Origin of the sequence: Dietzia sp. JS16-p6b, assembly GCF_003052165.1 — a bacterium.
In the GTDB taxonomy this organism is placed as follows: Bacteria; Actinomycetota; Actinomycetes; order Mycobacteriales; family Mycobacteriaceae; genus Dietzia.
Genome location: NZ_CP024869.1, coordinates 2,848,583 through 2,905,451, shown reverse-complemented (window position 1 = coordinate 2,905,451; position 56,869 = coordinate 2,848,583). Strand labels below are relative to the sequence as shown.

Genomic DNA, 56,869 nt, shown 5'->3' with positions numbered 1-56,869 from the left:
TCCTTCTACCTGCTCGTGGGCCTGGCAGGCGTGGACATCGGCAAGCACATCAAGGCGCTGTTCGGCTGGGCGTGGCTGGTGAGCATCGTCATGGTCGTCGTGGCGCTGCTGACCGGCGTCATCGCCTTCGGGGCGACCGCATGAGCCGCGGGCCGGAAATCATGAACCGCGGTTCGGGCCGCACGGGCCGAGGCCCGGGCCGCACGATCCGGCTGGGCGCGGGCGCGGGGTTCGCGGGCGACCGCATCGACCCGGCCGCCGAGCTCGCCCGCTCCGCCGCGCTCGACTACCTGGTCTTCGAGGTCCTCGGGGAGCGGACCATCGCCGCGGCCAACGCGCAGCGGATCTCCGGCGCGGGCCACGGATACGACCCGTTGCTCCGGCGCCGGGTGGAGGCCACGCTGCCGGACTGCCGCCGCAACGGCACGACCATCATCACCAACGGCGGCGCGGCCGACCCGGTCGCAGCGGGCGCGCTCGCCGTCGAGATCGCCCGGGAGCACGGGCTCACCGGGACGCGGGTGGGGGTGATCAGCGGCGACGACGTGCTCGACGCCGTGCGCCGCATCGACCCCGTCCTGTGGGAGACCGGCCGGCCGCTGTCGGCCGAGTCCGACGAGGTGGTCTCCGCCAACGCCTATCTGGGGGCCGCGCCGGTCGCCGAGGCGCTGGCCGGGGGCGCCGACGTGGTGATCGCCGGCCGCCTGGCCGATCCCGCGCTGTACCTGGGCGCGATCGCCCACGAGCACGGCTGGGACCTGGCCGGGGACCCCACTCTGCTCGGCCAGGGGACCGTGGTGGGGCACCTGCTGGAGTGCGCGGGCCAGCTGACGGGCGGGTACTTCGCCGACCCCGTCACCAAGCCCGTCCCGGGCCTGGATCGTCTGGGTTTCCCGTTCGCGGACGTGGCCGCCGACGGCCAGGCCGTGCTGTCCAAGCTGCCGGGCTCCGGGGGGCTCATCGACACCCGCACCGTGACCGAGCAGCTGCTGTACGAGGTGGGCGACCCCTCGGCCTACGTCACCCCCGACGTCGTCGCGGATTTCTCCGGCGTGACTCTCGACCAGGTCGGCCCCGACCGCGTGCAGGTCACCGGCGGCGACGGGACGGCGCGACCGGACGAGCTCAAGGTCACCCTGGGCTTCCGCGGTGGCTGGCTGGGGGAGGGGCAGATCAGCTACGCCGGGCCCCGCGCCCTGGACCGCGCCGAGCTGGCCGCGGACATCGTGCGCCGCCGCCTGGTCGACGTCCACGGGCTGGACGAGCAGACCGTACTGGTGGAACTGATCGGGGCCGGAGCCGCCTTCCGAGGGCTGGCCGAGGCCGGCGACCCGGTCGAGGTGCGGTTGCGGGTGGCGGCCCGCGTCCCGGACCGGGCTGCGGCCGAGGCGGTGGGCTGGGAGGTCGAGTCGCTGTACACCAACGGTCCGGCCGCGGGCGGCGGCGCCCGGAAGCACGTGCAGGAGGTGCTGGCCATCCGCTCCTGCACCCTGCCCCGCGCGCTGGTCCACACCCATGTCAGCATCGAGGAGGCCTGATGAGCGGCGTAATGAGCACCGTCGACAGCTACGCCGACGTCCGCACCGGGGACAAGGGGGACACCCTGATCCTCGACGTCCTGGCCCGGGATCAGGCTGCGTACGACCTGCTCGCGGGCGCCTTGACCGCGGAGGCCGTGGCCGCCCACTACGCGCTGGACCTCACCGGGCCCGTGGTGCGGCGGCTGCTGCCCGGGCTGCGTGCTCTGGTGTTCGTCCTGCCCGGCGCGCTGGGGGGCGGGGTGACCGGGTCGCCGGTGCTCGACGGCCACGGCAAGGCGCTGAGTTATCACTTGCTGGGCTACCGGCTGGACGGGCCCGCCTAGTAGGCCCGCCTAGAAGACCCCGGCCATGCCCCCGACCCCGCGCGCGAGCAGCATCAGGGCGCCGGCGGTCACCACCACCACGGCGACCTTGCGACCGGCCTCCGAGGTGACCCGCCGCGCGACGAGTCCGCCGATGAGCAGGCCGATCGGCACCATGGCCACCACGAGCCCGATCACCGGCAGCGGCGGCAGTCCGGAGATCGGCGCGGCGCCCAGGCCCACCTTGGTGATGACCGAGGTCAAACCCATGGTGAAGAAGATCGGCTGCAGGGTCGCGGCAAAGGAGCGCTGCTGCCAGTTGGTCGCCTGCGCGTAGACGAGCATCGCGGGCGCGGCCACGCCCACGGCGGTGTTGAGGAATCCCCCGGCGGTGCCGGCCATCGCGGCCGGGACGGCGCCGCTCACCGGCGGGATGCGGACAAGGGCTGTCATCAGCAGCGTGCCTATCAGGGCGGCCCCGATGATCACCTCGAGCGAGCTGCGGTCGGCGGCGCCCACCAGGAGCGCGCCGGGGACGGACCCCACGACGATCAGGGGCGCGAGGCGGATGTACCGCTGCCAGTCGATGTCTCGGCGCAGCGTGATGCCGATGAGCACGGCGGAGACGGTGGTGGTGAGGTTGGTCAGCAGCACCCCGGCGACGGGCCCGAGGAGCAGCGCGAGGGTGGGCGCCACCACCAGCCCGACGCCCATCCCGCTGACCCGCTGCAGGACCGTGCCCAGGATGACGGCCGCCGCCGCGACGATCAGCAGGAGCGGAGCGACGTCGACGGGCATGGGGAACAGCATTGCAGGCGGGCGTGGGCGCGAGCCGGGGCGCCTGGTCCGGCTGCCCCGGGCCCCGTTCTGGCGCATACTCTCCCCATGCGATCCATCTGGAAGGGCGAGGTCTCCTTTGGTCTGGTGAACGTGCCGGTCAAGGTGTATTCGGCGACCGAGGACCACGATCTGCGCGCGCGGCAGGTGGACAAGAAGGACGGGGTGCGGATCCGCTACAAGCGGGTGCGGGACGACAACGGCGAGGAGGTCGAGTACTCCGACATCGCCAAGGCGTACGAGTCCGACGACGGCGAGACGGTGATCCTCACCAAAGATGAGTTGGCGTCGCTGCCGGTGGAACAGAACCACGAGATCGAGGTGACGGAGTTCGTCCCGGCCGATCAGGTGGATCCGGTGGCCTTTGACAACGCCTACTTCCTGGAGCCGGCGTCACGCTCCAACCGGGCGTATGTGTTGATGCGAGAGGCGCTGGAGTCCACGGACCGGTTGGCGATCTGCACGTTCACGCTGCGCAACCGCACCCGGTTGTGTGCGCTGCGGGTGTACAAGGACGTGCTGATGCTCCAGACGCTGCTGTGGCCGGATGAGATCCGCCCGGCGATCCTGGAGGGCCTGGACAAAGAGGCCAAGGTCCGGCCGCAGGAGGTCAAGATGGCGGCCTCGCTGATCGAGACCATGGCCGCGGATTTCGAGCCCGAGAAGTACGAGGACGACTACCAGAATCAGCTCAAGGAGCTCATCGAGGCCAAGGCCGCCGGCGGGGAGGCGTTCACCGTGGAGGAGCGCGAGGAGGCTAGCGACGACGACGGCGACGACGAGGTTGCCGACCTGCTCGCCGCCCTGCGCGCGAGCGTGAAGGATCGCGGGGGCGAGGCGGACGACGAGTCCGACGACGACGAGGATTCCGGCTCGGGGAAGAAGTCGTCCGCAAAGAAGAGCAACTCGAGCTCGGCCAAGAAGACGGCAACCAAGAAGGCTCCCGCCAAGAAGGCAGCGGCTAAGAAGTCGACTGCCAAGAAGGAGCCCGCTAAGAAGTCGACCTCAAAGAGTTCCTCGGCCAGGAAGAGCACTGCGAAGAAGGCGCCGGCCAAGAAGAGCGCGTAGCGCCAATCACCGCCTCTAGAGCTCCCACTTCACGGGCTGGGAGATCACGTCGGCCAAGTAGCGGCGGTAGTACCGGGCGGAGCGCTCGACGAACACCTGCATGGCGGCTTCGGCCGCGTCCGGGTCGCGGCGGCGCATCGCGTGGAGCAGGTCGGACTGGAGTTCGGCCGCCTCCAGCCTGGTGGCGAGGGGGTGCTCGCTCGGCTCGGCGTCGCGGACGAGGAGCCACAGGGTCTCCATGACGATCTTCAGTGCGGGGTTGCCGACCGCGTCGTAGACCGTGCGTTGGAAGAGCGCATTGTTGAGTTGGAAAGCGTCGTGGTCGTGAGGGTCTTCGAGGATCCGGTCGAGAGCACCCTGCATGACGTCGATCTGGTGGTCGGTGACGGTCGCGGCGGCGGCGCGCGCGACGATCGGCTCGAGCATGAGCCGGACGTCGATCACGTCGCTGATGGTCGCGCCGTTGATCTGGAAGAACAGCTTCATCGTCTGGCCCAGCGACTCGAGCTGCGGAATCGTGGCGATGGGGCCGCCACCGATGCCGGCTTTGACCGTCACCAGGTCGCGGCTCTCGAGCAGCCGGAGTGCCTCCCGGACAGTGGTACGCCCGACGTCGTACTCCTCGACCATTTCCTTCTCGGTGGGGAGACGATGCCCCTCCACGAGGCCGCCGGAGAAGATCTTCTCGGCGATGAGGTTGCCCACCCGCGCGGACAGCTTGCGCCCGCGCGGGTGGGGGGTGTCGGATCCTCTGGGGCTCATCGCTCTCCAGCGTATCGGGCGCGCGGAGTGCTGATGGCGCTAGTGGACCGGTGCCATCTCGGGGCGCTCCTCGTCGACCTCGGGGAGGTCGGACGCCTTGTACAGCGCCCCTCGGATCGTGAGGAGGGTCAGTCCGCCGATGATGCTCGCTCCGATGAGGAAGTAGGCGGGTGACAGGGGGTCGCCGGTCCGGTCGATGAGCCAGGTCGCGATGTACGCCGCGGTTCCACCGGCCACCACGGTCGCGAGGTTGAAGCCCAGCGCCACGCCGGTGAGGCGCACCCGTGAGTCGAACAGCTCGGGGAACACGGGGGCCGTGCTGACCTGGATGAGCGGGGTGCACACGGCGAAGAAGGCGAATGCCAGTCCGGCGACGCCGAGCCCGTGCCCGGTCATCAACGACATCGCGGGGTAGGCGAACACGGCCGCCCACAGCAGGCCGATGGTGAGCATGGTGCGGCTGCCGAAGCGGTCGACGAGGAGGCCTGCGATCGGCATGAGGGAGGCCACGAACACGATCACGCCGGCAGCGGTCCACGTGACCGCGGTCTGGCTGTATCCGCCCTCGCGGACGAGGTGGATGCCGATGTAGGTGAGCACCATGTAGCCGGTGGCGTTCTGGGCGATGCCCAGACCGAAGACCTGCAGGACCTGGAACGGCTGGCTGGCGAGGAGTTCCTTGAACGGGGACTTGGCCAGATCGGCGGAGGCGGCGGCCTCCTCGAACTCGGGGGTGTCCTCGATGCGCGACCGGAGCCAGAGGCACAGCAGGAGCAGGGGCAGTCCGGCGATGAAGGGGATCCGCCAGCCCCAGCTCGTCATCTGGACATCGGAGGTGAGGGCAGAGGTGGTGGCCACGACGATCGCGGCAAGGGCGAAGCCGGTGTTGGAGCCGAGCGCGACGATGGATCCGCCCAGTCCGCGACGCCGGGGCCCGACGATCTCGTAGACGTAGGTCAGCGCCCCGCCGAGCTCTCCACCTGCGGAGAATCCCTGGGCCAGACGGGCGATGACGAGCAAGGTCGGGGCGAGGACGCCGACCGCCGCGTAGGTGGGGAGGAACGCCATGATCAGAGTGGCGACCCCCATGAGGATCACGGAGACGAGCAGGGCGCGCTTGCGGCCGTAGCGGTCGCCCAGGCGCCCGAAGAACAGTCCGCCGATCGGTCGCATGAGGTAGGCCGAGGCGAACACGGCCAGGCTGGCGAGAAGGGACGCGGTGGGGTCGTCGCTCGGGAAGAACAGCGGGCTGACGACGACGGCGAGGTAGGCGTAGACGGTCAGGTCGTAGTACTCGACCACGGTTCCGATACCTGCGGCCGCAACGGACCGTCGCTTCGTGGGTTGAGCTTGTGTCAAGTGAATCACCTTCTCGGTGAGGGGGATTGGGGGAGTCGTCGCCTGGCAAAACATGTGCATATTTAGGGAGACGTGGGTTACTGTAGAGGGACACGATCCGATTCGGCAAGCATTTCGCGAAGGAGGAGATATGCGACCCACCCGATTGCCCGACGACCGCAGCGTGGCCGCGTTCCGCGCGGCGGGCCACTGGCAGGACCGGCCACTGGACCACTACCTGGACCGTGCGGCCCGCCTCTGGGGCGAGCGCACCGCGGTGGTGGACGGCGACCGACGGGTGTCGTTCTCCGAGGTCTACCGGGACGCGATGCGCCTGGCCGCAGCGCTCATCGAGCGCGGGGTGCGGTCGGGAGACGTGGTCTCCTTCCAACTCCCCAACTGCGCCGAGGCGGTGGTCGTCTACCACGCGCTGCACCGGATCGGCGCGGTGGTGAACCCGATCGTCCCGATCTACCGCGAGCGCGAGGTGGCGTTCATCGCCACGCAGGCGCGGTCGAGGGTGGCGATCATCCCGGGCGTCCACCGGGGGTTCGACTACGCGGAGATGTATCGGGGGCTCGCCCCGGACCTGCCCGATCTCGAGCTTGTCATCACCACCGATTCCGACCGGCGCGAGGGCGTCGAGACGCTGGCCTCCCTGCTCGACTCGGTCACGGATGATCAGGTGGACCGGGTGCACGCCCTGCCGTCACCCGACCCGGACGACGTCTGCCTCCTGCTCTACACCTCGGGCACCACCGCCGACCCCAAGGGTGCGCTGCACAGCCACAACACGCTGGTCTTCGAGAACCGGTCGATGATCGACACGTTCGGGCTCACCGCTCAGGACGTCATCTTCAACCCCTCGCCGGTCACCCACATCACCGGCGTGAACTGCGCCCTGACGCTCCCGTTCCTGCTCGGTGCGCCGGTGGTCCTCCAGGATGTGTGGGACTCCCAGAAGGCCCTGCGGCAGATCCGGACCGAGCGGGCGAGCTTCATGATCTTCGCGACCCCGTTCCTTCGCGGGCTGCTGGACGCCGCGCGGGACTCCGGCCTCGAGACGCCGTCGATCCGCTACATCATCTGTGGGGGAGCGGACATCCCGGATGCGCTCGTCACGGAGGCGGACGAGCGGCTGGGGACGATCACCCGGATGTACGGCGCGACCGAGGGGCCCTCGGTGACCTCGGCCAACCTGGCGGACGGCCCGGAGCTGCGCAAGTACTCGGACGGCCGGGTGTTGGCGCCGACGGAGGTGGTCGTCGCCGATGAGGCCGGCCGAGCAGTGGAGACCGGTCAGGTCGGCGAGGTCCTGTGGCGGGGCCCGGACACCTTCCTCGGCTACCTCGACGCCGCGCTCAACCACGACGCCTTCACCGAGGCCGGGTTCTTCCGCACCGGCGACCTCGCCCGCGTTGACGAGCGCGGCGGCATCCACATCGTCGGGCGCATCAAGGACATCATCAATCGCTCCGGCGAGAAGATCAGCACACACGACGTGGAGAACCAGCTCAGCGAGCATCCGCTGGTCGTCGAGGTCGCCGTGGTCGCCGGCCCGGATCCCGTCACGGGGGAGCGGGGCTGCGCCTTCGTCGTCACCCGGGGCCGGGCCGACCTGTCGCTGGAGGAGGTGCGGCAGTTCCTCGTGGACCGGGGGGTCGCCGTGCAGAAGGTCCCCGAGAGCGTGTTCGTGGTGGACGCCCTGCCCAAGACGGCCAGCGGGAAGATCCAGAAGTTCGCTCTCCGTGACTTCACGCGGGACAGATCCACCGCCCCCGAGCAGATGGCGGCCACGAGTCTCGTGGCCGTCCACGAGAGGTGAGAGAGATGGCACCGACTATCACGACGACGACGAGGACCGCGGTCGCGGATCCGGTGACGGTCACCGAGGTCCGCGAAGGCATCGCGCTGGTCGAGTTGGCGCGCGGCAAGGTCAACGCGCTCGACGGTCACGCCTACCGCAGGATCGCCGAGACCTTTGACGCGCTCTCCGATGACGAGTCGTACCGCGCGGTGATCCTCACCGGCCGTGGGAGGGTCTTCTGCGCCGGCAACGACCTGAACGAGTTCCGGACGATGGACGGCGGGAACGGCGATGCCGCCATGCGTGACGCCCGCCGCGCCTTCTTTGCCGTGATGGAGTGCAGGCTGCCGGTGATCGCGGCGGTCAACGGTCCGGCACTGGGCAGTGGGATGGGGCTGACGGCCAGTGCCGACCTCGTGGTGGCCTCGGACCGCGCGACCTTCGGACTGCCCGAGATGCAGGTCGGGGTCCTCGGCGGAGGCCGGTTCACCGCGCGGATGCTTCCCGAGCAGGCCATGCGCAGGATGTTCTTCACCGCCGAGGCCGTGGACGCCGCGACGTTCCGGAGCTGGGGTGCGCCGATCGAGATCGTGCCCCATGCCGAGCTGAGGGACAGGGCGCTCGAGCGCGCCGAGGTGATCGCGAGCAGGAGCAGGTATGCCCTGACGCTCGCCAAACAGTCGCTCAACGGGTGCGAGGGGATGGATATCCGGAGCGGGTACGAGCTCGAGCAGTCCTACACCGTCCGGCTCTCCGAGCATCCGGATTCCACGGCCGCCGTCGAGCAGCGGCTCGCGGCGATGAAGGGAGTGACCACATGACGGCGACAGTGATCCCCGCGGAGACAGGGCAGGACGGCGCCGAGGACCTGAGGGCGTTCGAGGCCGCGAGTCGCGCCTGGCTCGACTCCCGCCTGCCCCGGCGGGACGCGGCAGAGCAGGCCCCGAAGTACTCGATCTTCCACAACCTCGGCCACGAGGACGAGAGGGCGTTGATCGATGGGGGACGCGCGTGGCAGGCCGAGCGGGTGGACGCCGGCTTCGGCGCCATGACGTGGGCCCCGCAGTGGGGAGGCCGGGGTCTGACCGCGAGCCACGAGCGGATCTACGCGGGCGTGGAGCGTGAGTACCTCACCCCGGAGCGGCACGAGAACATCCTCGTTACGGTCGAGCTGGTGGCGCCGACGCTCCTGGAGCTGGGCAGCGACTGGCAGCAGGAGCGGTTCATCCGCCCGTTCCTCCGCACGGACGAGTTGTGCTGCCAGCTGTTCTCGGAACCGGGTGCGGGATCGGACCTCGCGGGTCTCTCCACGAGGGCCGTCCGCGACGGGGAGAGCTGGCGCGTCAACGGCCAGAAGGTGTGGAGCTCGGGCGCGCAGTTCTCCGAGTGGGGTCTGCTCATCGCCCGGTCGGACCCGGCCGCACCCAAGCACAAGGGCATGACGGCGTTCATGGTCCCCATGGACCTCGAGGGCGTCGAGGTGCGTCCGATCCGTCAGATGTCGGGCGGGTCGACGTTCAACGAGGTGTTCCTCACCGACGTCGTGCTGCCGGACGAGTTCCGGGTGGGCGAGGTGGGCGACGGTTGGCGGGTCGCGCTCACCACCCTCGGCTTCGAGCGTCAGTCCAGCGCGGGGATCGTCGACGCCGGCGGCAACACGGCCGACCTCATCCGGCTGGCGACCTCGCTGGGCCTCACCGGGGCGGCGGAGGTCCGCGGACGGATCGCGGAATCCCACCTCTACGAGCGCGCCCAGGCCTTGCTGGTCGCCCGGTACGCCGAGCTGGAACAGGCCGGCGCGGTGCCGGGCGTCGAGGGGTCGATTGGAAAGCTGGTGTGGACCCAGAACCTCAAGCGGGTGGGGGACGCGGCGGCGTCGTTCCTCGGCCACCGGATTCTCGCCGACACCGGCGAGGCGGACACGTTCGCCTGGACCCAGCATCTGCTGGGCGCCCCGGGTTATCGGATCGCCGGCGGTTCGGACGAGATCCAGCGAAACATCATCGGTGAGCGCGGGCTCGGACTGCCGCGCGAGCCCCGGTAGGAGGCGGACATGCCCATCAACCTCAGCACAGAACAGAAGGACCTGGCCGAGACGCTCGACGATGTGTGGTCGCGGATCGCGCCCGGGCACGACGTGTGGCCGTCGATCCGTGAGCTCGGGCTCACCGAGATCCCGTTCCCCGAGGCCACGGGTGGCGCCGACGGCACGTTCCGGGACCTGACCGTGGTCATGACGGGTCTCGGCCGCACTCTGGGATCGGCGCCCTACCTCTCCTCCGTCGTGATGGCCGGCCTCGCGCTGCTCGACGCCGCTGACCGGGACACGCGCGCCGAGCTCCTGCCCGGGATCGTGTCGGGCGCGCGGACCGCCGCCCTGGTCTGCGGGCCGGGGATCGTCACCTCGGCCATCCGCGGCGAGGTCGCGGCGGAGCGGGAACTGAGCCTGACGGGGGTACAGCACGCGGTCGTGGACGGGGAGAGCGCGGAACTCCTCGTCGTCGTCACACACGGCCCCGACGGCACCGAACTCGCCCTGGTCGAGGGTTCGGCGCCCGGCGTACGGCGGTCGGTCGGCGAGCAACTGGACGGCACGCGCCAGCTCGCGACCGTCGAGTTCGACGGGGCGACGGCGCGCCGCATCTCGGGACCGGATGTCGCGTCGCGTCTCGGGGACGTGCGCTCACGCATCCTCATCGCCCTGGCCGCCGAGCAGGTGGGCCTCGCGCGGAGGTGCCTGGAGATGGCGGTGGAGTACGCCGGGACGCGTCAGCAGTTCGGGCGGACCATCGGCTCCTTCCAGGGGATCAAGCACAAGCTCGTCGACCTCCTCGTGGCCATCGAGCTGGCTGAGGTCACGGTGCTCGACGCGTCGAGTGGCGCCGAGCGGGGTTGTGACGAGTCAGGTACTGCCGAGCCGGGAGGGACAGAACTGGCCTCCCGCGCCGCGGCGGCGCGCGTGCTGGCCTCGCGAGCGGCAATGACGGCAGCGGAGGAGGCGATCCAGGTGCACGGCGGAATCGGATTCACCTGGGAGCATCCGCTGCACCACTACTTCCGGCGGGCCAAGGCCGATCAGCTTCTCTTCGGCGACGAGTACCCGTACGTGCAGTCCGTGGGGGAGTCGCTCGTCCATGGCCGAGGGGTGACGCGCCCGAGGCGTGTCAGTGAACCCGCCTGACCGGGGCTGTCGGCCGTTAGCTGACGGTTGTGGAGTCGGCGTGGGGTTCCTATAGTGGTTCTCAGTCGGAGGCAACACTGACCCCCCCTCACGTTGCCGCCGACTCCGCCTCGATGCGCGGCCTACGCTGACCACCCCCGGTCGCGGACGTGCATCGTGCGACAGAGTCGCTGGCGGCCGTCGGACCCCCCTCCACGGCCGCTGGCGATTCGCCTTTTATCAGCAGTTTCCCACCCTGTTGACAGGGTCAGCAGGCGGGCGCCACGAGCGCCTTCACGTACCCGCCGGTCTCGTGCAAAAGAGCATTCTTGCGCGACTTCGACAGCGGTCGGGGAGTGTCGGTGACGTACACGGAGCCGTCGAAACACTGCTCGAAATAGATCCGGACTCGCGACACGTGGCCCCAGTACGTCACCACGAGGAGCGAATTCCACCCCCGTTCGCGGGCGATGCGGGTGGCCGCGGTGGTCTCACCCTCGGTGGTGTCGACGTCGGGTGCAAAGCATTCGATGTCGATGTCGATGTCGCGTCCGTCCCTGGTGCGGACTGGAGTTGAGGCGCAGTAGGCGTCGCGAAGGCCTGCGTAGGCCCCCGTGGAGCTGGGCGGGCGGGAGACAAGTATCCGGTCTGTTACGCCCTCCTCGGCAAGATGACGGGCGTACACATATCGGTCGTCGTTAGCCCCCGCGACCACGACGATTGCGTTCACCCGGTCGGGCGAGTCGACTCGCGGGTGGAGTACCGCGCTGCCGGCGGAGAGGCCCGCCACGGCCGCTACCAGCACAAAGAGTGTCGTGGCAACAAGCGCCGCTCTACAGCGGCGGGAACGGCGTCTCACCGGGACGAGCTTACGGAGCGGATGTGAACGCGATGGGTAGCGATGCGCCTGCTTGCGAAGCAGAGATTAAGTGAATCCATGTTTATCGTGTGAACGATGGGTCCTGAGGCGCGCCCCAGCAACGTAATGTCAGCGCGTGGCACGACTGACGATTGTCGGACTCAACCATGCCGTTACTGCTTTGAGGAAAGGACCCTGGAGTGGATCTGCGGGACCTGTTGTCTGTACTGCGTGCCCGCTGGATCGTCATCGTGGCTGCCACTCTCGTCGGAGGGCTGATCGCACTGGGGTTGAGCTTGCTGACGACGCCCACGTACCAGTCAAGGGTCCAGTTCTACGTCACGGTCTCTGCGGGCGATTCCGCCTCTGCGGCCTACCAGGGATCCCTGGGCGCCCAGCAGCGCGTCCAGTCCTACGCGGAGCTGGTCAAGAGTGCGGACATCGCTCAGGAGGTCGTGGACGTCTCGGGGGTGGATCTCAGCGCGGCGGCCGTCGCTCGGGCAGCGACCGCATCCGCCGGCAACAGGACAGTACTTCTCGATGTCTCTGTGACCGATACCGATCCTGATCGAGCCCTCCGAATGGCCCAGGGATTCGGCGACGTTCTTCCAGAGGCCATCAACCGCCTGGAGATTCCGGATGGGGGTGGACCGGCGCTGGCCAAACTCACCGTGGTCAACCCCCCCGCGCTGCCGTCCTCGCCAGTTGCGCCGAACACCGAGCAGAACGTAGTAATCGGGCTCGTACTTGGCCTGCTGGCGGGAGTGGGGCTCGCCCTCCTCGTCAACGCCCTTGATCGCCGGGTGAAGTCCAAGGAACAGCTCGAAGCGATGACCGGCACACCCGTGGTCGGGTCGATCCCGTTTCGTAAGAACGAGGACAAAGAGGGGGGCGCAGAACACATCGTGCCTTTCCGCGAGGGGCACTCCCCTGCGGCCGAGAGTTTCCGTCGGCTCCGAACAAACCTCCAATTCCTTAACGTCGACAACCCCCCGCGCGTCATCGTGCTCACCTCGTCGGTGGCTACTGAGGGAAAGTCCGAGACAGCGATCAACCTCTCGCTCGCTCTCGCCGAGGCGGGGAACCGGGTTCTCCTGATCGAGGCGGACCTTCGGCGACCGCTGGTGGTGAGCTACATGTCGATGCCGGACAAGGTGGGCCTCACCAATATCCTCTCCGGACAAGCAGAGTTCGCAGACGTGGTGCAGGAAACGCGGCACGAGGGTGTGGACCTGCTGGCCTGTGGGCCGCTGCCGCCCAACCCCTCGGAGCTCATCGCCTCGGAGATGGCGCGAAAGCTCCTCCAGGATCTGCGCAGAACCTACGACTACGTGATCATCGATTCTCCACCGCTGCTCCCCGTGACCGACGGGGCACTTCTCGCCCGCATTGCCGACGGGGCCTTGCTCGTGGTGCGCACGCATCGGACGACGAGCGACCAGGTCGTTCAAGCCGTGGACAATCTAGAAAAGGCCGATGCCTCCCTGTTGGGCATCGTGACGGTAGCAAACAGGCCCGCCAAGAAGGGGACGAGTGGCTACTACGACTCGTACTACTACTCGACGAGCAAGTCCGCATCTGCCCCGGAGGCGTGATGTCTTTTCCCATGGATCGCCTGTGCCACTTGACCGAGGACCGGACATGACTCGCAGCGCACGATTAATCGGTAGTCGTCGACCAGTCGGCAGTATTGGCAGCTTGGCCTTTTCCCCCTGGATGCCTATCGATGCCCTGCTGTGGGCGGTAATGCTCGTGGCCGCGCTGTGGATGCGGTACGACTTCTCGGTCGACCAGCTGTCTACGACGCTCGGGATGTCGCGGTTCTATGTAGTTCTGCTCGGGGTGGTGGCCTTCAGCTGGGTCGCCGGATGGGTGGCGGGTCTCTACCGCGGTCGGTTCATTCCCGGGAGCCTGCTCGAGACGAGTGTTCTGGTCGTGGTGTTTGCCGGAGCCTCTCTCGTGGTATTCGCAGGACATCTCGCCGGGGAGAACTTCGTCGGGGTGCCGCGATCCACCGCGCTTGTCGCGGGCGCGTTCACGATCCTCGCCGCACTGGTTCTGAGGTCGCTGGTGCGGCGTAAGGAACTGTTCGGCGCCGGCGCTGCGGCAGGGGCCGAGCCAGTCCTTGTGTTCGGCGCCGGGGACGGTGGTCGGCAACTGGTCGGCCAGCTCCGACGGTCCTCCGTGTCGAAGTTCCGGCCGGTGGCCATTCTGGACGACGATCCGGAAAAACTAGGGCTGGTTGTTGATGGAATCCGAGTGCGCGGCGCACGCGAGCACATTGCCCATTTCGCGCAAAAGCTTGGGGCCGGCACGCTTCTGATTGCCGTTCCCAGCCTGCCTGGCGAGGAATTGGTCGATATTCGCGATCGTGCGGAAGAGGCAGGGCTTCACGTACTTGTGCTGCCGCCTATCGATTCGATGATGAAAGCCCGCGTGGCTGTCGACGAACTGCGTGGCATCAACGTCACCGATCTCCTTGGTAGGGCTCCGGCGCGGCTGAATCAAACCCAGATCGCCGAGTACATCCGTGGTAAGCGCGTTCTGGTGACCGGCGCAGGCGGGTCGATTGGGTCCGAATTGTGTCGCCAACTTGTGAGGTTCAGACCCGGCGAATTGATGATGCTCGACCGTGACGAATCTGGTCTGCACGCGGTGCAGCTCTCCATCCAGGACCAGGCGATGCTCGACGGCGAGGACACGATCCTTGCGTCGATTCGCGACCGCGGGGCGATCGCCGAGATCTTTGCCAAGCGCAAGCCGCAGATCGTCTTTCACGCAGCAGCGCTCAAGCACATGCCGCTACTCGAGCACTATCCCCTTGAGGCTCTCAAGACCAACGTCGTGGGCACCCTCAACTTGTTGGACGCGGCAGAGGCGAGCGGGGTGGAGACCTTTGTCAACATCTCGACAGACAAGGCGGCAAGTCCGTCGACATCGTTGGGGACGAGCAAACGGATCGCTGAGCGGCTGACTGCAGCCCGCGCTGCTACGGCGGGCAATGCCAAGTATGCCTCGGTGCGATTCGGGAACGTGCTCGGCTCCCGCGGCTCAGTACTCACGGTGTTCGAGAAGCAGATCAAGGACGGCGGGCCGGTCACGGTGACGGACCCCGACGTGACCCGGTACTTCATGACCATTCCCGAGGCATGCCAACTCGTCCTCCAAGCCGCAGTCGTGGGCGACTCGGGCGACACCTTGGTGCTGGACATGGGCGAGCCGGTGAGAATCGCCGACGTCGCCAGGACGTTGATTCAGCAGTCGGGCAAGGACATCGAGATCGTGTACACCGGTTTGCGTGAGAACGAGAAGGCTGCCGAAGAGTTGTTCGACAAGTCGGAAGTGCCGATCGCAGGCAAGAAGCACGAGGCGTTGTCCCAGGTTCGAGTTCCCCCGCTTCACTTGGCTCCGGAGAAACTGGAGTGCTTCGAGGAACATGAGATCGCTCGGCGATGGATGGAAGTCCACGCCAACCCGTCTACGCCGATCAGCAACGTCGGATGAGCCGCATGCGCATTCTCGCCGTCCACCGCTACTTCTGGCCGGACACCCCGCCTTACGCGTCGTTTCTCCGATTGATCGGAGGCCGCTGGGTGGCCGACGGACATCAGGTGGAGATTCTGACGGCGCAGCCGTCGTATACGTCTGCCCATGACGTGGGGCCACGACCCCGTTCGGAAATGGTGGATCAACTGTCCGTCTCCCGAGTCCCCGTGGTGCCTGAGGGCGGACGTCTACCTGGGCAGCTGATTAACCTGGTGGTGTTTCCGGCCCAGGTCGCCGCTCGGATCCTGTTTGGCCCACACCGAGACGTGGTGATGTGTTCCACCGCGCCCCAGGTCACACTGGGCTTCGCTGTGTCTCTCGCCGCTAAACAGCGCAGGACATCGTTCATCTATCACTGTATGGATCTGCACCCCGAGATCGGCCGGCTGTCGGGCGAGTTCGCGAACCCGCTCGCCTACAGTGTGTTGGCTGCTATGGACCGTGCGACGATGCGCCGGGCCGCGCGCATCGTCGTGCTCTCCGAGGACATGCGGGCCGCGGTGATCAAGCGAGATCCCTCCCTGACCTCAAAGATCGAGATCCTCAACAACTTCGCTCTCCCTGACTTCGAGGTCGAGGAATCCTCTCCCCTGGCAGATCCGCCCGAGGGAACACTACGCATCGTGTTCACAGGCAATCTGGGCCGATACCAGGGCCTGGAATCCGTGATTGATGCGTTGCGACTCCTGCCGCCCGGACTGCCGGTGGAGATGGTCTTCATGGGGGAGGGCAAAGCCAAGCACGACTTGGTAGCGGCAGCAGCAGGGATTGGACATCGTCCAGATGTGGACGTCTGGTTCTTGCCGCACGGCTCGCCCGCCTCCGCACGAGCGCTCATGCGCACCGCCCACCTGGGACTGGTGTCGCTCGCTCCTGAGGTGGTCAAGTACGCATATCCGAGTAAGACAGCGACGTATGCAGTGGAGGGACTCCCCCTCCTCGTCGCCTGCGAGCAGGACAGCGAGCTTGCGAGATCAGTTCGCGAGGGAGGCCTTGGCGTGACGGTTGCGACTGGCAATGCAGAGGCGATGGCAGGAGCGATCCAGAACGCGCGTTCGCAATGGGAACGTGACCGAACGGAAAGCTGGCGGTCCGCAATCGCTGACCATGCGCGACAGGCTTTTGACGAGAACGCGATGCTCGATCGATGGGCGCGTCTGGTCCAGGAGGCACCGATGCAGGAGAGATCGGCGAGTAACACCAGCGACGTGGTGATCATCGTCGGAGCGCCGCGATCGGGCACCAACATGCTCCGCGATGTCCTGACGTCGCTTGACGGTTTCACCACGTGGCCCTGCGACGAGATCAACCTCATGTGGAAGCACGGGAACTTGGACGTGGCCCACGACGAGCTGAACCCTGACCACGCGCGACCCGAAGTGGTCCGATACCTCCGTCATCAGTTTCAGAAGCTGGGTCGGAAACACGGCGCGCACACGGTAGTGGAGAAGACCTGCGCCACGTCGCTTCGTGTCGGGTTTGCCGCAGCCGTTTTTCCAGACGCGAAGTTCATCTTCATCCGGCGGGACGGCGTCGACGCCGCACCGTCGGCGATGAAGCGGTGGAATGCGGCCTTCAGCCTGAGGTACACCCTGAAGAAAGTCCGATGGGTGCCACCAAGCGACCTACCCCGCCACTTGTACGAGTTCGGGGCCAAGAAGGTTCGTCAACGACTTGCGGGCGACGCTCGGAGAGACGCTGTCCATCACAAGGTTGCCACTTGGTGGGGACCCCGCCCTGCGGACTTTCGGAACCTTCAGCGCGAGCATCCTCTAGACGAAGTCGCGATAATTCAGTGGCAGCGCTGCGTGGAGAGCGCCGTCCGCGCTCTCAAGGACGTACCCGATGAGCAAGTAATCGAAGTCGGGTACGAGAACTTCGTTAACGAACCGTACCGGGAGCTACAGAGAATCACGCAGTTTCTCGGCATTACTGATTCGCCTCCTCGAAGCGCCGTCGAATTGGTTACTAAGGGGAGCGTGGGCAAGGGGCGACAGGAACTTGGGGCCGAAGCCTCCACCCGACTCGACAGAATAGCTCAGAGGACCTTGGGGACGCTTGGCTATGTCTGACAGTGCTGGGCCAATTGCCCCGCGCGGGCTGAGCCGACGGCAACAAGCCGTCAAGAGGGCGTTCGACCTGATCGTCGCGGTTCCCGGTTTCCTCATCCTATTGCCGCTGGTGGCCGCGGCTGTGGTCGCGGCCACGTTCGACACCGGAGAGTGGGGAGTATTTACCCAGCAAAGAATCGGGCGCTACGGGAAGCTCTTCCGCGTCCACAAGATTCGCTCGATGAGGACTTCGGGTACCCACGACACCACAGTGACGACCAGCAGCGATCCCCGAATCACGAGGCTGGGCGCAGCTCTCCGTCGTAGCAAAGTTGACGAGCTGCCCCAACTGTGGGATGTAATCACAGGCCAGATGAGCCTCGTAGGGCCTAGGCCTGACGTCCCCGGATGGGCCGACGAGTTGCGAGGTGAGGATCGATTAGTTCTTTCGATGCGACCGGGCATAACAGGGCCCTCGTCTCTGGCATTCAAAGACGAGGAAAGAACATTGTCTGAGGCAGATGACCCCGAGAAGCTCAACCGCGACGTCATCTGGCCTGAGAAGGTGCGATTAAACCGCGAGTACATCGAAAACTGGACTTTTAAGAATGACCTCACGATCATTTTAAGAACCGTGGGCGCTAAAAAGTGACGGCATCACCGAACTTGAGATCGAACGGGGCTCATGTCGTTATCACCGGCCCCGACGTTCTTGTCCCGATGACGTCATGCGTGGCTCTGTTGCTTGCCACAAATGATCGCCTTGAGAGCGGCGCTGCGCTCGCAGGAATCTGCGGAATGCTTTACGGTATCGTACTCTTCCTGCGCAATGGAGGCGGGCAGATCACGGCAGCCGGCCTGTTCGGTCTTGGCTTCGCAGTCTTTGTTGCAGGTGCGAGCATGTACTGGGTTTCGGAAGGTGGTGTCCGAGACTTAACCTTCGTTCTAGTGCAAGTGGTGCCATTAGTCGCAATGTGGCTAATGGACTTGCTTTTCTGGAGAAAGCTGGAACCCGTTAGGGCGCAGGTCCGCCTTGATCCGCGAGTTTTCAAAGTAGTCGGCAGCGTCACCATCGCGGTAGTGATTGTTTTGTTGGGGCTAATGCTCTTATCTGGCAACACGGCAATTCGAAGGATAACTGCTGGCGCTGTTGTTCTCCTACTTATACTCCTTTTCCTCCCAGGAGAGGGTCGGAGGTCGTCGACGGTCACGCTGGTCTTGGCGGCGGGCGTTTCAGTGATGTTCTTTGAGGTCTTCTTCAATGGATTCGGCCGTCTCGTCTTGGTCGCCATAGTGCTTTCAGTTCTCGTCGCATTATCCGGGCAGATTAGGAGCCCAGGCTTAAAACCATTGCTGATTGTCGCTACTGTTCCGGCAATCTATGCCCTCGCCTCGATCCGTGAGGGAGTTGAAACCGCAAGCGGGGAAGAACTCGATGGGCTTGGTTCAGTGGTTAACCCGTTTTACACTATGGTCGAACTAGCCAATTTCCTGTCGAGTTTCCGAGTAGCCGAAATCGAATTGAACTCCTTTGCTGCTGTCTTTTTGTTTTGGGTTCCGCGGTCGATGTGGGAGGAAAAGCCCGTTGGATTCGGGCGAGAACTCGTACTATTGTTGAGGCCGGAACTTTCACACACGAATCACTCCATGGCGGCTCTCTTCACCGGTGAATGGGTCTACGCATTTGGCCTTATCGGACTTATTCTCATGGTGATTACTCTTGGATGGGGAGTCGCCGCAATCGACCGTCTGATCCATTGGTCAGTCAGCCGATCCGTCCTCGGTTTCCGAGCGTTCTTCGTCCTAGTCTCAGCCTCCTTTGTCGCGGGTCAGGTGCCAACCTTGGTGTGGTCGGGCCTGTTCTCTCCAACTTCTCGATCGCTGCAGGGATTTGTGGCTATCGCAATCATCTCAATCAGCAGTTGGCTAATTGCTTCAGCTTTTAGCGCTCGTGGAACCGCCGCTGATAGCCTCGGGAAAGCAAAGCCAAGCGTAACGAACGGGTTGCGGTACTAATGAAAGGTGAAACTAGATTGTCGGCACAGCTGCGTTTTACATTATCTCGCAAGATAATGGATTCCCGATTTTCGACGGCTTATATGCGTAGTCGTACCGCCTACGACCACACTCGGTACACGCCGCGGTGCGACGTCGTCGTCGACGGATTCCCTAGGAGTGCTAACACTTATGTGTGGTACGCCCTTAAGGCAAGTGTAGAGCCGAAGTACGTGGTACGCGGCCACACGCACGCCGCCAGTACTTTAAAGGCAGCAGTAGCCGCTGAAAAGCCAGTCATGCTCTTGGTACGTGAACCTGACGGCGCTGTCTCCTCATTGTATCAATTGCTCAATGGGGTGAGCCTCGAGAGTTGCTTGAACTCCTACGCACGCTTTTACACACAGTGTTACTCACTAAAGCGTCGGCTATATATCGCGGAGTTTAATGACGTAATCAACGATTTTGGAGCGGTATCGCAAGATTTCTATGATCGATTTGGACTCGATTGGCCCGCCTACCACAAGAACGAGGCCAACGAGTTCTTGGTCAACGATGCCATCGAGTACGCCAATCGCCGGCGCAATCTAGGAGAGGTCCGGGAAGCTGGGATTGCGCGCCCCTCCGCACATCGGAAGTCTGCCGAAGAAGTCATGGTGGATCTGAGCAAGAGGGAGCACTCTGCTAGAGAAAGGGCACGCCGCGCCTACCATCGACTAGTCGGCTGACCGGCTAATGGCGGTAGCAGAACATTCCGGCGCCATAGAGGTTGCTAGTGCTTAGGCGGTCAGTCTGGGGTTTGCTCGATCAATCGGTCAGCAGCTTATCGAGTCTGTTGCTCGCGATCATGGTGGCGCGCGAATCCACACCCGAAGCCGTAGGAGCCTGGGCAGTTGGTTACGCATTCTATACCTTTGTACTTGCTATCTCGAGATCGTCGATCAGTACGACCGCCATAATCTCGCAGGGAGGCCATACCGCAGAATTATCCATCCGCGGCAGTGAACAAGATAAGGATGCGGTATCAACGGCGGTCTTCGCAGCGAGCGGCATCGCAATGGTGATCGCGGTGTTCGGGCTAGTCATACAGGGAGATCTCGGCTTCTATATCGTGCTATTTGCAGTCGCTCTGCCGATGCTGATATGGCAAGACGCATTGCGGTTCGTGACAATACGGCAAGGAAAACTAGCACGAACCTCGGTGATAGACCTGACATGGTTAGTCTGCCAGGTAGCGATAGGCGCACTACTGGTCGAAATCTTTGACGACGGCCGGATGGTCACGATTGGATGGATGGTCGCAGCCGCCATTTCTCTAGCTGTGGCTACAATGTTTGTCTCTCCGCGAGTCAGTCTCGCTCGTGCGGCTAATTTCTATAGAAGACACAGATCCACTATTGGCGGACTGTTTACCGAATCTGCTCTCGGCGCGGGTGTGGCAAACCTTCAGCCTGCAATTCTCGGGGTCTTCATCGGTCTCGCCTCCACGGGCTACTTCAGAGGAGCTCTCTCGCTTCTAGGAATTGCGGGCGCGGTGGTCATGGGTTTGACACCCATTGTTACGGTGGAGGCCGTACGACGACTGCGAAACTCGGAGCGACTGACACCGCTACTGTACTGGTGGATCGCGGGGATCGCTTTGCTGGGCGGTGGCCTCACTGCCGTCGTTAGCGTGATCCCTGATTCGATCGGTGTCAAGCTGCTGGGAGAGACTTGGTATGGCGCCGCTTCAATCTTCCCCATCCTCGCCGCCCAGATTGTTTTCCGAGGCCCGAATACGGGTATACCTATCATTCTCCGTGCAGCACACAAAATGAGGGCGGTGGTTACAGTTAGGGTAATTCACAGCGTGACAACTTTAACTATCACGACAGGCGGAGCGATACTCTTTGGTTTGCACGGAGCGGCCTGGGGGTGGCTGTTGTCGTCCATGCTTCTCTGTTTTTACTCGGTCGTGGTCTACATTAAATTTCTGAGAGAGCGAAAGGGAGTAGGGAATTGATTGACCGTGACCGCAATGCAGAGGTAGATGTCTGGTATATAGGCGGGTGGAAGCGAAGTGGTACGACTTTGCTCTGCGAGATGCTGGGCGCGTTTGAGAACGTTCTCGCTGTCGGTGAGCTGTCGGGAATCTGGATCGCTCTTGAGAGGGACCGAGCGTGCTCTTGTGGTGCCACAGCTCGGTCCTGCCCTCTCTGGCAGGGCGTTTCGGCGTTGCTGTTTGAGCAGTATCCCGATCTGGATTTCACAGAAATGGCGGAGATGGGCAAGCGTGTGTTGCGCACCCGGAGAACGATTGAGTTACTCAAGGGCGCTTCCCGAAAGAATCGGCCTGTCGACCCGGAGATTCTGCGCTTCGCTGACACTATGCAGTATTTGTACGTGTGCATTGCCCAGGTGTCTGGGGCATCCGTACTGGTCGATTCATCCAAGCTGCCACCGCTAGCTGTACTTACTCACGGTATGCCGAGGGTCCACCTGGAATTGTTCCACATCGTTCGCGATGCTCGTGCTGTGGCCAATTCGGAACGAAGGTCACTCACTAAGACTGGCGATGAGCCATTCTGGTTACCCCCAGGCAATCGCTTGATTGCAAGTGTGCTCTATTGGGCGGCATCTAACTTGGCGGTTTGGCTGACTGGTCGTGTCCTGGGTACCTATCACCGAGTTTGGTATGAGGATCTGTCGTCGGATCCGATATCAGTCGTATCAGAACTCTCACGCTCAACCGGTGTTCCGCGCGGCTCTGCGATGATGGCGTCAGGGCACATTGTCACTGGCAACCCCGCGCGTATGGGCGGTGCTGATCGAGATATAAGACGGGATGACAGGTGGAAACGCGAGCTTTCTTTACCTGATCGGTGGCTCGTGCTCTTGATCGCCTGGCCGGTGCTCTTGCTCTTACGGTAGCGATTAATAGCCAAACCCCGGGTGCAGGGAGCTGGCTGGAAAGATCGGTCAGATCTGAAACTATCAGAGATCTAAGTCCGGTTGACGTCTTTCTTCCAGTAGTCCCGTGTCCGTTAGGGAGCAATATGCAATACTGATGGCATGAAACTAGAGATCGTGACTGCCGAAGCCAACGAGGCCGTTCTGGCACGTATAGTCGATTTGCACAATGAAGTGTGGCCGAGGGAGAGCGTCGGCCGCGAACAGAAAGCAAAGTGGGCGTTTGGTGGCAATCCTTTGGGCCGCGCTCCTCTGGTGGTTGCGGTAGGTGAGAATGGAGAATTTCTCGGTGTTCGCGGTGGTATGTTTTGGAGTGTCGACCTAGGTAGCGGAGAAGTTATCCGTGCAATTCAGCTGCATGGTACGGCGGTGCACCCCTCAGTTCGCAGGCAAGGCCTGTTTAGTCGTATGACTGTGAAGTTCCTAGAGGAAGTCGACCGCGAGAATGTTCCGGTTGTTTTCAACGTGTCAGTCGCTGCGTCGCGGGCCGGGTACGAAAAGCTAGGATGGAACTATTCAACTACTCTGCGTAGTATGGTGTTACCGGTTCGGCTTGGGCGGGCAATACGGCAGATGATTGGCGGCCGGATCCAGCCGCGAACGCCTGGTGAGTCTAGACTTACGCGGCGACCGGATTTTGAAGACGTTCGGGGCCTTCTTCTGAAGAGGGCGTCGAAGTGTGTTGGGTCGATGCACACCGTCTATACACACGAGTTCTTTGAATGGCGTTTCGCATCGGACATCTATCAGTGGTTCGGAAACCCAACCGACGGCTATGTCGTATACCGACTGCGCCAAAGGGGCAATCTACTCGAATTGCTAATTGGCGATGTGTGGCCTGGATCCGCATCAGTCAAGAGTCTAGTCCGGAGTGTTATAATGCGTGAGAAGCCGGATTTGGTTGTAAGCTGGACCAGTACTGTCCACCCAAATTACCGACCACTGAGGCGTATGGGTTTCATTGTGCAGCCTAGACGTTCGCTGAATCTTGGACTGCGATTTCCGGTGGCAGGGACCGGATTGATTAATTGCGGCTTGATGGCCGCTGATATTGATACGTTCTGATCGAAGTATTCGGGTTAGTGCGTATTCTAGAATGCCGGCTAGCCGAAAAGGGGGAATGCTTAATCAATGTGTTGTGTAGCCCGCTTCTGGTAGCTAAGTACCGAGCTAAAGGGGTCTTCCAGCCCGCTCCCTCGCTGCGGCTCGCAGCTGACTCAGCTAGCCAATCCTCAAGCTAGAAGCCTGGGTAAGTGTTCGATTTTTTCGAAGCGGCCGCGGCAGCCTTTCCAAGAAAGTACTTGTTCACCTCGAGCGGCCAAGAGGTTCTTATGTGGTCTCGTCGGATGCAGAGCTCGTCGCTTGAGCCGCTATGCACTACCGAATGGGCACCACGTTCGGCTGAAGCACAACTTGTATGTCCTGCCAAGAAGACCTCGTCGATGAGACTCTGCTCGAAGTGGAAGAATCGGCCGTTAGGCCAAGCGAAGTGCTCGCAGCTGCCGAGTTTCGCGCGAAGTGCCGCGGCCGCAGAGTGGATCTCTTCAACGGCCTGGTTCCGCGAGATCCGAGATAACGTCACGTGGTTCATTGTGTGATTGCCGACTTCGTGCCCGCGAGATCGAAGTGACTCGAGATCCTCCCACGTCATGACGGGCTCGTCGCAGCCGTCGTCGAACTTGAAGAACTCTCGAGCCTGGACAACGGACGGTATGCCGACTGCATTAGTCGGGACGAAGAACATCCCGGTTGTCCCGAACTCTTCAAGAATTCTTGCAGCTAGGAGGTTGCTTTTAAAGCCGTCATCGAAACTAAATGAGGCATATGGTTTATCGATTGGCCCTTCGAGTACTTTTGTCACTGCTTCCGAGTAAGAGATTAAATGGTGTGTTTTGCTGATAGCTTGTAGAAGGTCTCTGAACTTTCCAGCCTCGCCGAGTGGCGTGGCGTGTAGGTATGGAAAATGTATTACAGGGAGGGTTAAGGCCTTGTCTGTGTAGCCTCTCATTGAGTTGGCGCGAGCTAGAGCGCTCACGGCGGCGTCACGAGCTAGTTTACGTGTGCGGGATCTGACGGGTGAGAGCATGAGATTCCCTTCTTTGTCTAATGGCTTGCGGCTAGGAGCTAGGAGTGGCAAGCGTTTAGCTTTCCCAGCCATTCTACTATTTGGTTTCCCCACCTCACTCGCTCGCTTTCTCTGTACTCATACGAGTTCAGCGAAGCATGTGCGGCAGTCAGCGGAGTATTGCCGGCCTCCCACAGTCGGCGGGCAAGATCGCCATCAGAAGTTGGCGTGAAGTATGCGCCATTGGGGGCGGGGTGATCGAAACCGAACACTTCACGGTGTCCAGGTATGTCGGATAAAATTACGTTTGGGTTGGCAAAGGTAGCCTCAAGTGCGGTGAGTGGCGAGGCTTCTACGAGTGATGGCAGGATTACGGCGTGCGCGTCACGCATAGCCGCTAGGGCTTCAATCCGGCTGATCGTCGACCCTACTATCGATACGTCCGATAAGCCTCCAAGCGTCGATTGAATTCGGCGCGCTACCTTCTGGTTCGATTCTGCGCCAGCCCAGTAGAGTCCAACCGTTCCTCCCCCATCTCGATATAGCTTGTATGCGCGAGCAAGTCGGTCCATGTTCTTGTATGAGAACGTGGACCCAACGCAGACAAACTTGTCGAGGGCTGAGGCTATGCTCGTATTCTTTACTTCCGCCAGCGCTTCTTCAAATCCAGAATCGAGTACGTTATGAATAATCGGGGAGCTGGGTTTCCCCGCTGGACCGGTAGGGATTGTTGTCGATATTCTGACAATGCCGTGAGCGCGCTTCATTGCTAGTGTGGAAGCGATTCGAAGGCCCAGCGCTATTCTTGCCTCTTCCGGGGTTTCGCACTTGAGGTTCCATGGCCATGCGTTCTGGGGGATTAAGACGTAGTCCCCGCTGCGTAAGTGCGTGAGGCCAGGATAGTTTCGCGGTACTAGCGTTGTGCTGGATCGATCGCCCGAGAGGATCGGGTGACGAGATTCGGCGTGCCGCGCATTATTGAGGAATGCTTGGCCCCCGCCTGACCAGTTCCCAGAATAGTCAAATCTATACTTGGAGATGTTTTTCGTCATGTTATCTCTCGTCCACTTCGTGCAACGTTTGTCCTCGGAGTTTGATCGACCTCGATTTTCGTCGTTGAGAGTGTCGATGCTCGGTGGGTCTGTGGATGATAGTTGAACAGCGTGTCGGGCGAGACGAGGGTGAATTCGCCGATCTTCAGGAACCGGTTGTTCAACTTCTCTGATGGTGAACTTTGTTCGGCGTTGTTTGATCTCTTCTTAGGATCTTGGCCAACCCGTCTTCTTTATTGTGTTTTACTTGGTTTTCTGCTTCGCCTTTGAAGTTAACGACTCACTGGCGCACCCCCTCCCATTGGTGGTGCCGGTGGGCTGTCGAGAGAATGAACTTGACCGTCCGCTCCGAGGTGTTGTCGATGAGGTAGTCATCCGGTGTGAGTGGCCCGACGCCGTCTCGGGTGAAACCGGAATCCATTGCGAGCTGCACGGCAGCAACCACGTCGTCTGCTCTGAGTCCGGTCATCATGATGCCGCCGGTGTCCAGCGCTTCGGGGCGCTCAATGGATTCGCGGAGCGTGACCGCAGGGAAGCCGAGGATTGATGACTCCTCCGCGATGGTGCCGGAGTCCGACAGGCAGCATGCGGCTGACAACTGAAGCTTGTTGTAGTCGTGGAATCCCAGTGGCTCGGAAAACGTGATGCCCTCGGGCTCGGACCAGTCCGGAAGCGCCTCGAGCCGTTTTCGGGTTCGCGGATGTGTGGACACGAAGACCTGCTTACCGAAGTGCCTGTGGACTGCGGTGAGGCACTCGAGGAGCATTCGTAGTCGGTCAGGTGAGTCTACGTTCTCCTCGCGGTGTGCGGAGACGAGGAAGTACTCGCCCTCCGTCAGATCCTTCTGGGCGAGGACGCTGGACGCGTCGATCTGATCACGGTAGGCGTTGAGGACCTCGCGCATGGGCGAGCCGGTCTTGAGGAGGCGGCGTGGGTGCAGGCCCTCCGCGAGAAGGTTCCGTCGGGCGTGCTCGGTGTAGACGAGGTTGAAGTCAGAAACGTGATCGACCATTCGTCGGTTCGTCTCCTCCGGAACATTGAGATCAAAACAACGGTTCCCGGCTTCCATGTGATAGGTCGGAATCCGCAGTCGACGCGCCATGAGCGCGGCGATGCACGAGTTGGTGTCACCTAGAACGAGAACGGCCTCCGGTAACTCTTCTCGCATGACCCTTTCGGCAGCGATCAGCGTTCCCCCGAGCACTGCACCGAGGCTCGACGTATCCACCCCGAGCATGTGGTCGGGCTGGCGTATCCCGAGGTCGTCGAAGAAGACCTGGTTGAGCGTGTAGTCGTAGTTCTGCCCGGTGTGCACCAACACGTGCTCGATACCCGGCGTGGCGTCCAGTCGGTGGATCACCCGTGCCAGCCGGATGAGTTCCGGCCGTGTTCCGGCGATGGTCATAACCTTCATCGCGCATCCTCCACTGAGGTCAGGAGGACCGGCTCGGGGAACGTATCCGGCGCCTCCGGGCGGAAGAGTTCGTGGCTCCAGAACTGGGTGAGAAGCGTGTCGCTACCGGTGTTGGTGATGTTATGTACCCAGCCGACTGGCATGTCGATCGCCACGGGCCGGTCGCCGGTCACGTCAAAGTCCAGGACCTCGTCGTGGAACATTCTGCGCAGACTGATCCGAGCCTGCCCCTGAATGACCGCAAATCGTTCGATCTTGACCAAGTGATAGTGGTCGCCTCGAGTGATGCCGGGGACGGTGGTGCTGAACGATGACTGGCCCTCGCCACCGCGGCAACGCACCGTCTCGACGAAGGACCCTCGCGAATCGGAGTGGGGAGTCAGCGCGATGGGATAGTGCTCGGGAAAGAGCCCCGCGCGATAGGCATTGAAGAGGTCGATGCGGAAGGCGGAGCTCAAGTCGGGGAACTCGCCCAGCGGGACATACGATTGATGGAACTCCTGGAGGAGGTCCCATACTGCTACCACGCGGGTCTGGGTGCCTACGGGGCGAATCCGAGTTTCGGTGGTGTCGAGACCATCGAGAAGTGACTGCGCGGCAGCCTGTACGTGGAGGAGTTCCACCTGATTGTCGTTGATCTGCGGAGCCTGTCCCGAGATCGTGGAGTGCACGAAGGTGGCGACAAACGAGTTGTAGTGGGGGCGACCGTGCTCACCGAAGAGATTGGGGAGGCAGACGTCCACGAAGTGGCCGCCAGCCGCGGTAGTCGCCGAGGCGATCGTCGACTGCGCCGCGCGCTTTCCGCGTCCGTAGGCGCTGTCGCGATCGACCTGAATAGTGCCCGACATGACCACCCGCAGTGGCTTGCCAGCTGCGGAAATGGCGCTCGCCACGTCAACCGCGAGGCGGCTGTTGCCGCGCTCGACCTCGTCGTCGTTCTCGGCACGGTTCACCCCGGCGACATGAATTACGGCGTCGGCGTCGGCGACCAACTCACCCAACTGGGACCAGTTCTCGCGAGTGACGGGGAGAACGTCGTGATCGGTGAGCGCGGCAAGGCGGAGACGAGTGTGCCACCCCAAAAAGCCACCGGCGCCGGTGAGGACCACCCTCATCGGTTCATCCTCTCCAGAACCTCGCGCATCTCGGGCAGGCCGGCGATCAGTTCGGCTGTCTGGTCAACCGACATCTGCTGGGTGTTGTCGGAGTCGAAACTGTCGGCGTGAGGCGCCTCGGAGTCGCCCTCCTCCACATAGACGGAATACTGCAACGAGCGGGCGTCGAGGGGCACCCGGTAATAATCGCCCTGGTCTGTGGCCTTGGCCATTTCCTCGCGCGCGAGGAGGGTCTCGAACATCTTCTCGCCGTGGCGAATGCCGATGGAGATGATCTCGGGTTCGTCGACGCCCATCACCTTGGCGGTGGCTCGCGCGAGCGTGTGCACGGTGCAGGCCGGAGCCTTCTTGACAAAGAGGTCGCCGGGCTCGGCGTGGAAGAAGGCGTGGTCCACGAGGTCAACGGACTCCTGCAAGCTCATGAGGAAGCGCGTCATCGCGCCCTCGGTGATGGTGAGAGGCTCGCCATCAAGGATCTGTCGGACGAAGAGCGGGATCACTGAACCGCGGGAATACATGACGTTCCCGTACCGAGTGACGGACACCGTCGTGGGCGAGGTGGGGTTGTTCCGTGCGAACGCTTGGGCGGTCTTCTCCATGAGGGCCTTGGACATGCCCATAGCGTTGACGGGATAGACCGCTTTGTCAGTGGACAGGCAGACGACTGACTGCACACCGAGCTTGTGTGCTGCGGCGATCACGTTTCGGCTGCCGTCAATATTGGTCTTGACGGCCTGATCAGGGAAGAACTCGCAGGAGGGCACCTGCTTGAGGGCCGCGGCGTGAAAGACGTAGTCAGCGCCGACGAAGGCGTTCTCCACGCTCTCCCTATCCCGGACGTCGCCGAGGAAGAACTTGAGACGAGACTCGGACAGCCGTGAACGCATGGCGTCCTGCTTGGCCTCGTCCCTGCTGAAGATGTTGACCTGCGCTACCCCGGAGTCCAGGAGGTGCTGGGCCATGGTGGAACCAAATGAGCCGGTCCCCCCGGTGATGGCGACGGTTGCACCAGCGAGCGAGGGTGTCATCAATCGGGCTCCTACGGTAAAGGGACAGACTCAGTCTTAAGGTTCGTGCGGTGGCCAGCTTAGGTGTGAACATTGCGAACCAGCGCAGTACTCGACAACCGTAAACAGACCTACACTGAGCGGGCCCACAACGCCCCGTCGAAAGGCTCCACATGGCTCGCATCCTCATGTCCAAGGCGACTGTTGGTCCCGAGGAGGAGGAAGCCCTGATTCGCGCGGTGCGCTCCGGATGGGTCACGCCGCTGGGGCCTGAGGTGGACGCGTTCGAAGCAGAGATCTGTGATCGCACAGGGCGGCAGCACGCGTTGGCTCTCAGCTCTGGAACCGCCGCGCTCCATCTCGCACTGCTGGAGCTGGGGGCCAGGCCCGGCACGTGTGTCGTGGTGTCCTCCATGACCTTCGCTGCCACGGCGAACGCTGTGGCCTACACCGGTGCCGATGCCGTGTTCGTGGACTCGAGAGAGTCCGACGGAAACGTCGATCCGCACCTCATGTTCGACGCGATCCGCACTCTGCAGGGGGAGGGGCGTGAGGTCGTCGCGGCGATTCCGGTTGATCTCTTCGGCCGCTGCGTCGAGTACGACGTCCTGGAGATCGGACTCGCCGAACTCGGGGTTCCCATGCTCGCCGACGCCGCCGAATCTCTCGGTGCGACGTTCAAGGGAAGGGCGGCCGGCGCGTACGGGCGGGCCGCCGCCTTCTCCTTCAACGGCAACAAGATCATGACCACATCCGGGGGTGGAATGCTGGTCTCTGACGATGCGGAGATGATCAACCGTGCCCGCTACCTGTCCACTCAGGCCCGGCAGCCGGCTCCGTGGTACGAGCACACTGAGATCGGCTACAACTACCGGATGTCCAACATCCTCGCGGCACTCGGGCGAGCGCAGCTGGTAAAGCTGGACAGATTCGTGTCCCGGCGACGTGAGATTCGCGCGATGTACGTAGAGGCCTTCGGCGACATCGAGGGACTCAGGTTCCTCGGATCCGCAGAGGTCGTGGACGGTACTGCCGACAACTGCTGGCTCACGGCGATCGACCTGGGAAACGCTGTCGGTGTGACCGCCGACGAGATGGTCGCTCACCTGGACGCACAGGACATCGAGGGGCGTCATCTCTGGAAGCCGATGCACCTCCAGCCTGTGTGGGGTAGCGCTCGCGCCTTCACCACCGGTGCGTCCGAAGGACTCTTCCGGCGGGGAGTCACGTTGCCGAGCGGATACGGACTGACCGACGGCGAGATAGAGCAGGTGATCGAGTCGTTCCGTGACAGGTTGGTTGGGGCCTAGAGCTGGACCCCTGCGCGCTGGTCGCCGGTAGTCCGGAACCCGAAGCCGGATAGAACTCGACGCGTAGTGAAAGAAATCTTGATAATTCAACAGGCCCCAAAGTAACCTTTTCTTCACGTACATCTTTGGGGGTTGTCATGTTTCGACCTGTGCGAGTCAGGCGCGGGAGGCTCGTCGCGCCCACCCCGCCGCCGACGGCCGAGGCCGATCACAGCGCCTTCCGCGAAGCCTGGGCCGACTATGTCGCGTGGTCAGACCTGGATGAGGACCGGCTCCCGGGGGCGTCACCGCGGGGCGATGAGGAAGCTGAGAGGTAGCGGCCTCGGCGGCCAGTGGTGGGGACAGTGACCGTGGTGGCCCCTCTGGCGCGAAGGGCCTGGCGCCCCAATCGTGGCAGTCGCGCAACGGCGATGACCGTGTTTCCAGGATGCGCCGAGACCTGCGACCGAAGCGCAACCACTGGCCACAACGGCACGACTCACAAGAACTGCGTCCACGCCGAACTGAAAAACGCGCTGGCCTGATACTTCTTCGGTACATGATCAGTGGGTGTTCCACCCAGCAATACGTGATGAAGGGCCGCCAATGAGTGCACCTAATTGCCGAGTCGTCGCGCGGGCCTCCCAGTGGAGAGTCGTCGGCGTCGTGCTGTCGGCGGTTGTCCTTGTCGCCGGGTGCGGGGGTGAGGTGACGAACACCGAACCGACCGGTGCTGACACGACGAACCCGAGTTCGTCGGCGCGGACCACCACTAGCCAGACCGCCACCTCGACCGTCCACAGGGCACCCGAGACGACCACCGCAGCGACCGCAGCGGCCGGAGCGCCTGCCGCCACTCCTGCAGTCGGCGGGCCTACCCTCATCGAGTGCATCTACGGCGGAGGCGCGTGGACGGAGAATGGCTTCTTCACCGACGGTTCGTACGGGTACCACCCGCAGTGCGCAGCCCTGCGCAATGAACAGATGGCCGCGAATCCGTACCGGTGCCCGCAGACAGATCATTACGTTCCCGACCTGTCGCACTGTGCCAATCCGAATGGCATCTCCGTTTCGACCGAGGTCCAGAACGGCCCCTCGGTAGACAGCCCCGAGGAGACGCGGGAGCCACTTGAATCCCCTGTCGAACCAGAGGCGGTCGAGGCGCCGTAAAACGACTCGCGAGAAACCGGGGATGCTTCCGAGATGTGCCAGGAGACGCTGACGCGGAGACTGGGAATTCGGCTTTGCTGGCTCTACATCAGGGGAGACAACCTTGTCGCCGCAGTCGTTCCTCGCGGGGTTCCTCCTGCCCCGCGTGGCGAACTGCGACCACTGAGTCGCGCGATCAGTCCTCGTCCGCGGCGAGCTCCGGGTCGACGTCGTCGTCGGTCGGCACCACCACCATCTGTTCGGCAACATCGGCCGGATTGGCCTCGCGGGTGGGATCGTCGACGCTCACCTCGGGCGTGTACTCCTCGGCTGCGGTGACGGGATCCGGCTCCGGGGTGTACTCATCCGGATCGGGGCGGTCCTCGGCAAACATCTCAGACTCCTCCTCGTTCCACCGACTCATCACTCTGAGGCAAGTGGGTCGCTCGCGGCCTTGTCGTGCCTCCACCCTAGGCATCTTGCGGCGAACGGTGCCACTGGCCGGCGAGGCGTACCTTGGGCCGCATCCGCACCCCCAACCCAGGAGGCACTTCCCATGGCAGATCCGCTGTACACCGTCGAAGCCCTGTCCACCGGCGGAGGCCGCGACGGCCACGTCGCCACCGCCGACAAGGCCGTGGACCTGGAGATGGCCCCGCCCACCGAGCTCGGCGGCTCGGGGGATGGCAACAACCCCGAGCAGCTGTTCGCGGCCGGGTACGCCGCCTGCTTCCATTCCGCACTGCAGAGCGCTGCGCGGATGAAGAAGGTCGCGATCGACGGCTCGTCGGTCGGCGCCCGGGTCTCGCTGGTGCGGTCGGGCGAGGAGAGCATCGACCTGGCGGTGGACCTCGAAGTGGTGATCCCCGGCCTGGAGTCTGAGAAGGCCGACGAGCTGGCCCAGCTCGCCCACGAGCTGTGCCCCTACTCCCGCGCCACCAAGGGCAACATCGAGGTCAGCGTCTCGGTCTCCGACGACTGACGCCTTGCCCGCATGGCCTGCACTCCCGTTAGTGCATGCGATCGGGGTGGCGGCCACCTCGTCGTCGTCGTCGTTCTTCCTCCTTGGTCGGTGGCCGGTCAGGTCCGGGTGGGCTGCTCACGGTCGCGGTCCGACTCCCGGGCCGACCGCTCCCGCCGGCGCCAGAGGGGCTCGAGGGCGGCGTCCTCCTCTGCGGTGGCGACCCGGAACGGGGGCTCGGCCGGCGTGGGCAGGCCCTGCGCGCCCTGGCCTCTCGTGGCGCGCAGACTGGCGACCACCGAAACGGCGAGGATGGTCGCGATCACCGCGAGCGAGAGGGCGGTGGGGATGTAGACCACGTCGATCTTGAGCATCATCTTGACGCCCACCCAGATCAGGATCAGCGCCAGCCCGATCTTGAGATAGACGAAGCGGTGGACCAGGTCGGCCAGCAGGAAGTACATCGCCCGCAGCCCCAGGATGGCGAAGGCGTTGGCGGTGAAGACCAGGAACACCTCGTCGGTGACGGCGAAGATGGCGGGGATGGAGTCGACGGCAAAGACGATGTCGGTGGTCTCGATGAGCACCAACACGGCCAGCAGGGGAGTGGCCATGATCAGCCCGCCCTTGCGGACCAGCAGGCGCTGGCCGTGGAAGGCGTCGGTCATGGGGATCAGGCGGCGGAACGCCGCGAGCACGCGGGACTGGTCGGGATTGAGGTGCTCGTCGCGCTGGCGGATCATCCGGACGCCCGTGTACAGGAGGAACGCGGCGAAGAGGTAGAGCACCCACGAGAAGTTGGCGATCAGCACGGCGCCGCCGGCGATGAAGATTCCGCGGAAGACCAGCGCCCCGAGCACGCCCAGGAACAGCACGCGGTGCTGGAACTGGGCCGGGACGGCGAAGTGGGCAAAGATGATGGCCCACACGAAGACGTTGTCCACCGCGAGGGACTTCTCGATGAGGTAGCCGGCGAAGTACTGCTGGCCGAACTCCGCGCCCCAGACGGCCCAGATGATCGCGCCGAAGCCCACTCCGAGCGCGATCCAGACGGCCGACCAGGTGGCGGCTTCGCGGACGCCGATGACGTGAGCCTTGCGGTGGGCGACGAGGTCGATCGCCAGCATCAGGACGATGAAGGCCAAGACGGCGAGCCAGAGCCAGAGGGGTGTGTTCATTTGTGGGACCTTTCGATCAGTGGGTGATCGAAGGTCTCTCCCGGCTCCTATCGAGCCCGCTCCGCCGGGTCCGAGGACCGTAGTGACGACGAAGTGTGTGAGGGATACTCCCCTTCTGGTGGCGCAAGGTTAGCGCAGGAATCGGGCGGGCTCAAGGCGCGGTCTGACGCTCGTCCAAGAATGCGCCCATTGTGGGCATTACCTCGGTGAAGTTCCTAAAGAGAGTTTAAGGTGAGGTCGGCCGTCGACGCGCTGCCACGTGCACCCCGCGTCCCACGGCCGACCACGTACGCCACCGAGCGGGCCCGCCGCCCCCTCGCCTGCAGACAGGATCCAGATGACCTCACGCACTACCCGCTCGATCGCCACCGGCGCCGCCGCACTGCTCATCGCCTCCGGGCTGTCGGTGGGCACCAACGCCGCGGTCGCCAGCGCAGCGCCCTCCTCGTGCGCCACCGCACAGACCGTGACGTTCAACGACCCCTCGACCCTGTGGACCGACTACCACCTCAACAAAGAGGTCGTGGGCGACGGGACCGCGGCGCCCGGCGGCATGGTGACGTTCCGGACGACGGTCAGCGGTGCAGGGGCGCTGGTATCCGGGATCGAGGACTTCCACCCGGCCGGGTTCGAGTTGGTCCAAGCCCGCTCGAGCGTGTGGTACCTGCTCGGCGGTCAGACGTGGACCACCGTCACCAACGACGTGATCCGCGACTCGGCGACCAACTCGGTCCGCTACTCGGGCGCCGGCTGGACCACCGCCGGCAACGCGCGCGCCACTCTCGAGACGACCTACCGCGTCCCCGCAACCGCCACCCCGGGCGACGTGCTCAACACGGGCGCCGCGATGACCCTGGTGCTGGCGAACGGTCGCAAGGTGGCCAACCCCATCAACACCTGCGTGACCATCCGCGAGCCGAACCCGACCGAGGTCGTGACCGGCAGCCTCAACGGGCTGGGCCTGGGCTCGGTGACCTCCGGGTCGACGGCTCTCGGCAACATCGGCGCCGACCCCGCCACGTTCTCGGCCGACCTGATCAACGGGCTCGACCTGGGGCAGCTGATCGGGGCGGCAGCCGGGAGCTGAGCCCGCGGTCGGGAACCGCTCTCGCGGGGCGGCGGCGGGGTTGTCGTCGTCGCCCTGCTCGGTCTGATACGGGCGTCGTGTGGCCTGTTCGGCGCGCCGGCGGGCGCTGGCCGGCCTCGCCCGATCTACGGCGACTGACCGGCAGTACCAGGGGCCGGCTCGCGATACGGCGAGCCGGCCCCGTTGTGTCGGTGGGGCCGAAGACTCGGGGTGCGTGGGGCGGCAGTGGGAAAGTCGGCCCCGCCCGAGGGCGTGACAGAGTGCCTCGGGCGGGACGGAGACAGATGGACCCGGTCGTCGAGTGGTCGCATCTGTGGGTTTTCGGGATACCCCACCTGGGAGAACGTGAGCGGGTGTGACCGCGCGGCGGGTGGTGACCCGGTGCCGATCACGAGGTGGGTGGCGCGGTCTCCCGGGGCGCCGGTTCGCCCCTCGCAGGCAGCGACACGGGATCGAGCGAGGGCCCATAGGTGGCGTTATGGGCGGGTTCCCCAGCCAGGCGGGGCGGCGGATTACATGTCGAGCAACCCGGGGTGCTGGCTACGACGGCGTGGGGTTGGTGAGCCACCAGACGATCGCCTCTTGCGTCAGCTCGGCGATGCGGCCTTCGCCCGTGGATCCGTCGCCCCACCGGGGGAGATCCACCCAGATGCGCAGCGGTTCCCCGCCGATCACGGGAACGTCGACGAACTCGAGCGTGCGCTGCCCCGGGCCATACGGTGACCTGCCGCCGGTGGAGCACGAGATGACCGGGACGAACCCCGTTGCGCAGGCCACCTCGGCACCGGGTTCGATCGGGGTCAGAACCCGGGTGCCTGAGATCGCCGGGTTCCAGAACGCCGGGTCATCAGGACCGAGAACATCGCTGACGATCTGGGGCATGCCGCGGGGGATCTCGAGCCCTGGCGCGACGTCCCCTGGGTTGGCCGGGGCGGCGGTGGCCGTCGTCGGGCCGAGGGCGGTCGCCGCTGCGGCTACCGCCAGAGCGAGGCCGAGTCGTCGGCGGGTGGGCGATTGCCGATGCACGGTTGGGGAGGTCATGAGTCGAGGTTCCGTGTCTGCACCCGGATCTGATTCTCGGGTGGGACCGAGCCCAGATTGCCACGTGACCCACCGGCCCTTGCTGCGTCGTACTTGACTATCTGACGCTCGTCGATCCTTTGCGTGCGGCCGTCCTTGCGTTTGGAGAACAACGTCCAGCCTGATCGGTCTCTTCGCGCGATGACGCTCCACTTTCTAGCCGGGCCATCGTGGTGATCGATTGTCCGCTCGATCGTCATGAGCTGGGACGAGACGCCCCACGGGGTGGAGCCGGGTGCGCAGTAGTGCTCGAAGGTGGGCCACCATGCCCACTCTGCCTCCGGAGGCTCCGCATCCACCCGGCGGTCCGCAGTGTGGCCGGCGCGAGTGGTTCCGACACCAGGGGTTCGTTGCCCTCTCCGTTTGTTCACGAGCCCACTTTCACAGACTGGTTCGCCGCGTGAACATTCACGGGTTAATCTGAGCTTCTTCTCACCAAAGCCGCTTCTGATCCTCGATAGGTCACGCGGACTCTGTCGGACCCGTCCGGCATTGTCCGTAGCCGTGGCTACGACATCCACCTGACCCGGGAGCTGAACATGGGGCACGAGATCGAGCTGGTCAACGACGGTGACGGCGTCGCGGTTATCGGCGACCGAAGGGCTGTGGAGCAGTTCCTCGACATGCAGGGGATCGAATCGCGCGAGCTCGACCTGCGGCGGCTCGGGCGGGTTCTCAGCTCGGCAGCTGGGGTCGCGCAGGCGGGATCAGAGGTCGCGGAGAACTCGGGACGGTGGGTGAAACTGACCGAGGCGTCGGCTGCTGCGATGAAACAATCGAAGCGCATGAAGGGCTCTGAGAAGGGTGTTAGCCGCGCAGTTCTCACCGAGAACAACGGGAGGATCAAGGGCATCCTTGAGATTGTCGACGGTCCCGGCCAGATGTTGGCCAACCCCGCAGTTCTTGCTGGCGCCGCAGGAATCATGGCGCAGTTGGCCATGCAGCAGACCATGGACGAAATCACGGATTATCTGGCGGTCATCGACGCCAAGGTCGACGACATCCTCCGCTCCCAGAAGGACGCGGTACTCGCCGATATGATCGGGGTCGAGCTCGTCATCGAGGAGGCGCTAGTCGTTCGTGAGCACGTCGGCCGCGTTTCCGAGGTGACATGGTCGAAGGTGCAGGCTACGGCGCACACGGTCGCGCGAACGCAGGGATACGCCCTGCGACAGCTCGATGGCATCGCGGAAAAGCTTGAGAAGCAGACCAGAATCGGGGACATCGCGGATACGTCTCGGACCGCCCAGCGCACGGTGCAGGAGTGGCTGGCCGTACTGGCTCGGTGTTTTCAATTGCAGGACGGACTCGCAGTGCTTGAGTTGGATCGGGTTCTCGATGCGTCACCGGAGGAGCTCGACCGGCATCGGGAAGCCGTGCAGGTCGCTCGACGAAACCGACTGGAGCTGATCGGTCGGAGTACCGAGGAGCTGCTCGCTCGGATGGATGCCGCCGCCGGGACGGCCAACGCCAAGGTGCTCATTCATCCGCGTTCAGCGCAGACCGTCGTGCATGCGAGAAACGATGTCGTCAGCACTGTGGTGGGCTTCGAGGAGCTCCTGGGGTTCGAGGGGGAGCAGAGCGCGATCGAAAGGCGGCGATGGCTCGACGCCGCGGTCGACGCTCGAGACAAGGTGGTCGAGACGGGTGCGGAGAGCATCGTGACAGCGGTGCGGGCCGGCGGCGAGGGGCTGAACAGTGCCAAGTCTGCCACCGGCAGGTTCGCCAGCGGGGTCGCTCAGCGGTTGCCTCGGCGCCGAGCTCGCGACAGCGACGATCTCGTTCTAGAACCGTAGGACCTCGGGGCCCGCCCCGTCGCCTCCTGATTCGTAGGGTTTGCCGCCGGGGTAGGTGCTCGTTGTCGTCGTCGTACTCTCTGCCTTTCCCGGCTCGCGGAGCGCGCCCGGGTCTACCGTGGAGACATGGCCAAGGTCGTCTGGGGATTCACGAGTTCGATCGACGGATTCATCGCCGGGCCCGGGCACGACATGAGCTGGATGGAGGCCGCCGAACCGCTCGCCGACGGAACTGTCGAGCGGATGGCGGCCGACGTCGCGGTGATCATCGCCGGCAGGGACGGCTACGACGCCGCCAAGGCGCAGCGCGACGAGCGGGACGAGCTCACGGCCGAGGCCTACGGCGGCGCCTGGTCCGGCACCGAGTTCATCCTCACCCACCGGCCCGACGAGCTGGCCGACGATCCCGGTGTCACCGCCCTCGACTGCCACATCGTCGAGGCCGTCCGGCGCGCACGGGAGATCGCCGGCGACCGCGACGTGCAGATCATCAGCGCCGACATCGCGCGGCAGGCCCTCGAGCACGACCTGATCGACGAGCTCCAGGTGTTCGTGGCGCCCGTGTTCCTGGGCGACGGCATCCGCATCTTCGACGTTCCCGGCGGCCGACGGGTCGACTGGGAGCTCGTGGAGATCTACGGCGACAGCCCGCGCAGCTTCGGCCGTGTGTACCGGCCGAGGGGGCGGGCGCAGCAGTAGGCACGATCAGCGGGCAGGCGGCGGTCGGCAGGTGGCAGAAAGTCTCTCAGCGAAACCCGGGGTGTCGATCGGTACGCTCCAACGGTCGCAGGCCATGTGCTGCACCGCGACCGGGGCGTGACCGCCCGGTTCGGCGACCAGAGACGCTCGGCAGCACCCGAGCGTGGGAGAAACGGACATCGATGTGATCACCCTTGCCGCGGCGCCACCGATCGACCCTTCGGCCGACTACAGCGGCTTCATCGGGTGGGTACTGAACCTCATGGAGACGCTGGGCGAACTCGGCGTGGGACTGGCGGTCCTGCTCGAGACGTTCGTGCCACCGATCCCGTCCGAGGCGGTGCTGCCCGGTGCCGGGTTCCTCGCCTACGAGGGGCGGATGAGCTTGACCCTCGCCTGGGCGGCGGCCACCACGGGCGCCCTGCTCGGAGCGTGGATCTGGTACGCCGTCGGCTCCGCGCTCGGCCGCGACCGCACCAGGCGCCTGGTGGGCAGGATCCCGCTGCTCGACCACGAGGACTTCGACCAGTCGGAGGCATTCTTCCAACGGTGGGGCGGCGTGGCCGTGCTCCTGGGGCGCTGCGTCCCCCTGGTGCGCTCGTTCGTCTCCATACCCGCAGGGATCAGCCGGATGCCCGTCCTGCGATTCACCGCGTACACCTTCATCGGATCCGGGGTGTGGAACGCGATCTGGATAGGCGCCGGGTTCGCCTTTGGCCCGGCGATCAGGCCCGCCCTGGAACGGTGGAGTGGAATGCTGTCCAACGCGGTGCTGGCGATCATCGCGGCCCTGGTGGTCTGGTTTGTGGTCAAGCGAGTGCGGCGGCTCATGAAGCGCCGACGCGCTGTCAGCGTGCAGTGAGCGCGACCGCCCCGCGTCAGCCGCTCGAGCGGATGGCCGCCTTCGCCTGGTGCCGCTCCCGGGACACGGCGCGCGTGGAGACGCTCACTCGTCGAGTGGTCACATCTGACGGCTTCCCCGGGACGCCACCTGGGAGAACGCGATCAGAAGTGACCGCGCGACGGGTAGCGAGCCGTGCAGGCCCGATCGAGCGAGGGCATTGTGGACGTCATGCCAGCCGACTCCAGCCCTCCCGCAGCCAGCCCCACCGCAGCCGTCTCCGCCGCGCCCAGCTCCGCCGCCGACAGCGCGCCTGACGGCACGGTCGCGCTGCGCGTGTTCGTCGAACCCCAGCAGGGCGCCACCTACGCCGACCAGCTCGCGGTCGCCCGCGCGGCCGAGGACCTGGGGTATGAGGCGTTCTTCCGCTCGGACCACTACCTCAAGATGGGCGACGTCAGCGGCCTGCCCGGCCCCACCGACGCCTGGCTCACCCTGGCGGGCCTGGCCCGGGAGACCAGCTCCATCCGGCTCGGCACCCTGCTCACCTCGGTGACCTTCCGCCACCTGGGCCCGCTGGCGATCTCGCTCGCGCAGGTCGACCAGATGTCCGGGGGACGCCTGGACGTCGGCCTGGGGGCCGGGTGGTACGACGACGAACACACCGCCTACGGCATCCCCTTCCCGCCCCTCGGCGAGCGTTTCGACATGCTCGAGGACACCCTCGGCGCGCTGGAGACCCTGTGGTCGACTCCCGAGGGGGAGACGGTCACGATCCGCGGCAAGCGGATCGACCTGGTCGACTCTCCCGGCCTGCCCAAGCCGCTACAGCAGAGGCCGCCGGTCATCGTCGGTGGGTTCGGCAAACGCCGCACCCCCGCGCTCGCCGCCAGGTTTGCCGACGAGTTCAACGTGCCGTTCGCCGACGTCGACACCGCGGCCACCCAATACCGCCGCGTCGACGAGGCGTGCGCGGAGCGTGGCCGGGCGCCGGGGGAGATCGTGCGCTCGGCCGCCCTGGTCTTGTGCTGCGGCCGGGACGAGGCGGAGCTCGCCCGCCGCGCCGACGCCATCGGCCGGGAGGTCGACGAGCTGCGGGCCAACGGCGCGGCCGGCACCCCGGACCAGGTGGTCGACACCATCGGCCGCTACTCGGCGATCGGGGCGCGGCGCATCTACCTGCAGATGCTCGACATGTCCGACCTCGATCACCTGGAGCTGGTGGCCTCGGAGGTGGCGCGGCAGCTGTAGAGACGACGGCGGGCCCGGTCGTGGGGGAGCGGGGGCGTCACGGGCGGGGGGCGTCACGGCTGCGTGCCCTCCCGGGTCGGCGCTCAGCTCCCCGCCCGTGCCCGCCGCCGGTCCAGCGCCCGCATGACCTGGGACGCGCTCGCGCCGTGGAGCACCAGGGAGGCCACGATCACCAGCGACACCGCCGGCCACAGGGTCCAGCCGTCCTCCTTGGGGAAGTAGCCCATGGCGTAGCAGAGGTAGAACACCGAGCCGACGCCCCGGACGCCGAACACCGACACCACCATGCGCTCATCGCGGCGGAGCTTGCGGTCGCCCAGGAGCGAGACCCAGGCGGTGAGCGGGCGGATCACCAGCAGGACGCCGGCCGCCACCGCCACGTGGGTCCACTCCAGGCGGGGGAGTGCGTCGGAGACGAACGAGGCGCCGATCACCAGCAGGACCAGCAGGGTGAGCAGGTGCTCGGTGTACTCCACGAACTCGTGGAAGTGCTCGTGCCGCTCGTCGTCGCGCTCGGACGCGCGGACCCCGAGGGCCGCGCAGAACACGGCGAGGAATCCCCAGCCGCCCACCAGCTCGCCGACGCCGTAGGCGAGCAGGAGCGTGGCCACGGCGGCGGCGGGCTCGGCGAACCCCACGAGCCGGTGCTCACCCACCCGCACCCGGTAGACCGCCGCCCCGATCAACCGGCCCAGGAGGTAACCCACCACCGCGCCGATGAGCGTCTTGGCCACCAGATCCCACGCCACCCAGCCCAGGAGCCACTGGCCGGGATCGCCCTTGGTCGCCAGGTAGATGGCGAGGTAGACGAAGGGGAACGCGAGGGCGTCGTTGAGCCCGGCCTCGGAGGTGAGGGCGAAGCGGGCCTCGTCGTGCTCGTCGTTGACCTCCTCGCCGGAACTCGGACCCTCCACCTGCACGTCGGAGGCGAGGACCGGGTCGGTGGGGGCGAGCACCGCCCCGAGCAGCACGGCGACCGCGGGGGTCAGCCCCAGCACCCACCACCCCAGCACCGCGACCCCCGCGATGGACAGGGGCATGCCGATCGCCAGCAGCCGCCACGTGGTGGTCCAGCCTCGCAGGCTCAGGGGGCGGTCCAGCGCCAGGCCGACGCCGAACAGCGCCACGATCACGGTGACCTCGGCCATCCGCTCGGCCAGCTCCGCGTGCTCGATCACGTCAACGAGCTGCGATTCGGTGGGCATCAGCCACCCGACCAGCATCCCCACGCCCACCACCACGATCGGTGCGGACAGGACCCGCTCACGGAGCAGGCGCGGAAGGAACGACCCGATGAGCAGGGCCGCTCCGATGACCGCGAACATCAGGTCGGTATTGGGCACGCAGTGAGTGTGGGCGCCCTCAGGTCACCTGCGCCACCGATGGGAACCGCTGGGGTGAGCGTGGCGGTCGACAGCGGTCCCGGCGAACGACGACGGGCCGGACTCCCTGGTGGGAATCCGGCCCGTCGTGGCTGGCGCGATCAGGCTGGTGCGATCAGGCCGTGGCGTCCCGCGCGGCGCCCTTCTCGGTGGCGTCGTTCGCGGTGGGCAGCTCGCCGGAGGCGTTCTCCAGGTGTGCGCGGATGAACCACTGGAACTTCTCGAGCTCGGCGGTCTGGCCGATGAGGATGTCCTCGGTGACGGGGTCGACGTCGCCGGCCACGGCGATGGCCTTGCGGTGGTCGCCGATCATCCCGTCGTACACCTTGTCCAGCGCGCCGAGGTGCGCCTGCGCGGTGTCGCGGCCGAGCGAGTAGTCGTCCCACGAGCGGTGGTCGGCGTTGGCGCCGATCGTGCCCACGGGCGAGCCGCCGAGGGTGGCGATGCGCTCCGCCAGCACGTCGGCGTAGCCGCGCACCAGCTCGACCTGCGGGTCGAGCATCTCGTGGACCGCGATGAAGTTGGGGCCCACCACGTTCCAGTGCACGTGCTTGAGGGTCAGGTGCAGGTCGTTGCACGCGGTGAGTCGCTTCTGGAGGGTGTCGGCGAGGGTGGCGGAGTCGTCGGTGGACAGTCCGGGAACGGTGAATTCAGGCATGCTTCGAACTTAGCGCCGCCGCCGACGGCGTGCGACCGTAGTGCTGGACGCGCAGGTCAGGCCACGTGAGACCGGTCCTCGGCCCTCACCGACGGCGACCGGAACCGGCAGACCCTCACCGCCCCCGCCGGCGCACCCCGCGGTAGATCACCTGGTGCGTGATGAGCCGTTGGAGCAGTACATCGGCCGCCGGCGCGGGGACGCGAACACCACGGCCGGGTGGGGTGAAGACGATGAGCCCGTCTCGCAGCGGGCCGAGCACTGAGCCCCACCGGCGCCTGGGCGGTCGGTAGTCGCGTGGTGGCGTGCCGCGCAGGTGCGCGCGGATGTTGCGCGCGACCAGAATGTGGCCTCGGTTGCGGGCGGAGGTGCGCAGTGGGTCGGTGGCGGCCACGTCGCCGACAGCGAAGACATCGCTGTGCCCCGACACCTGTAGCGTCGGCTCGACGCGGACGAAGCCGCGGTCGTCGAGCATGGCCGCGGGCAGCCACGAGGTGTTGGGCCTCACGCGGCCGATGGCCCAGATCACGACGTCGGCCGTGGTCGGTGGCTGACCCGTCGACCAGCGCACCGGGTCGGTGGTGAGGTGCGCGGTGTCGTCGTCATCACCACCCGGCAGCTCCGCGCGGTGACCGGGGTGCAGGCCGACGCCCAGCTCCTCCAGCCGCCCGCGCACCCGGTCCCAGACGCGGGCGTGGTGGTGGGGCAGCGCGCGGTCGCCGGGGAAGTAGAGGTCCACAGCCTTGCCCGGCCAGCGTTCGGCCACCTGCGCCGCCGAGCTCACGGCCGCCGCGCCGCCGCCGATGATCGCCACCGACGCCGCGCCCGCGACGCGCTCGTGGGGGAGGGTGATGTCGGCGTCCACGCCGCGTGAATCCCGGAGCGTGGCGCGTCGCCAGAAGCCGTTGGTCACCCCGGTGGCGACGACCGCGACGTCGTACCGCACCTCGGCGACCGAGCCCTCACCTGCTGCGCCGTCCGCGAGGCTCACGCGCACGACACGGTTCTCGGTGTCGAGGGCGGTCGCGCTGCCGTGCACGATCCGCACCCGGTCGAGGCCGCGGAACCGGCGGTAGGCGATGCGATAGTCGCGCGTCCACGCCTCCGGCCGGGCCAGCCGCAGACCCAGCTCCTGACCGCTGACGAACTCCGGCGTGGCGCTGATGGCCACGACGTCGCCGAGTGTCCGGAGCGCGATCGCGGTGAGGACGCCGGTGTCCCCGAGTCCGACCACGACGATCCGGGGGCGGCTCACGCGGAGGTGGTGGTCCGGCTCTTCTCGGGCGGGAGTTTCCTGGGCGGGCGGGGGATGAACAGCGACACCCGCTCCACCACGCGCGTGTACTCGGGCCGCCGCTCGAGGCTCCGCTGCTCCATCATCGGGATGCTCACGGCCAGGAACATCGTCACCATGGCAGCGGTGCCCACCAAGACCCACCATGCGCCGGGCCAGGCCGCGAGCCCGAACAGGCCCATGGAGAACCAGATGCCGCACTCGCCGAAGTAGTTGGGGTGCCGGGACCACGACCACACGCCGGTGTCCATGACCTGCCCGGGAGTGCGCGTGGCGATGAAGCGGTGCATCTGGAGGTCGGCGACGGTCTCGAGGGCCAGCGCGGCCAGGCCGACGCCGAAGGCCACGAAGTCGAGCCAGCCGAGCGGCTCACCGGCGCGGGTCGCCACCACGTAGACGGGGATGAGCCCGGCGAAGACCTGCAGGGTCGGGAAGACGTGGATGCCCATGAGGTCGGCCACGAACTCGAACCGCCCGGCCCGCTCGCGGACCATCGGGTAGCGCCAGTCCTCGTGGTGCATGCCGGGGAAGGTGCGGATCCAGTTGAGGGTCAGGCGCACCGCCCAGGCCAGCAGGACGGTCATCATGAGCCACCAGCGGACGTCGTTCACGCCCGCGTCGGCCGCGATCCACCAGTAGAACGCCAGCAGCGGCGGGATGACCGACCAATAGGCGTCGTAGAACGTGGAGTTCCCGTAGAAGCGGCTGAAAGCAAAGATGACGAGGGTCGCGATGAGATCGGCGATCAGACCGTCGAGCAACAGCTGGCCGGTGCCCGGCCCCCACAGCAGCCACGCCAACCCGGCGCCGATGGCGATGACATAAGCGATCCCGACCCGCAGGAGCGACGCAGCTTGACTCATGTCAGGAAGCGTAATGACCGTTCTGCGCAGGGACCGGAGGAACGGTGAGATGCGGTGGGGCGCTGGTGGGGCCGGGGCTCAGCGCTGCGCCCTGGAGGGCCCGGGGCCGGTGCCGAGACGCCGGCTCGCGCGACAATCTGGCATCCCGAGCCTGTCCGGTTTCTCCCCCCGGGGCACCTCAAGGTGAACCGTCGCACGGTGAGCGGCTACCCCACCCCCTGGTGCCGGACGCACGATTCCGACGTTACCTACTGAAAGGTTGTCTAAGGTGTGCAGTGTCATACATCACACTAGGGAGCTTCTGATGAGCGATCACAAAATCGGCAGGTCGGGTCCGATGGCCGAGGGCGTCTGCGGTCCGTTGGCGAGCCCGGTGAGTGAACGGCGTATGGGGACCGCGGCGACGGGGGTGTCGCGGTGACCGTTCTCGTGACCGGGGGCACCTCGGGGATAGGCAGGGCGATCGCCGAGCACTGGGCCGGGCTCGGGCACGACGTGGTCGTGAACTTCCATTCGAACGAGGAGGCCGCAGAGGCGACCAGGCGCAGCATCCACTCCGCCGGAGGTCGCGCGACGCTGGTGAAAGCGGACATGGGAACCCTCGAGGGGGTTGCCGATGTCGCCGACAAGGTCCTCCAACAGACGGATGACCTGGCCTTGTATGTCCACTGTGCGGCGCTGGCGGTCCCCGGCGCGGCACTCGAGATCGATCCCGGGCAGTTGGCGCACGCAATCGCGGTGAACGCGACCTCGATGGTGCCGATGACACAGCTACTGATGCCAGTGCTGAAACCCGGCAGCAGCGTCGTGTACATCAGCAGTCAGGGAGCGCAGCGGGTCGTGCCGTCGTACGTCGCCCTGGGGCCATCGAAGTCCTTGGGGGAAGCGCTGATCCGCTACCTGTCGGTGGAGTTGGCAAGGCACGGGGTCCGGGCCAACACGGTCTCGGCCGGCGCGCTGGACACGCTCGCATTCCGCACGATGTTCGGGGAGCGGGCTCAGGACCGCTTGGACTGGGCAGCGCGCGCCAACCCCGCCGGGCGCGGGGTCACGTTCGCGGACGTGATCGCCGCGGTGGAGCTCATGACGTCACCCGGGGCCGGGATGGTCCAAGGGCAGACCCTGATGGTCGACGGCGGTAGTTCGTTGTGACGTGACGCAACGCCACCCTGGCGAAATGTGACCCTTGACACAGGGACGCCCACCAAGTTCTATTAGCTTGTAGCTACCGATCGTTTGTTTATTCTGACCCGAGGAGAACACATGAAGTCGAAGATGCCCCTCGCCGCCATCGCGGTGGCGTCCCTGCTGGCTGGCGGTCTCAGCGCGTGCGGCAATTCGTCGGCCGGAGGAGGGGAGGGTGGGCTGGCGGTCAAGGCCGGAGTCATCGGCCCCAAGACCAACCCGGCCTCCCAGTACTGGACAGAGCTGGAGCGTGGAATCGAGCTCGCGCAGGCGGAGGCCGAGGAGCGCTACGGGGTCACCTTCGATCTCGTCGAGCGTGACGACCGAGGCGAGCCCGAGACCGGAGCGCGACTGATCCAGGAGTTGCTGAACCAGGAGCAGGTCGACGTCATCTTCGGCCCGTCGCTGTCCGGGGTGTCGCTCCAGGTTGCGCCGCTCATCCAGCGAGCCGGACGGCCATGGATGACCGGCATCCCGACAGCCGACCAGATCATCGACTATTCGGAGCAGCCGAACTGGGCGTTCCGGACCAACTACAACAACGACCAGAACATCGATGCCGTCGCGTCCTCGGCTTTCGGTGATGGCAAGACGGTCGGGATGGTCTACGGGACCGACGGTTTCGGCCAGGCCGGGTATGACGCTGTGCGGTCCTACGTCGAGGAGAACGGACTCGATCTCGTCGCAGCAGAAGGTGTCGATCCGGGCGCAACCTCGATGGTCTCGCAGGTCAACGCGCTGAACCGCGCCGGAGTGGATACGGTCATCGTCTGGTTCACCACAGGCGCCGAGCACGCGACACTGCTGCGCAGCATGGCGCAGGCGAACTACGACGCCGAGGTGGTCGCCACCGCAACGATTCTCGATCCTGCGTTCACCGAGCTGTCGAATGCGGCGGACTGGGAGCAGACGGTCTTCGCGGCTCCGATCGACTTCGAGACCGACGAGATGGTGGACCTCACCACCCGCTACCGCGATGAGTACGGCGAGGACCCGCTCATCCTGACCGCCGTGTGGGCCCTGTACGCATCGACTCTCACCTATGCCGCGGCGGTCGCCGAGGCTGGGGACGCGAATGACTACGAGGCCGTCCGGGACGCGATGGAGAACCTCGAGACGATCGACGTCCTGGGCCAGACCTTCGATCAGCCATTCTCGGCGGAAGACCACGAGCTGTTCACCCCGGAGGACTGGATCTCCTACCGATTCGACGAGTCCGGCGAGGTCATCAAGTCCGACTGACGCGCTGCCGCTCACCGCAATCCATGACTTCGTGAGGAAATTCAATGGACTCTGTCCTCGTCGGTATCACACTCGGCGGACTGTACGGGCTCGTCGCGCTCGCTTTCGTTCTCACCTTTCAGACCACTCGCACTCTGAACTTCGCGCTGGGTGAGTTCGTGACCGCGGGGGGCTTCGTGTTCCTGGCCATCGTCGCCTTCGACCTACCCGCATGGCTCGCGTTGGCTCTGGCCGTCGTGCTCATCGCCCTCCTGGGAGCCGGAGTCGAGCGCTTCGTGGTCCGCCCGTTCAATTCGGGGCCGCACGACATCCGGTGGCTCCTCACGACCGCGGGGCTCTCGCTGATCATGCTCGACCTGCTCCGAAACTCGCAGGGAGCCGGAACCTCCGCGGTGAGCGGGATAGGTTTCCAGGGGTTCGTATCGATCGCGGGATACCTCGTGAGCGCGCAGATGCTCGCGCTCCTGGTCATCGCGATCGTGCTGACCGTGACGCTCACATGGTTCACCCAGCGAACGAAGTACGGTTCGGTGTTCCGAGCGGTCGCCGAGGATAGGGAAACCGCCTCGCTGATGGGGATCAACCCCAGCCTGGTGGCTCTGGGTGCATACGCGATGGCCATGGGGATCGCGTCGCTGGCCGGTGTGATGTACAGCGCCGAAGTCGGGCTCTCCATCGGGACCGGTCAGTCACTGCTGGTGGCAGGGTTCGCGACGGCGATTCTCGGGGGGCTCGACAGCATTCCCGGAGCGCTGGTCGGCGGGCTCATCTACGGAGTCACCACTGTGGTCGCCACCGAATGGCTGGGAACCGCCGTCGGCGCGGTCATCGGCCTCCTCGTCACAGTCGTCGTACTCGCGGTCCGACCCCAGGGTCTGATGGGCCGAGTTGTCATGGAGAAGGTCTAATGCCAAACACCACATCGTCGTTCCATCGAGCACTTCTGCGAAAGGACGCCCTCGCGTTCGGGATCGCGCTCGTGGTCGTGGCCGTCGCCATAGCCCCGGGATTGACCGGGGCTCCGACGACGATCTCCACGAGTCAGTCCGTGGGGATGATCATCGTCGCAATGGTGGCTGCGTTCGGTTTGAATCTCCTGGCCGGCTACGCGGGGCTCATCTCCCTGGGGCAGGGTGCCTTCGTCGGCATCGGGGCCTACGTCAGCGCATGGGCGATGCTCGGGCTCTCCCTTCCCTGGCCCCTCGCGATGATCTGCGCGGTCGCCGTGTCGGTGGGTGCGGGTGGGCTGCTGTCTCTGGCCGCCGCCCGCCTGACCGGTCCGCAGGTGGCCATGATCACGCTCGCCTTCGCAGTCGTCGTCCATCGGCTCTTCAACGAACTCGAGTTGTTCGGGCGACTCGCCGGGTACCCCAACACCTCTACTCACGAGACCTCGTTGCTGGATCCTGCCGAGATCGGCGGTGTCGTGCTGGAACCGCCCCTGTTCGCGGGAACGCCGCCACTGCTGATGATTCTGGTCGGGATCATCGGGGTGCTCGCGTTTGTCGCCTACCGGAACCTCGCGCAGTCAGCGTGGGGGCGGAGCCTCAGGGCCATCGCCACCAGCGAGGTCGTGGCCTCCCACATCGGGATCAACCCCCGTCGGCGGAAGGCCGCGGTCTTCATGGTCGCAGCAGCATTCGGTGGTGTGGCAGGCACGCTCCAAGCCCAACTCCAAGCGCACCTCCAGCCGGAGTCGTTCACGTTCACGCTGAGCCTGAGTCTGATCATCATGGTGATCCTGGGCGGAGCCGGCCGCCTCTATGGCCCCGTTGTCGGCGTGATCGTGCTGCTGACCCTTGAGCATTCGCATGCGATGCACGCCCTGGTCACGTTCCAACAGGACTACCTGAGCGACAGCTGGTTCCTGTCCGACGAGGGACTCACGGGTCTGCTGTTCATTCTCACCCTCGTGTTCCTGCCGTCGGGCATCGTCGGTGGTGTCCGCCAGCTTCAGAATCGGTTGCAGCGGCGCAGGGGCGAATCCCCGGAGGAGAGTGCGTCGCTCGACGTGTCCGGAGATGTCGCGAGCCCGGTGGGCGGTAGAGCCGAGGACGTCGACCTGTCGACCCATGACGGGGTGATGACTCTCCGGGACGTGACGCACAGCTTCGCCGGCCTCAAGGCCGTGGACGATATGCAACTCACGCTGAGGGAGGGGACGATCCACGCCCTGGTCGGCCCGAACGGTGCCGGCAAGACGACATTGGTCAATCTCACCACCGGTGTGTACCCGCTGCAGGAGGGGTCGAGCAAGACGATCCTGAACACCGAAGCAGCGCACCTGGCGCCTCACGAGATCTACCGCTTGGGCGTCGCGCGGACTTTCCAGACACCGCAGCTGTTCCACGGGGAGACGGCTCTGGTGAATGTGATGGCAGGCCTGGACGCCACACTGGGCCAGGCCTTTGTCCCCACCTTGCTCCGCCTGCCCGGCATCAGGCGTCTCGAAGCCGAGGCGCGGGAGAAAGCGATGGGCCTGCTCGAGATGCTCGGCATCGACGAACACGCGGACACCTTCACCGGTGAGCTCCCCTACGGCCTCCAGCGGTCGGTCGAACTGGCGCGTGCGATGGCGAGCGACCCGAAGATCCTGATTCTGGATGAGCCGGCCGCGGGCCTCAACCCCGCAGAAACCTACCAACTCGGCACGACGCTCAAGGCCATCGCCGACACGGGAGTGGCGATTCTCCTGGTCGAGCACGACATGAGCCTGGTCGTTCGCGTCGCCGACGAGGTCACCTGTATGGAACGGGGCGGGCTGATCTACCACGGTGACGCGGCCGGCCTGCAGACGAATGAACGAGTGGTGGCGGCCTACCTGGGTAGCGGCCACGTCGTGATCGAGGGAGAGAAGGCGACAGATGCTTGAGGCACGCGAACTCTGCAGCGGGTACGGCCAGGTCGACGTCCTGCGGGGATTGAGCGTTCGGTTGGCGGAAGACGAGGTCGTCGCGGTCGTCGGGTCGAACGGGGCGGGGAAGAGCACCCTGGTGCGGACTCTCACCGGACTCCTGCCAGTCCGTTCCGGAAGAATTCTCCTGGATGGAGACGATATCGGCTCGATCAAACCTCATGCGAGGGCCCGGCGCGGTCTGATCATGGTCCCGGAGGGACGGCGACTCTTCGGCAGCCTCACCGTCCGGGAGAACATCGAACTCGGGCGGTCAGCCCTGGCGAAGCGCTCGGACCCCGATCCTTTCGAGGTGCTCGGTGACATCTTCCCGATCATCCAGGAGCGGGAACACCAGAGGGCGGGGCTGTTGTCAGGTGGGGAACAGCAGCAGGTCGCCCTCGCGCGGGCCCTGGTGGGGCGTCCTCGCTATCTACTTCTGGACGAACCCTCGTTGGGGCTCAGCCCGGCGCTCACTTCCCAGCTGTTCGAGACGATCACGAAGATCCGGGAGAACCTCTCGATCGGCATCCTCCTGGTCGAGCAGATGGTTGATCGCGCACTGGGGATCGCCGACCGGGCCTACGTGATCGAGCGAGGCACGGTGACGCTCAGTGGCGTGGCCGCGGATGTGGCCGGGTCGAGTGAGGTGCGTCGCTCGTACCTCGGGGACATCAGTGGCAGCAATGATGCCGTGCCCCCATCGGGGCCCGCATAGGCCGAATCGACGCCCGCCTCCGCCACCTGCCGTGGCTGGGCGGGCGCTCGTCGGCAGGGCGGACCACTCGGTCTCATTCAGGCCTGGAACTTCCGACAAGGGACTTGTAGGGTCCATGTTAGCCAACCATATGTTTGTTTAAAAAGGGTCAGCAAGTGCGGATCAGAGCGCATAGGAGAGAACCATGTCAGACCCGAGACCCCTCATCGAGGGCACGGATCCACCTCGTCTCATCGGGGTCAGGTGCGAGGCCTGCGACCACGTGATGCCCACGCACAGGCCAGCGTGCTCGGCTTGCGGTGGAGCCGTTGTCGAGGCGAGGTTCGGGCCGGAAGGAACCGTGTGGTCGTCGACGGTCGTGCGGATCAAGGTGGGGGAGCGCACGCCGCCGTACACGCTCGCGTACGTCGACCTGCGATCCGGTCCACGAGTGCTCGCGCACGTTGGCGGCGAAGAGAGTGCACCCGCAGTCGGAAGCCGGGTCCGATTGACCGAGCCGGTCGACGGCGACGTTGTAGTGGAGGTCATCAGATGAGCGTCTGGGTGACCGGAGTGGGAACGTCACACTTCGGTAAACAACCGTCCGTCTCCCCAACGCAGTTGGCGTGGCAGGCCATCGGAGAGGCTCTCGAGGACGCGTTGATCGACCTCGGGCGCCAGCAGCAGTTCGACGCGGTGTACGTGGGAAGCGTCTTCGGCGAGCCGGGCGTGGCGATGCGGGCGTTGCAGGGCTACGCCATCACCGGGGTCCCGATAGTCACGGTCGAGAACGCGTGCGCCAGCGGGACGTCTGCGCTTCATGAGGCCGCCGCCGCCGTGAACGCCGGACGGTACCGCCGGGTACTCGTTCTGGGGATCGAACACATGAGCACCCTGTTCACGGGGCCGATCGTGCCCCAGCAGACCGACACCGAAGGTCGCACCGGACTCGCGATGCCGAGCATGTACGCGATGGAGGCGAGTAGGTGGCTCCACGAGGGGCGGGTGACGACCGAGCAGTTGGCGGCCGTATCGGTGAAGAACCATCGCCACGCTCTCCACAACCCCCGCGCTCAGTATCGGGGGGACTACACGGTGTCCGACGTCCTCGATTCGCCGATGATCTCCGATCCGCTGACGTTGCTGCAATGCAGCCCGATCTCCGACGGGGCCGCCGCTGTGGTGCTGGTCAGCGAGAAATGCCACACACGTGACGTCGAGCTCGTGTCCTCAGCGCAGCTGGCAGGTGGTCCGTGGGACCACCGCAGCGACGACGTCTGGGGGTACCGCCTGATCCACGACACCGCACGCGCCACCTATGAGGCCGCTGGGATCGACCCGGGCGATGTCGACGTGGCAGAGGTCCACGACGCCTTCACGATCGGGGAACTCACCACTACCGAGGCACTCGGACTCGTCGCCGAGGGGCAGGCGGGACGAATGGCTGCCGACGGCGGGACCGCGATCGGAGGCTCCCTTCCGATCAACCCGTCCGGCGGTCTGCTGTCCCGCGGACACCCTCTCGGAGCCACAGGCGTCGCCCAGGTTGCCGAGATCGTTCGGCAACTCCGCGGAGAAGCCGAGGGGCGCCAGGTGAAGGACGCACGGGTGGGACTGGTCGAAACCATGGGCGGAGGCGTGTCCGGAGTGGACGGCAACGCCTGCGTCGTCGCGATCTTCCGCGCCGCCACTTCTTAAGGAGAACAGAATGCAGAACCACAAGGAACTCGATGTCGACCTCGATGGAATCCTCTCCCCGGACGCCGTCGCGGACCCGTATACCTTCCTGGGCCGGCTCCGGGAGACGGACCCGGTTCACTGGAACGAGCGGTATCGCTCGTGGGTGTTGACTCGCCACGACGACGTCGCCTCGGCGATGTCCGATCTCCGATTCTCCTCCGACCGTATCGCTCCGGTCATCGCTCGCGAACGGCGTAAGCAGCGACCGGACCTCGACATCGTGGAGACTCTGGAACTGCTCGACGGCTGGCTCGTCTTCCGAAACCCCCCGGAGCACACTCGGTTCCGGAGGCTCGTGCAGAAGGCGTTCTCACCCAGAATTCTCGCGGGCATGCGGTCTGAAGTGGAGCAGACCGCCGACCACCTCCTCGACGAGGCCCGGGTGCGTGCGGGGGATGACGGTGTCATCGATCTGATCCGGGAGGTGGCCTACCCCCTCCCCGCGATCGTGATCGCCAGTATGCTCGGCGTCCCGCGAGAGGACAGGGATCTGTTCAAGGGCTGGTCCGATGACATTTCCGCCTTGGTATTCGGTGCGATGGAGGACCCGAGTCGGCACAAGCGCGCGCAGACCGGCATGGCCGAACTGGTCCGCTACATCGGCGCACTACTCGACAAGGTCCGATCTGAACCCGGTGACGACCTCGCCAGCGCCCTGGTCGCCGCACGAGACGGAGACGAAGCGCTCAGTCATGAGGAACTCACCGCAATCTGCGTGAACCTGCTGTTCGGCGGCCATGAGACGACGACGAACCTCATCGCGAACAGCGTCCTGGCGCTCATCAGATTTCCCGATCAGGCCGCGATCATCCGCGATGGTGACCCCGCGCAGCTCAATACGGCGATCGAGGAACTCCTCCGCTATGACGGCCCGGCCAAAGCCGTCGTACGCATCGCGGCCGAGGACGTCGACATGCGTGGGAAGACCATCAGGTCAGGCGATCGGGTGTTCCTCATGCTCTCGGGTGCGAATCACGACCCCGAGGTCTTCAACGGCCCGAACGTGTTGGACTTGCGGCGAGGTCAGGGTTCCCACTTGTCGTTCGGGATCGGAGTCCACTATTGCCTGGGAGCGACTCTCGCAAGGCTCGAGGCGAGCATCGTGATCCCCCGGATCCTCCAGCGCTTCCCCTCGATCGCACTCGCCGACCCGGACCTCCACTGGGATCCCGTGATCCTGACTCGAGGACTCAAGCAGTTGAAGGTGAGAATCGATGGCGCATAGATCGACGGACCTCGCTCCTGGCTCGCTCTTCGATCTGACCGGGCGGGTGGCGATAATCACCGGAGGGTCGTCGGGATTGGGAGTGCAGTTCGCCAGAACTCTCGCTGCAGCCGGCGCGGACATAGTCCTGGCGGCGCGGCGTGCGGAGATGCTCCGAGATGTGGCCGCTGACATCGAGTCGGGTGGACGCCGATGCATCACGGTGCCGACCGATGTGTCCCGCCGAGGGGATTGCGAGGACCTCGTCGCCGCAGCGGCCGAGACGATGGGCGGGATCCACATCCTCGTGAACAACGCCGGGATCAGCTCCACCCGCCCGGCCCATCACGAAACGGCCGACGACTTCACCTCGGTGCTCGACGTGAACCTGACCGGCGCGTACTTCATGGCTCGAGCCTTCGCCCGACACTGCATCGCCAAGTCCCAGGGGGGAAGCATCGTCAACATCGCCTCGGTTCTGGCCCTCACCGGTGGCACCACACCCCAAGCCGGATACTCGGCATCCAAAGCAGGGCTCCTGGGCCTGACCCGCGACCTCGCCATGCAGTGGTCGGGCCGAAAGGGAATCCGGGTCAACGCACTGGCTCCGGGCTACTTCGCTTCAGAGATGACCGGGCCGCTCCTCGACGACGAGCGACAGGTCGCGACGCTCACCCAGCGGACGGCGCTCGGCCGACTCGGGGAGCCCGAAGAATTGTCAGGAGCCCTGCTCCTCCTGGCCTCTGACGCCGGTTCCTACATCACGGGGATCACCCTTGCCGTCGACGGTGGTTGGTCACTTCACTGACCGCCGTCACCACGCGGGTTCGTCACGTCGGCAGCTGCCCGGTCACGCGTCAATGTCGGCCGCCGTCAGTGCGAGGGTCCGGTCGTTCCGAGCCTCAACGATGCCGGAACTGGATCACCGTCAGAGCAGGGTCTTGAGCCGCACTGTGGGATCGGCGACCCGGTCCACGGGCAGGGTGATGCCTGCGGCGAGTGCCCTTCGAACCGCCACGAAATCGGCCGCTGAGTTGATGCACTCCGCGCCCACGAGTCGGCCATGGGCGTAGGCGAGTACCGTGAACGCCCCGTCGTCAGGCGAACCCCGCATCACCAGCTCGTCGTATGCCGAGGGGGCGCCGACCATCTGCAATTTGGCGTCGTACTGGTCGGACCAGAACCAGGGGACCGCGCTGTATTCCCGCTCCTGACCGAGGAGCGTCGCCGCGGCCACATCCGCCTGGTCGGTCGCGTTCTGGACCGATTCGAGGCGGATGGTTGCTGTTGGGTCGAGGGGGTGGGGGAGGACGGTGACATCGCCCACTGCGACTATCTCCGGATCGCTGCAACGAGACCGGTTGTCGACCACGATCCCTCGGTCCACGGTGAGACCGATCTCTTCCGCCAACTCAGTCCGCGGCTCGACTCCGATGCCGATCACGACGAGGTCGGCAGGCAATGACGATCCGTCGGCGAGGGCGACGGAGGACACTTTCCCCTTTCCGTCGAGGGCAACCACGCCAGCGCCGCAGCGCACGGTCACACCGTGTGTCTCGTGCAGGTCCGAGAACCAGCTCGACAGAAGGGTGGTCACCGCCCTGCCCATCAGCCGGTCCGTGGCCTCGACGATCGTCACATCGATCCCGCGTCCGGCGAGTGCTGCGGCGGCCTCCAGGCCGATGAACCCTCCACCGATGACCACGGCACGACGCGCGTCAACCATCGCCGATCTGAGGCGATCGGCATCGCTGAGGTCCCGGAGGTAGACAACCCCCTTCAGACTCGCTCCTGGGACTCCCAGCCGTCTGGCGCGAGCCCCCGTGGCGAGAGCCAACTGATCGAACGTCAACTCGGCGCCGGTTGATGTGTGAGCAACCCCAGAAGTGATATCGATTCTCTCGACTCGGACTCCGAGCTCGAGCTCGATGGCCTTTGAATCAAAGAACGAACCGGGCCTCAAGGCGAGGCTTTCCGCTGTGATCGTGCCGGCGAGATAATCCTTTGACAACGGGGGCCGATGGTAAGGCAAGGAAGTCTCCGCCCCTGCGAGCAGAATCGGTCCCTCATGCCCTCGGTTCCTGAGTGCACTGGCCAGTTGAACGCCTGCGTGGCTGGCGCCGACGATCAGAACTCGACCGTTCACAACTGCTCCGGCGCGACGCGCACCCTCAGTCCGTCCAGGTCGTCGCTCAGTCGAATCTGGCAGGACAGCCGACTCTCGGGCAGACGTTCCGCCAGGGCACCATCGAGCATGTCATCCTCCATTTCCGACACCTCGCCGGTTCGGGAGAGCCATCGTTCCTGCACATAGACGTGGCAACTGGCGCAGGCCAGTGACCCACCACACTGGCCCAGGACTCCTGGGACTCCGTGGGACACGGCCGACTCCATGACGGACTTGCCGGCGGTCTCCGAGACCGTGTGTTCGGTCCCGCTGGGATCGGTGTAAACGACGGTAGGCATGGAATTCCCCTCAGTCATCGGACGCTGGAAGCAGGTTAGCAAACGAACGGTTGGGAAAGAAGGGGCTGGGGCCGATTCGTCGCGAGATGGGATATGTTGACAGCCATAGCGGTTCCCTCGTCCAGCTCTAGGAGTGTCCGGTGCCTCGACCCAGTAGGTGGGGTGATGTCGTGGCTGCCGCCGCGAAGGTCTTCAGCGAGAAGGGCTTCGGTGGGTCCTCGCTGGAGGACGTGGCCAGCGAGGTGGGCATGCTGAAGGGCAGTCTTTACAACTACATTGAGAGCAAGGAAGACCTGCTCTTCGCAGTGGTTCGCCCGCACGCCGAGGAACTCCTCGAGCAGGCGCGATCCCTGGCCTCGTCTGACCTGCCCGCTCCGGAGAAGCTCCGCCGCATAGCTCAGGTCCACGTCGGGATCATCGACCGGAACCTGGCTTATGTGAGCGTCTACGTGCAGGAGATCGCAGGCAAGGGCATTTCGGCCGAGTGGACCGAGATGGATCAGGAGTACGTCTCTCTCGTTGAGCAGATGGTCCGCGACGGGGTCGACGAGGGCAGCTTCGACGCGGGCTCCGACCCCCGGGTGGTGGCCCGGTCCATGATCGGCGCCTTCAACTGGATGACCAGGTGGTATGAGCCGGGTGGTCCGACTCGGGTAAAGGCGATTTCAGCGCAGATGTCCGACATCTTCCTCGCGGGCATTCTCACTCGCCGGCACGGCTGAAAGGGTCAGCCACGGTCTTCGCGGCTGATCGCCTGCACCGGGCATTCCAGTAGCGCGTCCTCGAGTTCGTCCGTGAGGACGGTCTCTTCACTCGTCGCCCTGGCCTTGCCGCCCTCCAGTCGGAAGTTCCCAGGATCGATCATTGCGCATACCCCCGATCCGACGCACACGCTCATGTCGATGGAGATGGCCACGTTTCTCGGAGTCTCTGACATCAGGGTTCCTCTCGCCGGAACCGCGATCGGCGGTGCCGAATGTGGGCAATTTGCGCGGATCTCTTGTGAGGTCCGTCACCGTGATGCAGAGTATAACCATCCGTTCGGT

At 65.2% G+C, this 56,869-nt stretch carries 53 protein-coding genes (1 of these 53 only partly in view); 34 read left to right on the top strand and 19 right to left on the bottom strand.

The annotated features are described in order from the left end of the window. The 3 genes in view from CT688_RS13370 to CT688_RS13360 are tightly spaced (at most 17 nt apart) and all read left to right on the top strand, a layout consistent with a single transcriptional unit that may run on beyond the window. Nucleotides 1–144 carry the 3' end of a CitMHS family transporter gene (locus tag CT688_RS13370; RefSeq protein WP_107757299.1) on the top strand. The gene continues 1,293 nt to the left of window position 1, outside the view, so only the last 144 of its 1,437 coding nucleotides appear in the window; its start codon lies beyond the left edge, outside the window; the stop codon is at nt 142–144. A 17-nt stretch (nt 145–161) separates the two neighbouring features. Further along, complete coding sequence (locus CT688_RS13365) at nt 162–1,538, top strand: acyclic terpene utilization AtuA family protein (protein ID WP_107757298.1); 1,377 nt, start codon at nt 162–164, stop codon at nt 1,536–1,538. Further along, on the top strand, nt 1,538–1,864 hold the full coding sequence (locus CT688_RS13360; RefSeq protein WP_197431425.1) for a hypothetical protein: 327 nt from the start codon (nt 1,538–1,540) through the stop codon (nt 1,862–1,864). The genes CT688_RS13365 and CT688_RS13360 overlap by 1 nt, the downstream gene beginning before the upstream one ends. 9 nt (nt 1,865–1,873) lie before the next feature. Here the strand turns inward: CT688_RS13360 and CT688_RS13355 are convergent, their stop codons facing one another. Continuing rightward, nucleotides 1,874–2,641 carry a sulfite exporter TauE/SafE family protein gene (locus tag CT688_RS13355; protein WP_231750342.1) on the bottom strand — a complete coding sequence of 256 codons (768 nt, stop codon included), beginning with the start codon at nt 2,639–2,641 and terminating at the stop codon, nt 1,874–1,876. Nucleotides 2,642–2,728: 87 nt separating this feature from the next. Here CT688_RS13355 and CT688_RS13350 point away from each other — a divergent pair, with 87 nt between their 5' ends. Further along, a complete protein-coding gene (locus CT688_RS13350; protein WP_107757295.1) occupies nt 2,729–3,748 on the top strand; it encodes a Ku protein in 1,020 nt (339 codons plus the stop codon). 15 nt (nt 3,749–3,763) lie between these two features. On the opposite strand, the gene CT688_RS13345 is transcribed toward CT688_RS13350, so the two are convergent. Both CT688_RS13345 and CT688_RS13340 read right to left on the bottom strand, forming a co-directional pair. After that, the gene (locus tag CT688_RS13345; protein ID WP_107757294.1) at nt 3,764–4,510 is read right to left on the bottom strand and encodes a FadR/GntR family transcriptional regulator; all 747 of its coding nucleotides are present in this window, start codon (nt 4,508–4,510) and stop codon (nt 3,764–3,766) included. Nucleotides 4,511–4,549: 39 nt separating this feature from the next. Next, the gene (locus CT688_RS13340; RefSeq protein ID WP_231750341.1) at nt 4,550–5,812 is read right to left on the bottom strand and encodes an MFS transporter; all 1,263 of its coding nucleotides are present in this window, start codon (nt 5,810–5,812) and stop codon (nt 4,550–4,552) included. Between the two features lie 187 nt (nt 5,813–5,999). Between CT688_RS13340 and CT688_RS13335 the strand changes: the two genes are divergently transcribed. The 4 genes from CT688_RS13335 to CT688_RS13320 are packed head-to-tail and all read left to right on the top strand — an operon-like array spanning nt 6,000 to nt 10,836. Further along, nucleotides 6,000–7,673, top strand: a complete 1,674-nt coding sequence (locus CT688_RS13335; protein WP_107757293.1) for an AMP-binding protein — start codon at nt 6,000–6,002, stop codon at nt 7,671–7,673. A gap of 5 nt (nt 7,674–7,678) precedes the next feature. Next, nucleotides 7,679–8,476, top strand: coding sequence for an enoyl-CoA hydratase-related protein (locus CT688_RS13330; protein ID WP_107757292.1), 798 nt, complete (start codon nt 7,679–7,681; stop codon nt 8,474–8,476). Next, nucleotides 8,473–9,699: an acyl-CoA dehydrogenase family protein gene (locus CT688_RS13325; RefSeq protein ID WP_107757291.1), complete on the top strand. Its 1,227-nt coding sequence runs from the start codon at nt 8,473–8,475 to the stop codon at nt 9,697–9,699. Before CT688_RS13330 ends, CT688_RS13325 begins: the two co-directional genes overlap by 4 nt. Before the next feature lie 9 nt (nt 9,700–9,708). Further along, a complete protein-coding gene (locus CT688_RS13320; RefSeq protein ID WP_107757290.1) occupies nt 9,709–10,836 on the top strand; it encodes an acyl-CoA dehydrogenase family protein in 1,128 nt (375 codons plus the stop codon). 247 nt (nt 10,837–11,083) lie between these two features. Here the strand turns inward: CT688_RS13320 and CT688_RS13315 are convergent, their stop codons facing one another. After that, the gene (locus tag CT688_RS13315; RefSeq protein ID WP_231750340.1) at nt 11,084–11,674 is read right to left on the bottom strand and encodes an ElyC/SanA/YdcF family protein; all 591 of its coding nucleotides are present in this window, start codon (nt 11,672–11,674) and stop codon (nt 11,084–11,086) included. 200 nt (nt 11,675–11,874) lie between these two features. On the opposite strand from CT688_RS13315, the gene CT688_RS13310 reads away from it, so the two are divergent. The 8 genes from CT688_RS13310 (at nt 11,875) to CT688_RS18085 (ending at nt 23,280) form a co-directional block, all read left to right on the top strand. Then, entirely contained in the window at nt 11,875–13,269 is a 1,395-nt protein-coding gene (locus CT688_RS13310; protein WP_107757289.1) for a polysaccharide biosynthesis tyrosine autokinase, read from the top strand. Nucleotides 13,270–13,315: 46 nt separating this feature from the next. After that, nucleotides 13,316–15,178 (top strand): nucleoside-diphosphate sugar epimerase/dehydratase, encoded by a 1,863-nt coding sequence (locus CT688_RS13305; protein ID WP_107757288.1) that lies wholly within the window; start codon nt 13,316–13,318, stop codon nt 15,176–15,178. Nucleotides 15,179–15,183: 5 nt separating this feature from the next. Next, entirely contained in the window at nt 15,184–17,292 is a 2,109-nt protein-coding gene (locus CT688_RS13300; RefSeq protein ID WP_159078012.1) for a sulfotransferase, read from the top strand. Next, nucleotides 17,285–17,923 carry a sugar transferase gene (locus CT688_RS13295; RefSeq protein ID WP_107757286.1) on the top strand — a complete coding sequence of 213 codons (639 nt, stop codon included), beginning with the start codon at nt 17,285–17,287 and terminating at the stop codon, nt 17,921–17,923. Before CT688_RS13300 ends, CT688_RS13295 begins: the two co-directional genes overlap by 8 nt. An 80-nt stretch (nt 17,924–18,003) precedes the next feature. After that, nucleotides 18,004–19,287 carry a hypothetical protein gene (locus CT688_RS17375; protein ID WP_156607254.1) on the top strand — a complete coding sequence of 428 codons (1,284 nt, stop codon included), beginning with the start codon at nt 18,004–18,006 and terminating at the stop codon, nt 19,285–19,287. Nucleotides 19,288–20,113: 826 nt separating this feature from the next. Next, nucleotides 20,114–21,268, top strand: a complete 1,155-nt coding sequence (locus CT688_RS17370; RefSeq protein WP_156607253.1) for a hypothetical protein — start codon at nt 20,114–20,116, stop codon at nt 21,266–21,268. Beyond that, entirely contained in the window at nt 21,265–22,176 is a 912-nt protein-coding gene (locus CT688_RS18090; RefSeq protein ID WP_156607251.1) for a sulfotransferase, read from the top strand. The genes CT688_RS17370 and CT688_RS18090 overlap by 4 nt, the downstream gene beginning before the upstream one ends. Nucleotides 22,177–22,317: 141 nt before the next feature. Beyond that, nucleotides 22,318–23,280, top strand: coding sequence for a GNAT family N-acetyltransferase (locus tag CT688_RS18085; protein WP_107757284.1), 963 nt, complete (start codon nt 22,318–22,320; stop codon nt 23,278–23,280). Nucleotides 23,281–23,452: 172 nt separating this feature from the next. Here CT688_RS18085 and CT688_RS13280 read toward each other — a convergent pair whose 3' ends face one another. From CT688_RS13280 to CT688_RS13260, 5 genes are all read right to left on the bottom strand, one after another. Further along, complete coding sequence (locus CT688_RS13280; protein ID WP_159078011.1) at nt 23,453–24,301, bottom strand: polysaccharide deacetylase family protein; 849 nt, start codon at nt 24,299–24,301, stop codon at nt 23,453–23,455. A gap of 38 nt (nt 24,302–24,339) precedes the next feature. After that, nucleotides 24,340–25,332: a glycosyltransferase gene (locus tag CT688_RS13275; protein ID WP_107757282.1), complete on the bottom strand. Its 993-nt coding sequence runs from the start codon at nt 25,330–25,332 to the stop codon at nt 24,340–24,342. A gap of 280 nt (nt 25,333–25,612) precedes the next feature. After that, nucleotides 25,613–26,746 (bottom strand): non-hydrolyzing UDP-N-acetylglucosamine 2-epimerase, encoded by a 1,134-nt coding sequence (wecB, locus tag CT688_RS13270; RefSeq protein ID WP_107757281.1) that lies wholly within the window; start codon nt 26,744–26,746, stop codon nt 25,613–25,615. Further along, nucleotides 26,743–27,861, bottom strand: a complete 1,119-nt coding sequence (locus CT688_RS13265) for an NAD-dependent epimerase/dehydratase family protein (protein WP_107757280.1) — start codon at nt 27,859–27,861, stop codon at nt 26,743–26,745. The genes wecB and CT688_RS13265 overlap by 4 nt, the downstream gene beginning before the upstream one ends. After that, complete coding sequence (locus CT688_RS13260) at nt 27,858–28,889, bottom strand: polysaccharide biosynthesis protein (RefSeq protein WP_107757279.1); 1,032 nt, start codon at nt 28,887–28,889, stop codon at nt 27,858–27,860. Before CT688_RS13260 ends, CT688_RS13265 begins: the two co-directional genes overlap by 4 nt. 152 nt (nt 28,890–29,041) lie before the next feature. On the opposite strand from CT688_RS13260, the gene CT688_RS13255 reads away from it, so the two are divergent. Further along, on the top strand, nt 29,042–30,178 hold the full coding sequence (locus tag CT688_RS13255; protein ID WP_107757278.1) for a DegT/DnrJ/EryC1/StrS aminotransferase family protein: 1,137 nt from the start codon (nt 29,042–29,044) through the stop codon (nt 30,176–30,178). Nucleotides 30,179–30,865: 687 nt separating this feature from the next. Then, nucleotides 30,866–31,327, top strand: coding sequence for a hypothetical protein (locus tag CT688_RS13250; protein WP_197431424.1), 462 nt, complete (start codon nt 30,866–30,868; stop codon nt 31,325–31,327). 175 nt (nt 31,328–31,502) lie between these two features. Here CT688_RS13250 and CT688_RS13245 read toward each other — a convergent pair whose 3' ends face one another. Beyond that, complete coding sequence (locus CT688_RS13245) at nt 31,503–31,700, bottom strand: hypothetical protein (RefSeq protein WP_107757277.1); 198 nt, start codon at nt 31,698–31,700, stop codon at nt 31,503–31,505. A 162-nt stretch (nt 31,701–31,862) separates the two neighbouring features. Between CT688_RS13245 and CT688_RS13240 the strand changes: the two genes are divergently transcribed. Continuing rightward, entirely contained in the window at nt 31,863–32,288 is a 426-nt protein-coding gene (locus CT688_RS13240) for an organic hydroperoxide resistance protein (protein ID WP_107757276.1), read from the top strand. 98 nt (nt 32,289–32,386) lie between these two features. Here the strand turns inward: CT688_RS13240 and CT688_RS13235 are convergent, their stop codons facing one another. Then, nucleotides 32,387–33,445, bottom strand: a complete 1,059-nt coding sequence (locus tag CT688_RS13235; RefSeq protein ID WP_107757275.1) for a TerC family protein — start codon at nt 33,443–33,445, stop codon at nt 32,387–32,389. A 337-nt stretch (nt 33,446–33,782) separates the two neighbouring features. Between CT688_RS13235 and CT688_RS13230 the strand changes: the two genes are divergently transcribed. Continuing rightward, complete coding sequence (locus CT688_RS13230) at nt 33,783–34,532, top strand: hypothetical protein (RefSeq protein ID WP_107757274.1); 750 nt, start codon at nt 33,783–33,785, stop codon at nt 34,530–34,532. A 540-nt stretch (nt 34,533–35,072) separates the two neighbouring features. Here CT688_RS13230 and CT688_RS13225 read toward each other — a convergent pair. Continuing rightward, on the bottom strand, nt 35,073–35,573 hold the full coding sequence (locus CT688_RS13225) for a hypothetical protein (protein ID WP_107757273.1): 501 nt from the start codon (nt 35,571–35,573) through the stop codon (nt 35,073–35,075). Between the two features lie 578 nt (nt 35,574–36,151). Between CT688_RS13225 and CT688_RS13220 the strand changes: the two genes are divergently transcribed. The 4 genes from CT688_RS13220 to CT688_RS13205 all read left to right on the top strand — a co-directional run bounded on the left by CT688_RS13220 (nt 36,152) and on the right by CT688_RS13205 (nt 40,199). Continuing rightward, nucleotides 36,152–37,408, top strand: a complete 1,257-nt coding sequence (locus CT688_RS13220; RefSeq protein WP_107757272.1) for a hypothetical protein — start codon at nt 36,152–36,154, stop codon at nt 37,406–37,408. Between the two features lie 126 nt (nt 37,409–37,534). Continuing rightward, nucleotides 37,535–38,107: a dihydrofolate reductase family protein gene (locus CT688_RS13215; RefSeq protein ID WP_107757271.1), complete on the top strand. Its 573-nt coding sequence runs from the start codon at nt 37,535–37,537 to the stop codon at nt 38,105–38,107. 163 nt (nt 38,108–38,270) lie between these two features. Then, entirely contained in the window at nt 38,271–38,969 is a 699-nt protein-coding gene (locus tag CT688_RS13210; RefSeq protein WP_231750339.1) for a DedA family protein, read from the top strand. 210 nt (nt 38,970–39,179) lie between these two features. After that, entirely contained in the window at nt 39,180–40,199 is a 1,020-nt protein-coding gene (locus tag CT688_RS13205; RefSeq protein WP_231750338.1) for an LLM class F420-dependent oxidoreductase, read from the top strand. A gap of 83 nt (nt 40,200–40,282) precedes the next feature. On the opposite strand, the gene CT688_RS13200 is transcribed toward CT688_RS13205, so the two are convergent. The 4 genes from CT688_RS13200 to CT688_RS13185 all read right to left on the bottom strand — a co-directional run bounded on the left by CT688_RS13200 (nt 40,283) and on the right by CT688_RS13185 (nt 44,396). After that, the gene (locus CT688_RS13200; RefSeq protein ID WP_107757270.1) at nt 40,283–41,542 is read right to left on the bottom strand and encodes a sodium:proton antiporter; all 1,260 of its coding nucleotides are present in this window, start codon (nt 41,540–41,542) and stop codon (nt 40,283–40,285) included. A gap of 154 nt (nt 41,543–41,696) precedes the next feature. After that, nucleotides 41,697–42,239 (bottom strand): Dps family protein, encoded by a 543-nt coding sequence (locus CT688_RS13195; protein ID WP_107757269.1) that lies wholly within the window; start codon nt 42,237–42,239, stop codon nt 41,697–41,699. 115 nt (nt 42,240–42,354) lie between these two features. Then, nucleotides 42,355–43,494: an FAD-dependent oxidoreductase gene (locus tag CT688_RS13190; protein WP_107757268.1), complete on the bottom strand. Its 1,140-nt coding sequence runs from the start codon at nt 43,492–43,494 to the stop codon at nt 42,355–42,357. Further along, nucleotides 43,491–44,396, bottom strand: a complete 906-nt coding sequence (locus CT688_RS13185; RefSeq protein ID WP_107757267.1) for a DUF1295 domain-containing protein — start codon at nt 44,394–44,396, stop codon at nt 43,491–43,493. The genes CT688_RS13190 and CT688_RS13185 overlap by 4 nt, the downstream gene beginning before the upstream one ends. 417 nt (nt 44,397–44,813) lie before the next feature. Between CT688_RS13185 and CT688_RS13180 the strand changes: the two genes are divergently transcribed. From CT688_RS13180 to CT688_RS13140, 9 genes are all read left to right on the top strand, one after another. Beyond that, nucleotides 44,814–45,548, top strand: coding sequence for an SDR family oxidoreductase (locus tag CT688_RS13180; RefSeq protein WP_107757266.1), 735 nt, complete (start codon nt 44,814–44,816; stop codon nt 45,546–45,548). A gap of 111 nt (nt 45,549–45,659) precedes the next feature. Further along, on the top strand, nt 45,660–46,823 hold the full coding sequence (locus CT688_RS13175; protein WP_107757265.1) for an ABC transporter substrate-binding protein: 1,164 nt from the start codon (nt 45,660–45,662) through the stop codon (nt 46,821–46,823). A gap of 44 nt (nt 46,824–46,867) precedes the next feature. Further along, complete coding sequence (locus CT688_RS13170; RefSeq protein WP_107757264.1) at nt 46,868–47,731, top strand: branched-chain amino acid ABC transporter permease; 864 nt, start codon at nt 46,868–46,870, stop codon at nt 47,729–47,731. Beyond that, nucleotides 47,731–49,695, top strand: a complete 1,965-nt coding sequence (locus CT688_RS13165) for a branched-chain amino acid ABC transporter ATP-binding protein/permease (protein WP_159078010.1) — start codon at nt 47,731–47,733, stop codon at nt 49,693–49,695. Before CT688_RS13170 ends, CT688_RS13165 begins: the two co-directional genes overlap by 1 nt. After that, complete coding sequence (locus CT688_RS13160; RefSeq protein ID WP_107757262.1) at nt 49,688–50,434, top strand: ABC transporter ATP-binding protein; 747 nt, start codon at nt 49,688–49,690, stop codon at nt 50,432–50,434. The genes CT688_RS13165 and CT688_RS13160 overlap by 8 nt, the downstream gene beginning before the upstream one ends. A gap of 184 nt (nt 50,435–50,618) precedes the next feature. Beyond that, nucleotides 50,619–50,969 carry a Zn-ribbon domain-containing OB-fold protein gene (locus CT688_RS13155; protein WP_107757261.1) on the top strand — a complete coding sequence of 117 codons (351 nt, stop codon included), beginning with the start codon at nt 50,619–50,621 and terminating at the stop codon, nt 50,967–50,969. Then, nucleotides 50,966–52,111: a thiolase family protein gene (locus CT688_RS13150; RefSeq protein WP_107757260.1), complete on the top strand. Its 1,146-nt coding sequence runs from the start codon at nt 50,966–50,968 to the stop codon at nt 52,109–52,111. The genes CT688_RS13155 and CT688_RS13150 overlap by 4 nt, the downstream gene beginning before the upstream one ends. A gap of 10 nt (nt 52,112–52,121) precedes the next feature. Beyond that, nucleotides 52,122–53,378 (top strand): cytochrome P450, encoded by a 1,257-nt coding sequence (locus tag CT688_RS13145; protein ID WP_107757259.1) that lies wholly within the window; start codon nt 52,122–52,124, stop codon nt 53,376–53,378. Further along, nucleotides 53,368–54,165, top strand: coding sequence for an SDR family NAD(P)-dependent oxidoreductase (locus CT688_RS13140; RefSeq protein WP_107757258.1), 798 nt, complete (start codon nt 53,368–53,370; stop codon nt 54,163–54,165). Before CT688_RS13145 ends, CT688_RS13140 begins: the two co-directional genes overlap by 11 nt. Nucleotides 54,166–54,285: 120 nt before the next feature. Here CT688_RS13140 and CT688_RS13135 read toward each other — a convergent pair whose 3' ends face one another. Next, nucleotides 54,286–55,503: an NAD(P)/FAD-dependent oxidoreductase gene (locus tag CT688_RS13135; RefSeq protein ID WP_107757257.1), complete on the bottom strand. Its 1,218-nt coding sequence runs from the start codon at nt 55,501–55,503 to the stop codon at nt 54,286–54,288. After that, on the bottom strand, nt 55,500–55,823 hold the full coding sequence (locus CT688_RS13130; protein WP_107757256.1) for a 2Fe-2S iron-sulfur cluster-binding protein: 324 nt from the start codon (nt 55,821–55,823) through the stop codon (nt 55,500–55,502). The genes CT688_RS13135 and CT688_RS13130 overlap by 4 nt, the downstream gene beginning before the upstream one ends. 170 nt (nt 55,824–55,993) lie before the next feature. Here CT688_RS13130 and CT688_RS13125 point away from each other — a divergent pair, with 170 nt between their 5' ends. Beyond that, nucleotides 55,994–56,545, top strand: a complete 552-nt coding sequence (locus tag CT688_RS13125) for a TetR/AcrR family transcriptional regulator (RefSeq protein WP_159078009.1) — start codon at nt 55,994–55,996, stop codon at nt 56,543–56,545. A gap of 5 nt (nt 56,546–56,550) precedes the next feature. On the opposite strand, the gene CT688_RS13120 is transcribed toward CT688_RS13125, so the two are convergent. Then, entirely contained in the window at nt 56,551–56,760 is a 210-nt protein-coding gene (locus CT688_RS13120) for a ferredoxin (protein ID WP_107757254.1), read from the bottom strand. Nucleotides 56,761–56,869 lie beyond the last annotated feature (109 nt).

Bases quoted from the DNA above. Each gene is read 5' to 3' on its own strand.
- CT688_RS13350 (WP_107757295.1), top strand. From the start codon at position 2,729: ATGCGATCCATCTGGAAGGGCGAGGTCTCCTTTGGTCTGGTGAACGTG.
- CT688_RS13170 (WP_107757264.1), top strand. From the start codon at position 46,868: ATGGACTCTGTCCTCGTCGGTATCACACTCGGCGGACTGTACGGGCTC.
- CT688_RS13255 (WP_107757278.1), top strand. From the start codon at position 29,042: ATGGCTCGCATCCTCATGTCCAAGGCGACTGTTGGTCCCGAGGAGGAG.
- CT688_RS13295 (WP_107757286.1), top strand. From the start codon at position 17,285: ATGTCTGACAGTGCTGGGCCAATTGCCCCGCGCGGGCTGAGCCGACGG.
- CT688_RS13345 (WP_107757294.1), bottom strand. From the start codon at position 4,510: ATGAGCCCCAGAGGATCCGACACCCCCCACCCGCGCGGGCGCAAGCTG.
- CT688_RS13140 (WP_107757258.1), top strand. From the start codon at position 53,368: ATGGCGCATAGATCGACGGACCTCGCTCCTGGCTCGCTCTTCGATCTG.
- CT688_RS13155 (WP_107757261.1), top strand. From the start codon at position 50,619: ATGTCAGACCCGAGACCCCTCATCGAGGGCACGGATCCACCTCGTCTC.
- CT688_RS13230 (WP_107757274.1), top strand. From the start codon at position 33,783: ATGACCTCACGCACTACCCGCTCGATCGCCACCGGCGCCGCCGCACTG.
- CT688_RS13150 (WP_107757260.1), top strand. From the start codon at position 50,966: ATGAGCGTCTGGGTGACCGGAGTGGGAACGTCACACTTCGGTAAACAA.
- CT688_RS13265 (WP_107757280.1), bottom strand. From the start codon at position 27,861: ATGAGGGTGGTCCTCACCGGCGCCGGTGGCTTTTTGGGGTGGCACACT.
- wecB (WP_107757281.1), bottom strand. From the start codon at position 26,746: ATGAAGGTTATGACCATCGCCGGAACACGGCCGGAACTCATCCGGCTG.
- CT688_RS13195 (WP_107757269.1), bottom strand. From the start codon at position 42,239: ATGCCTGAATTCACCGTTCCCGGACTGTCCACCGACGACTCCGCCACC.
- CT688_RS13320 (WP_107757290.1), top strand. From the start codon at position 9,709: ATGCCCATCAACCTCAGCACAGAACAGAAGGACCTGGCCGAGACGCTC.
- CT688_RS13185 (WP_107757267.1), bottom strand. From the start codon at position 44,396: ATGAGTCAAGCTGCGTCGCTCCTGCGGGTCGGGATCGCTTATGTCATC.
- CT688_RS13325 (WP_107757291.1), top strand. From the start codon at position 8,473: ATGACGGCGACAGTGATCCCCGCGGAGACAGGGCAGGACGGCGCCGAG.
- CT688_RS13305 (WP_107757288.1), top strand. From the start codon at position 13,316: ATGACTCGCAGCGCACGATTAATCGGTAGTCGTCGACCAGTCGGCAGT.
- CT688_RS13225 (WP_107757273.1), bottom strand. From the start codon at position 35,573: ATGACCTCCCCAACCGTGCATCGGCAATCGCCCACCCGCCGACGACTC.
- CT688_RS13365 (WP_107757298.1), top strand. From the start codon at position 162: ATGAACCGCGGTTCGGGCCGCACGGGCCGAGGCCCGGGCCGCACGATC.
- CT688_RS13235 (WP_107757275.1), bottom strand. From the start codon at position 33,445: ATGAACACACCCCTCTGGCTCTGGCTCGCCGTCTTGGCCTTCATCGTC.
- CT688_RS13275 (WP_107757282.1), bottom strand. From the start codon at position 25,332: ATGACGAAAAACATCTCCAAGTATAGATTTGACTATTCTGGGAACTGG.
- CT688_RS13120 (WP_107757254.1), bottom strand. From the start codon at position 56,760: ATGTCAGAGACTCCGAGAAACGTGGCCATCTCCATCGACATGAGCGTG.
- CT688_RS13240 (WP_107757276.1), top strand. From the start codon at position 31,863: ATGGCAGATCCGCTGTACACCGTCGAAGCCCTGTCCACCGGCGGAGGC.
- CT688_RS13205 (WP_231750338.1), top strand. From the start codon at position 39,180: ATGCCAGCCGACTCCAGCCCTCCCGCAGCCAGCCCCACCGCAGCCGTC.
- CT688_RS13175 (WP_107757265.1), top strand. From the start codon at position 45,660: ATGAAGTCGAAGATGCCCCTCGCCGCCATCGCGGTGGCGTCCCTGCTG.
- CT688_RS13215 (WP_107757271.1), top strand. From the start codon at position 37,535: ATGGCCAAGGTCGTCTGGGGATTCACGAGTTCGATCGACGGATTCATC.
- CT688_RS13300 (WP_159078012.1), top strand. From the start codon at position 15,184: ATGCGCATTCTCGCCGTCCACCGCTACTTCTGGCCGGACACCCCGCCT.
- CT688_RS13130 (WP_107757256.1), bottom strand. From the start codon at position 55,823: ATGCCTACCGTCGTTTACACCGATCCCAGCGGGACCGAACACACGGTC.
- CT688_RS13335 (WP_107757293.1), top strand. From the start codon at position 6,000: ATGCGACCCACCCGATTGCCCGACGACCGCAGCGTGGCCGCGTTCCGC.
- CT688_RS13280 (WP_159078011.1), bottom strand. From the start codon at position 24,301: ATGCTCTCACCCGTCAGATCCCGCACACGTAAACTAGCTCGTGACGCC.
- CT688_RS13330 (WP_107757292.1), top strand. From the start codon at position 7,679: ATGGCACCGACTATCACGACGACGACGAGGACCGCGGTCGCGGATCCG.
- CT688_RS13165 (WP_159078010.1), top strand. From the start codon at position 47,731: ATGCCAAACACCACATCGTCGTTCCATCGAGCACTTCTGCGAAAGGAC.
- CT688_RS13260 (WP_107757279.1), bottom strand. From the start codon at position 28,889: ATGACACCCTCGCTCGCTGGTGCAACCGTCGCCATCACCGGGGGGACC.
- CT688_RS13360 (WP_197431425.1), top strand. From the start codon at position 1,538: ATGAGCGGCGTAATGAGCACCGTCGACAGCTACGCCGACGTCCGCACC.
- CT688_RS17370 (WP_156607253.1), top strand. From the start codon at position 20,114: ATGGTGGCGCGCGAATCCACACCCGAAGCCGTAGGAGCCTGGGCAGTT.
- CT688_RS13160 (WP_107757262.1), top strand. From the start codon at position 49,688: ATGCTTGAGGCACGCGAACTCTGCAGCGGGTACGGCCAGGTCGACGTC.
- CT688_RS13220 (WP_107757272.1), top strand. From the start codon at position 36,152: ATGGGGCACGAGATCGAGCTGGTCAACGACGGTGACGGCGTCGCGGTT.
- CT688_RS13355 (WP_231750342.1), bottom strand. From the start codon at position 2,641: ATGCCCGTCGACGTCGCTCCGCTCCTGCTGATCGTCGCGGCGGCGGCC.
- CT688_RS18085 (WP_107757284.1), top strand. From the start codon at position 22,318: ATGAAACTAGAGATCGTGACTGCCGAAGCCAACGAGGCCGTTCTGGCA.
- CT688_RS13145 (WP_107757259.1), top strand. From the start codon at position 52,122: ATGCAGAACCACAAGGAACTCGATGTCGACCTCGATGGAATCCTCTCC.
- CT688_RS13245 (WP_107757277.1), bottom strand. From the start codon at position 31,700: ATGTTTGCCGAGGACCGCCCCGATCCGGATGAGTACACCCCGGAGCCG.